General features: G+C 60.4%; 52 protein-coding genes and 3 tRNA genes. 39 read left to right on the top strand and 16 right to left on the bottom strand.

Annotated features, from left to right (window positions below; genetic code table 11):
- The first annotated feature begins 18 nt into the window (after positions 1-18).
- The 21 genes from I3J13_RS07725 (at position 19) to I3J13_RS07625 (ending at position 21,957) form a co-directional block, all read left to right on the top strand.
- On the top strand, positions 19-237 hold the full coding sequence (locus tag I3J13_RS07725) for a hypervirulence associated TUDOR domain-containing protein (RefSeq protein ID WP_196378459.1): 219 nt from the start codon (positions 19-21) through the stop codon (positions 235-237).
- 36 nt (positions 238-273) lie between these two features.
- Entirely contained in the window at positions 274-855 is a 582-nt protein-coding gene (locus I3J13_RS07720) for a DinB family protein (protein WP_196378458.1), read from the top strand.
- Positions 852-1,376, top strand: a complete 525-nt coding sequence (locus tag I3J13_RS07715; RefSeq protein WP_080819505.1) for an NUDIX hydrolase — start codon at positions 852-854, stop codon at positions 1,374-1,376. Before I3J13_RS07720 ends, I3J13_RS07715 begins: the two co-directional genes overlap by 4 nt.
- Positions 1,373-1,909, top strand: coding sequence for an NUDIX hydrolase (locus tag I3J13_RS07710; protein ID WP_196378457.1), 537 nt, complete (start codon positions 1,373-1,375; stop codon positions 1,907-1,909). The genes I3J13_RS07715 and I3J13_RS07710 overlap by 4 nt, the downstream gene beginning before the upstream one ends.
- Entirely contained in the window at positions 1,906-2,346 is a 441-nt protein-coding gene (ybgC, locus tag I3J13_RS07705; RefSeq protein WP_142780730.1) for a tol-pal system-associated acyl-CoA thioesterase, read from the top strand. The genes I3J13_RS07710 and ybgC overlap by 4 nt, the downstream gene beginning before the upstream one ends.
- Positions 2,347-2,607: 261 nt before the next feature.
- A complete protein-coding gene (tolQ, locus tag I3J13_RS07700; RefSeq protein ID WP_003523238.1) occupies positions 2,608-3,327 on the top strand; it encodes a protein TolQ in 720 nt (239 codons plus the stop codon).
- 52 nt (positions 3,328-3,379) lie between these two features.
- Positions 3,380-3,838 carry a protein TolR gene (tolR, locus tag I3J13_RS07695; protein ID WP_003523240.1) on the top strand — a complete coding sequence of 153 codons (459 nt, stop codon included), beginning with the start codon at positions 3,380-3,382 and terminating at the stop codon, positions 3,836-3,838.
- A gap of 9 nt (positions 3,839-3,847) precedes the next feature.
- Positions 3,848-5,017, top strand: coding sequence for a cell envelope integrity protein TolA (locus tag I3J13_RS07690; RefSeq protein WP_003523241.1), 1,170 nt, complete (start codon positions 3,848-3,850; stop codon positions 5,015-5,017).
- 20 nt (positions 5,018-5,037) lie between these two features.
- Positions 5,038-6,345 carry a Tol-Pal system beta propeller repeat protein TolB gene (gene tolB / locus I3J13_RS07685; protein WP_003523242.1) on the top strand — a complete coding sequence of 436 codons (1,308 nt, stop codon included), beginning with the start codon at positions 5,038-5,040 and terminating at the stop codon, positions 6,343-6,345.
- A 210-nt stretch (positions 6,346-6,555) separates the two neighbouring features.
- A complete protein-coding gene (gene pal / locus I3J13_RS07680; protein WP_003506243.1) occupies positions 6,556-7,089 on the top strand; it encodes a peptidoglycan-associated lipoprotein Pal in 534 nt (177 codons plus the stop codon).
- Positions 7,090-7,247: 158 nt separating this feature from the next.
- Positions 7,248-8,267: a tol-pal system protein YbgF gene (gene ybgF, locus I3J13_RS07675; RefSeq protein ID WP_196378456.1), complete on the top strand. Its 1,020-nt coding sequence runs from the start codon at positions 7,248-7,250 to the stop codon at positions 8,265-8,267.
- Between the two features lie 27 nt (positions 8,268-8,294).
- The gene (tilS, locus tag I3J13_RS07670; protein ID WP_196378455.1) at positions 8,295-9,632 is read left to right on the top strand and encodes a tRNA lysidine(34) synthetase TilS; all 1,338 of its coding nucleotides are present in this window, start codon (positions 8,295-8,297) and stop codon (positions 9,630-9,632) included.
- Positions 9,633-9,786: 154 nt separating this feature from the next.
- Positions 9,787-11,733, top strand: a complete 1,947-nt coding sequence (gene ftsH, locus I3J13_RS07665) for an ATP-dependent zinc metalloprotease FtsH (RefSeq protein WP_003523247.1) — start codon at positions 9,787-9,789, stop codon at positions 11,731-11,733.
- A gap of 190 nt (positions 11,734-11,923) precedes the next feature.
- A complete protein-coding gene (gene glmM, locus I3J13_RS07660) occupies positions 11,924-13,276 on the top strand; it encodes a phosphoglucosamine mutase (protein ID WP_003523248.1) in 1,353 nt (450 codons plus the stop codon).
- 187 nt (positions 13,277-13,463) lie between these two features.
- Positions 13,464-14,309: an outer membrane protein gene (locus I3J13_RS07655; RefSeq protein ID WP_080854266.1), complete on the top strand. Its 846-nt coding sequence runs from the start codon at positions 13,464-13,466 to the stop codon at positions 14,307-14,309.
- A 211-nt stretch (positions 14,310-14,520) separates the two neighbouring features.
- Positions 14,521-15,699, top strand: a complete 1,179-nt coding sequence (locus I3J13_RS07650) for a phosphoserine transaminase (RefSeq protein WP_196378454.1) — start codon at positions 14,521-14,523, stop codon at positions 15,697-15,699.
- An 83-nt stretch (positions 15,700-15,782) separates the two neighbouring features.
- Positions 15,783-17,378, top strand: coding sequence for a phosphoglycerate dehydrogenase (gene serA, locus I3J13_RS07645; RefSeq protein ID WP_003523252.1), 1,596 nt, complete (start codon positions 15,783-15,785; stop codon positions 17,376-17,378).
- Positions 17,379-17,602: 224 nt separating this feature from the next.
- Positions 17,603-18,676: a Tim44 domain-containing protein gene (locus tag I3J13_RS07640; RefSeq protein ID WP_196378453.1), complete on the top strand. Its 1,074-nt coding sequence runs from the start codon at positions 17,603-17,605 to the stop codon at positions 18,674-18,676.
- Between the two features lie 473 nt (positions 18,677-19,149).
- Positions 19,150-20,340, top strand: a complete 1,191-nt coding sequence (locus tag I3J13_RS07635) for an OpgC family protein (protein ID WP_035264188.1) — start codon at positions 19,150-19,152, stop codon at positions 20,338-20,340.
- 208 nt (positions 20,341-20,548) lie between these two features.
- Entirely contained in the window at positions 20,549-21,745 is a 1,197-nt protein-coding gene (gene mnmA / locus I3J13_RS07630; protein ID WP_196378452.1) for a tRNA 2-thiouridine(34) synthase MnmA, read from the top strand.
- Between the two features lie 135 nt (positions 21,746-21,880).
- Positions 21,881-21,957, top strand: a tRNA-Met gene (locus I3J13_RS07625).
- Positions 21,958-22,176: 219 nt separating this feature from the next.
- On the opposite strand, the gene I3J13_RS07620 is transcribed toward I3J13_RS07625, so the two are convergent.
- Positions 22,177-22,476 (bottom strand): hypothetical protein, encoded by a 300-nt coding sequence (locus I3J13_RS07620; RefSeq protein WP_196378451.1) that lies wholly within the window; start codon positions 22,474-22,476, stop codon positions 22,177-22,179.
- Positions 22,477-22,770: 294 nt separating this feature from the next.
- A tRNA-Gly gene (locus tag I3J13_RS07615) sits at positions 22,771-22,845 on the bottom strand.
- Between the two features lie 253 nt (positions 22,846-23,098).
- Here I3J13_RS07615 and I3J13_RS07610 point away from each other — a divergent pair.
- From I3J13_RS07610 to pbpC, 6 genes are all read left to right on the top strand, one after another.
- Positions 23,099-23,608 carry a prolyl-tRNA synthetase associated domain-containing protein gene (locus I3J13_RS07610; protein ID WP_196378450.1) on the top strand — a complete coding sequence of 170 codons (510 nt, stop codon included), beginning with the start codon at positions 23,099-23,101 and terminating at the stop codon, positions 23,606-23,608.
- A 54-nt stretch (positions 23,609-23,662) separates the two neighbouring features.
- A complete protein-coding gene (gene trxA / locus I3J13_RS07605) occupies positions 23,663-24,631 on the top strand; it encodes a thioredoxin (protein ID WP_196378449.1) in 969 nt (322 codons plus the stop codon).
- Positions 24,632-24,700: 69 nt separating this feature from the next.
- Positions 24,701-25,372, top strand: a complete 672-nt coding sequence (locus I3J13_RS07600; protein ID WP_003523264.1) for an LON peptidase substrate-binding domain-containing protein — start codon at positions 24,701-24,703, stop codon at positions 25,370-25,372.
- 10 nt (positions 25,373-25,382) lie between these two features.
- Complete coding sequence (locus I3J13_RS07595; protein ID WP_003523265.1) at positions 25,383-25,571, top strand: Trm112 family protein; 189 nt, start codon at positions 25,383-25,385, stop codon at positions 25,569-25,571.
- A 118-nt stretch (positions 25,572-25,689) separates the two neighbouring features.
- On the top strand, positions 25,690-31,146 hold the full coding sequence (locus I3J13_RS07590; protein WP_196378448.1) for an alpha-2-macroglobulin family protein: 5,457 nt from the start codon (positions 25,690-25,692) through the stop codon (positions 31,144-31,146).
- Positions 31,143-33,221: a penicillin-binding protein 1C gene (gene pbpC / locus I3J13_RS07585; RefSeq protein ID WP_196378447.1), complete on the top strand. Its 2,079-nt coding sequence runs from the start codon at positions 31,143-31,145 to the stop codon at positions 33,219-33,221. The genes I3J13_RS07590 and pbpC overlap by 4 nt, the downstream gene beginning before the upstream one ends.
- Before the next feature lie 73 nt (positions 33,222-33,294).
- Here the strand turns inward: pbpC and I3J13_RS07580 are convergent, their stop codons facing one another.
- The 3 genes from I3J13_RS07580 to I3J13_RS07570 all read right to left on the bottom strand — a co-directional run bounded on the left by I3J13_RS07580 (position 33,295) and on the right by I3J13_RS07570 (position 35,476).
- Positions 33,295-33,591 carry a hypothetical protein gene (locus tag I3J13_RS07580; protein WP_196378446.1) on the bottom strand — a complete coding sequence of 99 codons (297 nt, stop codon included), beginning with the start codon at positions 33,589-33,591 and terminating at the stop codon, positions 33,295-33,297.
- Between the two features lie 312 nt (positions 33,592-33,903).
- Positions 33,904-34,000 (bottom strand) — tRNA-OTHER (locus I3J13_RS07575).
- Between the two features lie 312 nt (positions 34,001-34,312).
- Positions 34,313-35,476 (bottom strand): M20 aminoacylase family protein, encoded by a 1,164-nt coding sequence (locus I3J13_RS07570; RefSeq protein ID WP_196378445.1) that lies wholly within the window; start codon positions 35,474-35,476, stop codon positions 34,313-34,315.
- 224 nt (positions 35,477-35,700) lie between these two features.
- Here I3J13_RS07570 and I3J13_RS07565 point away from each other — a divergent pair, with 224 nt between their 5' ends.
- Entirely contained in the window at positions 35,701-36,756 is a 1,056-nt protein-coding gene (locus tag I3J13_RS07565) for a D-alanyl-D-alanine carboxypeptidase family protein (RefSeq protein WP_052025775.1), read from the top strand.
- 192 nt (positions 36,757-36,948) lie between these two features.
- A complete protein-coding gene (locus I3J13_RS07560; protein WP_196378444.1) occupies positions 36,949-38,100 on the top strand; it encodes a CobW family GTP-binding protein in 1,152 nt (383 codons plus the stop codon).
- A gap of 243 nt (positions 38,101-38,343) precedes the next feature.
- Here the strand turns inward: I3J13_RS07560 and I3J13_RS07555 are convergent, their stop codons facing one another.
- The 5 genes from I3J13_RS07555 to I3J13_RS07535 all read right to left on the bottom strand — a co-directional run bounded on the left by I3J13_RS07555 (position 38,344) and on the right by I3J13_RS07535 (position 42,248).
- Positions 38,344-38,580: a sulfurtransferase TusA family protein gene (locus I3J13_RS07555; protein WP_196378443.1), complete on the bottom strand. Its 237-nt coding sequence runs from the start codon at positions 38,578-38,580 to the stop codon at positions 38,344-38,346.
- Positions 38,577-39,875, bottom strand: a complete 1,299-nt coding sequence (locus tag I3J13_RS07550) for a L,D-transpeptidase family protein (RefSeq protein ID WP_196378442.1) — start codon at positions 39,873-39,875, stop codon at positions 38,577-38,579. Before I3J13_RS07550 ends, I3J13_RS07555 begins: the two co-directional genes overlap by 4 nt.
- A gap of 191 nt (positions 39,876-40,066) precedes the next feature.
- Positions 40,067-41,020 (bottom strand): acetyl-CoA carboxylase carboxyltransferase subunit alpha, encoded by a 954-nt coding sequence (locus I3J13_RS07545; RefSeq protein WP_142780650.1) that lies wholly within the window; start codon positions 41,018-41,020, stop codon positions 40,067-40,069.
- A 62-nt stretch (positions 41,021-41,082) separates the two neighbouring features.
- A complete protein-coding gene (xerD, locus tag I3J13_RS07540) occupies positions 41,083-42,078 on the bottom strand; it encodes a site-specific tyrosine recombinase XerD (protein ID WP_196378441.1) in 996 nt (331 codons plus the stop codon).
- The gene (locus tag I3J13_RS07535; RefSeq protein WP_196378440.1) at positions 42,075-42,248 is read right to left on the bottom strand and encodes a histidine kinase; all 174 of its coding nucleotides are present in this window, start codon (positions 42,246-42,248) and stop codon (positions 42,075-42,077) included. Before I3J13_RS07535 ends, xerD begins: the two co-directional genes overlap by 4 nt.
- Positions 42,249-42,436: 188 nt before the next feature.
- On the opposite strand from I3J13_RS07535, the gene I3J13_RS07530 reads away from it, so the two are divergent.
- Together I3J13_RS07530 and aroB are read left to right on the top strand one after the other, a co-directional pair.
- The gene (locus I3J13_RS07530) at positions 42,437-43,018 is read left to right on the top strand and encodes a shikimate kinase (protein ID WP_035262338.1); all 582 of its coding nucleotides are present in this window, start codon (positions 42,437-42,439) and stop codon (positions 43,016-43,018) included.
- A 5-nt stretch (positions 43,019-43,023) separates the two neighbouring features.
- On the top strand, positions 43,024-44,157 hold the full coding sequence (aroB, locus tag I3J13_RS07525) for a 3-dehydroquinate synthase (RefSeq protein ID WP_196378439.1): 1,134 nt from the start codon (positions 43,024-43,026) through the stop codon (positions 44,155-44,157).
- A 25-nt stretch (positions 44,158-44,182) separates the two neighbouring features.
- Here the strand turns inward: aroB and I3J13_RS07520 are convergent, their stop codons facing one another.
- Entirely contained in the window at positions 44,183-44,464 is a 282-nt protein-coding gene (locus tag I3J13_RS07520; RefSeq protein ID WP_196378438.1) for a BolA family protein, read from the bottom strand.
- A 114-nt stretch (positions 44,465-44,578) separates the two neighbouring features.
- Here I3J13_RS07520 and I3J13_RS07515 point away from each other — a divergent pair, with 114 nt between their 5' ends.
- The 4 genes from I3J13_RS07515 (at position 44,579) to I3J13_RS07500 (ending at position 49,299) form a co-directional block, all read left to right on the top strand.
- Positions 44,579-45,214 (top strand): J domain-containing protein, encoded by a 636-nt coding sequence (locus I3J13_RS07515; RefSeq protein WP_196378437.1) that lies wholly within the window; start codon positions 44,579-44,581, stop codon positions 45,212-45,214.
- A 68-nt stretch (positions 45,215-45,282) separates the two neighbouring features.
- Positions 45,283-46,272, top strand: a complete 990-nt coding sequence (gene cobS, locus I3J13_RS07510) for a cobaltochelatase subunit CobS (protein ID WP_004445672.1) — start codon at positions 45,283-45,285, stop codon at positions 46,270-46,272.
- Positions 46,273-46,379: 107 nt separating this feature from the next.
- Positions 46,380-48,284 carry a cobaltochelatase subunit CobT gene (cobT, locus tag I3J13_RS07505; protein WP_196378626.1) on the top strand — a complete coding sequence of 635 codons (1,905 nt, stop codon included), beginning with the start codon at positions 46,380-46,382 and terminating at the stop codon, positions 48,282-48,284.
- Positions 48,285-48,321: 37 nt separating this feature from the next.
- Positions 48,322-49,299, top strand: a complete 978-nt coding sequence (locus tag I3J13_RS07500) for an esterase-like activity of phytase family protein (RefSeq protein WP_196378627.1) — start codon at positions 48,322-48,324, stop codon at positions 49,297-49,299.
- Between the two features lie 2 nt (positions 49,300-49,301).
- On the opposite strand, the gene I3J13_RS07495 is transcribed toward I3J13_RS07500, so the two are convergent.
- The 3 genes from I3J13_RS07495 to rpmB form a co-directional block, all read right to left on the bottom strand.
- Positions 49,302-49,637, bottom strand: a complete 336-nt coding sequence (locus I3J13_RS07495) for a pentapeptide repeat-containing protein (RefSeq protein WP_196378436.1) — start codon at positions 49,635-49,637, stop codon at positions 49,302-49,304.
- Between the two features lie 90 nt (positions 49,638-49,727).
- Positions 49,728-50,372, bottom strand: a complete 645-nt coding sequence (locus tag I3J13_RS07490) for a queuosine precursor transporter (RefSeq protein WP_003523300.1) — start codon at positions 50,370-50,372, stop codon at positions 49,728-49,730.
- A 162-nt stretch (positions 50,373-50,534) separates the two neighbouring features.
- Positions 50,535-50,825, bottom strand: a complete 291-nt coding sequence (gene rpmB, locus I3J13_RS07485; protein ID WP_003509888.1) for a 50S ribosomal protein L28 — start codon at positions 50,823-50,825, stop codon at positions 50,535-50,537.
- A gap of 252 nt (positions 50,826-51,077) precedes the next feature.
- Between rpmB and I3J13_RS07480 the strand changes: the two genes are divergently transcribed.
- A complete protein-coding gene (locus I3J13_RS07480) occupies positions 51,078-51,851 on the top strand; it encodes a DUF3108 domain-containing protein (RefSeq protein ID WP_196378435.1) in 774 nt (257 codons plus the stop codon).
- A gap of 210 nt (positions 51,852-52,061) precedes the next feature.
- Here I3J13_RS07480 and I3J13_RS07475 read toward each other — a convergent pair whose 3' ends face one another.
- Together I3J13_RS07475 and gloB are read right to left on the bottom strand one after the other, a co-directional pair.
- Complete coding sequence (locus I3J13_RS07475; RefSeq protein ID WP_196378434.1) at positions 52,062-52,502, bottom strand: cupin domain-containing protein; 441 nt, start codon at positions 52,500-52,502, stop codon at positions 52,062-52,064.
- A complete protein-coding gene (gene gloB / locus I3J13_RS07470) occupies positions 52,502-53,272 on the bottom strand; it encodes a hydroxyacylglutathione hydrolase (protein WP_196378433.1) in 771 nt (256 codons plus the stop codon). The genes I3J13_RS07475 and gloB overlap by 1 nt, the downstream gene beginning before the upstream one ends.
- Before the next feature lie 106 nt (positions 53,273-53,378).
- Here gloB and I3J13_RS07465 point away from each other — a divergent pair, with 106 nt between their 5' ends.
- From I3J13_RS07465 to I3J13_RS07455, 3 genes are all read left to right on the top strand, one after another.
- A complete protein-coding gene (locus I3J13_RS07465) occupies positions 53,379-54,140 on the top strand; it encodes a class I SAM-dependent methyltransferase (RefSeq protein WP_003523306.1) in 762 nt (253 codons plus the stop codon).
- Between the two features lie 84 nt (positions 54,141-54,224).
- Positions 54,225-55,331 carry a histidinol-phosphate transaminase gene (gene hisC, locus I3J13_RS07460; RefSeq protein WP_196378432.1) on the top strand — a complete coding sequence of 369 codons (1,107 nt, stop codon included), beginning with the start codon at positions 54,225-54,227 and terminating at the stop codon, positions 55,329-55,331.
- Positions 55,331-56,260: a prephenate/arogenate dehydrogenase family protein gene (locus I3J13_RS07455; RefSeq protein WP_003523309.1), complete on the top strand. Its 930-nt coding sequence runs from the start codon at positions 55,331-55,333 to the stop codon at positions 56,258-56,260. The genes hisC and I3J13_RS07455 overlap by 1 nt, the downstream gene beginning before the upstream one ends.
- Positions 56,261-56,482: the final 222 nt, after the last annotated feature.

Below are 56,482 nucleotides of genomic sequence, written 5' to 3'. Positions count from 1 at the left end.
TTTGGCACGGAGATGATCATGTCGGTGTATCGCAAGGGCACGAAGGTCCGGTGGAACTGGGGCAGTGGTACCGGTGAAGGTAAAATCGTCGAGGCTTTCACGGATGATGTCGAACGCACCGTCGCCGGCTCCAGAATAAAGCGGAAAGCGAGCAGGCAGGAGCCTGCCTATCTGATCGAGCAGGACGACGGCGCCAGTGTTCTGAAAAGCAGATCGGAGCTGAAACGCGTCGATTGAACGACGCCGTCCTTCGGCGTCAATGGAGGAGCCTTCATGTCTTACGATCCGCTGCGGGTCTTCCGCAAACTCGCGCGCAATAACCGGCTGGCCAATTTTCGGCTGCATCGGGCCTGTCTTCAGCTTTCGCAGGAGGCGTTTGTGGCTTCCCGTGTGAGTTTCTTTCCGACGCTCAGGGCGACGCTGAACCACATCTATACCGTTGACCTTTTTTATATCGATGCCCTGCAGGGCGGCACGCTCGGCCTTGCGGCCTTTGCTGAAGAGGAGCCTTTCGCCACCATGGCGGATTTGCATGTTGCTCAGACGGAGTTGGACGAGGTGCTGATCGCATTTGTCGACAGTCTCGATGAAGACGGCCTTGCGGCTAACGTCAATATCCATCGCGGCGCGCGTATCCAGCAGGATCGCTGTGACGATATCCTGTCCCATCTCTTCCAGCACCAGACGCATCATCGCGGGCAGGCGCATGCGATGTTGTCCGGCACTGCGCTCAAGCCGCCGCAACTGGATGAATTCATTGTGGGAGATGACGCAAAGGCGAGAAAAGATGAGATGGATGCGCTAGGGTGGACGGAAACCGATTTGATGTTTCCAGCCCGCAGGTCAGCGCCATGACACACGATACCAAGCAGGACACCCGCATCCGCATGAAGTTCAAGCCGAAGCGCATTTTTCAGATGCGGGTCGCGGGACTGGCGTTTCGCGATGGCCACGTGCTGGTGCACCGGGCGTCGCATGAAAAATTCTGGACCTTTCCGGGTGGCCGCGCCGAAATGGGCGAACGCTCTGAAGAAACGCTGGCACGCGAAATGGTGGAAGAGCTTGGCGTCGAGGCCAAGATCGGGCGGCTTCTCTGGGCGGTCGAAAATTTCTTTCACTACGAAGGCAAGGACTGGCACGAACTCGGATTTTATTACCTGATGGACCTGCCGGAGACACTGGCGTTTCATCCGACCGATATCATTCACCGCGTTCAGGATGGCGACAACGAGCTGGAGTTCCGCTGGGTCGCCGCAACCCGTCAGGCATTGACGGAGCTTGATATTCCGCCCTATTTCATTGCCGACGAAATAGAGCATCTGCCGAAGGCCACGAGACATCTCGTCTGGCATGACGGCGATCTGGACGATAAATGACCTCTGCCCCCGAACGCCACATGATCCGGCTGGACCGGAAACCGCAGCTTTTCAGCATGCGCGTGGCGGCGCTGATCTTTCAGAACCGCCATGTTCTCGTCCAGCGCGGCACGAAGGACAGTTACTGGGCCTTGCCCGGCGGGCGTGCCGAAATCGGCGAAAGCTCGCAGGAAACCATCATCCGCGAGATCGGCGAGGAGCTTGACCGGGATTGCTCGGTCGAGCGTCTTCTCTGGTCGGCCGAAAATTTTTTCGCCTATGACGATTTTGCGGCGCATGAACTCGGATTTTATTATCTCGTTTCGCTTCGCCAGCCCCTGCCGTTCCATGAAAGCGATATCGTGCATCGGGTGCTGGATGGCGTCGAAGTGGAGTTCCGCTGGCTGCCCGCGCAGTCTTCCGCGCTTCTGAAGAGCGATCTGAGGCCCCGTTTCATCGCGGAGCGTATCGAGGCGCTGCCGCAACGGCATGAGCATCTTATCGTCCGCGAAGGACGTCCCGATGCAGTTGAAATTCCCAAGGAGATAATATGAGCGAGCTTGTGGTTTCGCTTTCGGGTGAGCTTATCGAACATGGCCACCGCCTGACGCAACGTGTCTATTACGAGGATACGGATTTCTCTGGCCTCGTTTATCACGCCCGTTATCTGCATTTTCTCGAGCGCGGCCGCACCGACTACCTGCGCTGCCTCGGCTGCGAACAAAGCGCGCTTCTGACTGCCGATGAGGAAGGTCTTGTCTTCGTCGTTCACCGCATGGAGATCGATTTCAAGACGCCGGCGCGGATGGATGACGTGTTGACGATCACGACCATCACCGAGAAGGCCGGCGGCGCCAAAATGGTGCTCAATCAGGAAATCCGGCGTGGTGAAACCCTGCTGGTCGCCGCCAAGGTCATCATCGCCGTCATCAACGCCAATGGTCGCCCGAGGCGTCTTCCGGAGACGGTGGCGGAAAAATTCCTGAAGTAATTGACGGCCCGGTCCAGTAAATCCATCCGGCGTGGCACTGCTGTAACACTCCTTTAACCATAATGGTGTCTTACTTTAGCAACTGGCATTTGTGCGGCGCACGCCTTCCTTTCACCAAATTTATTGGCAAGTAAGGCTTACTGGCAAGTATCGGGGTATGGCTAAGGGGTTGGCGGCTGTTGCCGCAGGACTTCGAGCGTTAACACGCGTTTGAATCGCCCGGTCCCGTACCGGGCGTTTGGATTCGGGGATTGGATATTTATGGAACAGGCAGGTTTGGCAGCGGCGACGCACGATGTAAGTCTCTGGGCACTGTTTATGCAGGCGGGCCTCATCGTGAAGCTCGTGATGATCGGACTTATCGCCGCCTCGGTCTGGACGTGGGCGATCGTCTTTGACAAATATGTGAGCTTCGGCAAGGCAAGACGCCAGTTCGACCAGTTCGAACAGGTCTTCTGGTCGGGCCAGTCGCTCGAAGAGCTTTATCGCACGCTGGCGGAACGCCAGAATGGCGGTCTTGCGGCGATTTTCGTTTCCGCCATGCGCGAATGGAAGAAATCCTTCGAGCGCGGCGCACGCTCGCCCATCGGTCTGCAGATGCGCATCGACCGGGCGATGGACGTGACCATGGCGCGTGAAAGTGAACAATACGAGGCGCGCCTCGGTTCGCTCGCCACCATCGGTTCGGCCGGTCCCTTCATCGGTCTCTTCGGTACGGTTGTGGGTATCATGACCTCGTTCCAGGCGATTGCCGGTTCGAAGTCCACCAACCTTGCTGTCGTGGCGCCGGGCATCGCCGAAGCGCTTCTGGCGACGGCCATCGGCCTTGTCGCGGCTATTCCCGCGGTTATCGCCTACAACAAGTTCACGGCCGACGCGCACAAGCTTTCCGCCCGCATGGAAGGTTTCGCCGACGAGTTCTCCGCGATCCTGTCGCGCCAGATCGATGAAAAACTTCAGACGCGGCAGGCCGCCCAGTAAGCGGCCGCATGCTGTGCAGTAATTTGCCGCAAGGCAAAATGGAGTAAATGATATGGGTATGTCAGCAGGTGGCAGCGGCGGTGGTTCCGGTGGACGCCGGGGGCGCGGCGGACGACGCAGGGGCGGCGCGATCAGCGAGATCAACGTGACGCCGCTGGTCGACGTCATGCTCGTGCTGCTCATCATCTTCATGGTGGCGGCGCCGATGATGACGGTCGGCGTGCCGATCGATCTGCCGCAGACATCCGCCAATGCGCTGAACTCGGACACGCAGCCGATCACCATTTCCGTCAATGCCAATGGCCAGATCCATCTGCAGGAAACGGAAATCCAGGCGGCCGAAGTGGCCGACAAGCTGCAGGCAATCGCCACGACAGGTTATAACGAACGCATCTTCGTGCGCGCGGATTCCGTTGCCGCTTACGGCGTTGTTGCCGATGTGATGGCGCGTATCCAGGCGGCGGGCTTCAAGAATATCGGCCTTGTGACCCAGCAGAAACAGGACAATTGACGTAAAACGATGAAGGGCAGCCTTACCACATCCGCGATCGTGCATGCGTCGCTTCTGGCTTTCGCCCTCGTTTCCCTGGGCTCGCCGGAGCCGCTTGACGTGTCGCAGGCCGAGGCTCTGCCGGTGGAACTGGTGCCCATCGAGGAGCTGAGCCAGATCCAGCAGGGCGACAAGAACGCGCCGAAAGCGGAAAAGTCGGCCCCCGTTCCGACCACGCGGCCGGATATTGTCGAGAACGCCCAGAATGTCGGCAACAACACGGTCGATCTTGACGCGCCGCCGACGCCGACCACCAAGCCCAACGACAATATCAGCGCCGCCGCTCCGCCAAAGCAGGAAAAGCCGCAACCCGTCGTCGACACCAAGGCGAACGAGGTGAAGGAAATCGTCAAGGAAGAAACCTCGGCTCCGAAGCCGCAGGAAATGGCCGCCTTGCCGCAGACCAAGCCCGAGATCGCGCCGCAGCCGAAGACGGAGCCGCCGCCGCAGGAAACCAAGGCCGAAGAGCCGCCGCCCGCGCAGCAGGAACCGGCCGAAATCCCCGTGCCGCAGAACGTGCCGCGTCCGAATTCCCGGCCCGAGCCGCCGAAGCCGGAAGAGCCGAAGCAGGCCGAAACCAAGCCTGCCGAGCAGAAGCCCGCGGAAAAACCGGCCGAGACCAAGCCCGATCAGGCGAAGTCCACCGACAAGCCTTCCGACAAGAAGCCCGGCGAGAAGAAGCAGGAGACTGCGAAATCGGCTTCCTCGAAGGAAAGCGATTTTAACGCTGACGATATCGCCGCGCTTTTGAACAAACAGGCCCCATCGGGCGGCGGCGCCAAGCGCTCCACCCAGCAGGCCTCGCTTGGCGGCAAGAAGACGACGGGCGGTTCGACGCTCAGCCAGACGGAAATGGATGCGCTGCGTGGCGCGATCCAGAAGAACTGGCAGATCATTCCCGGCATGGCGGATGCATCGGACGTTCGCGTCCGGGTCACCATGAAGCTCGACCGTGATGGAACCATCATCGGTCGGCCCGAGATCGAGGCGACCGGCGGTTCCGAAGGGACGCGCCGTGCTCTTTCCGGCGGAGCCTATCGCGCCATCATGCGTTCTGCTCCGTTCACCAACCTTCCTGCCGACAAATATGACGCATGGAACGAAGTTGTCGTGAACTTCGATCCCAGTGAATTGCTATGAATGCTGAAAGGCCTGGCAACATGAAGATATTTTCGCCGATCCGGCTGGTGCTCGCTGTCGCGGCCCTCATGTCGGTTTTCTCCGCACCGGCTTTTGCGCGGGTGGAAATCAACATCAACAAGGGCAATGTCGAGCCGCTGCCCATCGCCATCACCGATTTCATGTCGAGCGACGGCATCGGCGCGCAGGTTTCCGCGGTCATTGCCGCCGACCTTCAGCGTTCCGGCCTTTTCGCGCCGGTCAACAAGAACGCCTTCATCGAAAAGATCAGCAATCCGGATCAGCAGCCGCGTTTCGAGGACTGGAAGGTCATCAACGCACAGGCGCTCGTGACCGGCCGTGTCACGCGTGAAAGCGATGGCCGCCTGCGCGCCGAATTCCGCCTGTGGGATACGTTCGCCAACCAGCAGATGACTGGCCAACAGTTCTTTACCCAGCCGGAAAACTGGCGTCGCGTCGCCCACATCATCGCCGACGCCATCTATGAGCGCATCACCGGTGAAAAGGGCTACTTCGACACCCGCGTCGTTTTCGTCTCTGAAAGCGGCCCGAAGACGGCCCGCAAGCGCCAGCTCTCGATCATGGACCAGGATGGCTTCAACGTCCGTAACCTCACCAACTCGAACGACATCGTCCTGACGCCGCGTTTCTCGCCGAACCGTCAGGAAGTGACCTACATGTCCTTCGAAGGCCAGCAGCCGCGCGTTTATCTGCTGCAGCTGGAAACCGGGCAGCGCGAAGTTGTCGGCAATTTCCCCGGCATGACTTTCTCGCCGCGCTTCTCTCCGGATGGCCAAAAGGTCATCATGAGCCTGCAGCAGGATGGCAACGCCAATATCTACACCATGGACCTGCGCTCTCGCACCACGACGCGGCTGACGAACACGTCGGCGATCGATACGGCGCCGTCCTATTCGCCCGACGGTCAGCGCGTCGCCTTCGAAAGCGACCGCGGCGGCCGCCAGCAGATCTACGTCATGAATGCCGATGGTTCCGGCCAGCAGCGCGTTTCCTTCGGCGATGGTTCCTATTCCACGCCGGTCTGGTCACCGCGCGGCGATCTGATCGCCTTCACCAAGCAGTCGGGCGGCAAGTTCTCGATCGGCGTGATGAAGACCGACGGTTCGGGCGAGCGCATCCTGACCAGCGGTTTCCACAATGAAGGCCCGACCTGGGCGCCGAACGGCCGCGTGCTGATGTTCTTCCGCCAGAACGCTGGTGCGGGCGGTCCGCAGCTCTATTCGATCGACCTGACGGGCTACAACGAGCAGCTCATCAAGACGCCGACTTTCGCTTCGGACCCGGCATGGTCGCCGCTTCTGGACTGATATGACTGCCATGATGGCGCCGGCATGAACCGGCGCCGTCATGTTTTACTTGATACCATGGGGAAGTGCGCCTCTTTCTTGCCGCAAAGTGTTGTGAGGGAGCAAAAAAATGGGACATTTCCTTTCTGTTAACCATAAGCGTTTGCCGGCTATTAACCGCGATCAGTTAGTGTCCGGCAACGTTATTGAAATCCTAAGGAGAGACCGGCGATGAGCCGTACACACATTTCGGCACTCAGCCCCATGCAGAAACTGGCCCGTAACCCGGCTGTCATCGCCATGACGCTCGCGCTCGCTCTCGCAGGCTGCGCGAACAAGAAGAACATGCCGAACAGCGCCGGTGAACTTGGCCTTGGTGGCGCGGGCTCCGCAACGCCGGGCTCCCAGCAGGACTTCACGGTCAATGTCGGCGACCGCATCTTCTTCGACACCGACTCGACCTCTATCCGCGCTGACGCCCAGCAGACCCTGCAGCGCCAGGCTCAGTGGCTCGCCCGTTATCCGAACTACGCCATCACCGTTGAAGGCCATGCCGACGAACGCGGCACGCGTGAATACAACCTGGCGCTCGGCGCCCGTCGTGCGGCCGCAACCCGCGACTTCCTGGCTTCCCAGGGCGTTCCGGCTAACCGCATGAAGACGATCTCCTACGGCAAGGAAAAGCCGGTCGCCGTTTGCGACGACATCTCCTGCTGGTCGCAGAACCGCCGCGCCGTGACGGTTCTCGGTGGCGCGGGCATGTGATTGCCTGACGTTATTGTGATCTTGAATGAAAGGCGGTCTTTGGGCCGCCTTTTGTTTTTTTCATAGTTTGGCCGAAGTTAAGTTGCTTTTTCGGTTGATATGGAAAAAATCCGGCTTGCGCCATTCCGGTGCAAATCAGTTAAGGCAGGACGAATGAGATGAAGAAACTTGTCGTGGCGGGAATGCTGGGGCTTGCAGCCTGCACCGGCTTGAGCGGCATCGCCGTTTCGGGTCCGCTGTTCGGTGCGGGGGGTAGCTTCGGCACGATCAACTCTCAGCAGCAGCCCCCGGTCGTCCGGGTTCAGGCCAATGAAGCCTATCGGGTTCAGCAGCTTGAAGAACAGATCCGGCAGCTCAACGGCCGTATCGAGGAAATGAGCTTCCAGCTTCTGCAGATGCAGGAAACGATCCGCAAGGCGCAGGAAGACAATGAGTTCCGCTTCCAGGAACTGGAGAGCGGCAATGCCGGCGGCAAGGGTGCAAGCCCGACCGCTGCGCCGAAAAAGAAGGCGGAAGCCAGTCCGGTCAATCCGGCCTCACCGCCGACCGACGACGTTGCAACGATCATCGAAACGCCACCCGAGGGTGGCGCTTCCGTTTCTCCGTCTGCTCCCTCCACCGCCCCGACAGGCGCACCGGGAGAGACGACGCTCGGCTCCATCGAGCTTGATTCCAAGGGGATGCCGGTTGGCGGCACGTTGAATCAGGGCGCTAACAATTCCTCCGCCAGCCTTCCGGGCGTCAGCACGGGCAATAGCCAGCGCAAGACGGATCCGGTGAATACGGCGGCGCTTACCAGCGAAGGCGATATCTATCAGGCCGCTTACGGCCATGTTCTTTCCGGTGACTACAAGCTGGCGGAACAGGGGTTCCAGCAATATCTGCAGGGTTATCCCAAGGGCACGAAGGCCGCGGATGCGAGCTTCTGGCTGGGCGAGGCGCAATATTCCCAGGGCAAGTTCAACGAGGCCGCAAAGACCTTCCTGAACGGCCATCAGGCCTATGGCAAATCTCCGAAGGCGCCGGAAATGCTGATGAAGCTCGGCATGTCGCTTGCCGCTCTCGACAATACCGAAACCGCCTGCGCCACGCTGCGCGAGGTGCCGAAGCGTTATCCCAATGCTTCCAAGACCGTGCTGAGCAAGGTTGCCAGCGAACAGAAACGGCTTAGCTGCTGATTTTTCCCTGCGATCGCGGGTATTTCCATGCCGGTTGATGCCCGCATTCTGAACGAAAAGACTGTTGCGCCGCTCGCGGCGGCAAGGTCTTTTGTCAAAAATCTCCACACACCCGCCCATATCCTCGTCGCAATCTCCGGAGGCAGTGATTCCACCGGTCTGTTGCTGGCCCTGTATGAGGCAATGGCGGAGATGGATCGGGATGGCTTGCGCCTTTCCGCCGTCACCATAGACCATGCGCTGAGAGCGGAATCCGCCGATGAGGCGGGCAAGGTGGCGATGCTCTGCGCCGAACTCGGCATCCCCCACGTCACCCGCCGATGGGACGGTGCCAAACCGGCCTCCGGCCTTTCCGAAGCCTCCCGGCTTGCCCGCTACCGCCTGATTGCCGAGGTCGCCCGCGAGACCGGCGCTGATCTTGTCGTGACGGGGCATACAATCGGCGACCAGCGTGAAACCGTGGCGATGCGCGCCGCCCGCAGCGGCGGCTCTGACAATCTCGGTCTCTCCGGCATGGCGGATGCGGTCTTATACGATGGCCGCCACTGGATCATGCGGCCGTTCTTGATGTGTGAGAGACAGGCGATCCGTGATTATGTGTCCTCCCACTCGCGCGGCTGGTTCGACGATCCGAGCAATGAAAATACCCGATATGAGAGGGTGCGAGTACGGCAGGCGCTTCCCGTCTCTCCTGTCCGGATCGATGCGGAAACCTCTCTCAAAAGACAGGCGCTTTCCGAAACAACGGCCGCTTTCCTGCGCGGTCACACACAGGTTTTAAACGCTGCGCTCGTCAGATTGGCCGGCGATGGCGTCAATCCCGATCTTCCCGAGTTCCGGCATGGGCTGGCGGCGCTGATCGCCACCCTTGGCGGAAGGGCATATTTTCCGGCTGCAAGCAGCATGGAACGTGTTCTGCGGTTTCTCAAAACGGCTGAACACGGGCGACTGACGGTCGGTCGCGTCCTGCTCGATCGCCGGCGGGACGGGCTCTATATGTTCCGCGAGCAGCGAAACCTGCCGGAGCTTAACATTGGCGCAAATGACCAGGGGCTATGGGACGATCGTTTCCTCGTGAAGAACGGATCGGCTTTTCCAGTCCACGTCGAAGCGCGCAGGGCCAGCGATGCCGCGGAAGCGGCCGCGCTTTTTCCGTCAGTACCGGCCGGGGTGGCGAAACAGGCAATGGCGGGGCTGCCGCAAATTGCCGCAGCGGCCGATGAGCCGGGTTCGCGGACGGCGGCCGTCATCGTCACGCCGAGGCTCGCACCTTTCGATCTTTTCCTGTCGCGTTTCGACCTTGAGTTGGCGAATGCAATCGCCAATTTATTCGGGCGGACGGCATATCCACAGCCCCCGGTTTAAATCCGGCCTCTTTTTCGTGAATTGCCTTGGAATAGTTTTTACACCAAAACGCATCAGATAATGCGCTTTGCCTTGGCAACGGCAGATGTCGTCCTTATGTTAGGGGCACGTAAGAGCGGGCAGCAGATATGCCTGTGTGAGTTCGGGGAGTTCGATGAACCCAAATTTCAGAAATTTCGCCTTGTGGGCCGTGATTGCCCTCTTGCTGATCGCATTGTTCAGCATGTTCCAGACGTCGCCGACGCAAACGGGTTCGCGGGAAATTCCGTATTCCCAGTTTCTTCGCGATGTGGATTCCGGGCGAGTTCGCGACGTGACCGTCACCGGTAATCGGGTTCTCGGAACCTATACCGAAAACGGCACGGCCTTTCAGACCTATTCCCCCGTCATCGACGACAGCCTGATGGAGCGCTTGCAGAGCAAGAACGTGACCATCGTGGCGCGTCCCGAAAGCGACGGTTCCTCCGGTTTCCTGAGCTATCTCGGGACTCTTCTGCCGATGTTCCTCATTCTCGGCGTCTGGCTGTTCTTCATGCGGCAGATGCAGGGCGGCTCGCGTGGTGCGATGGGCTTTGGCAAGTCCAAGGCCAAGCTTTTGACGGAAGCCCATGGCCGCGTGACGTTCGATGACGTTGCAGGCGTGGACGAAGCCAAACAGGACCTCGAGGAAATTGTGGAATTCTTGCGCGATCCGCAGAAGTTCCAGCGCCTTGGCGGTAAAATTCCGCGCGGCGTGCTGCTCGTCGGCCCGCCCGGTACGGGTAAGACGCTTCTGGCGCGTTCCGTCGCCGGCGAAGCCAATGTGCCGTTCTTCACCATTTCCGGTTCGGATTTCGTGGAAATGTTCGTCGGCGTCGGCGCAAGCCGTGTGCGTGATATGTTCGAGCAGGCCAAGAAGAACGCGCCCTGCATCATCTTCATCGATGAAATCGACGCCGTCGGTCGCCATCGTGGCGCCGGTCTTGGCGGCGGTAACGACGAGCGCGAGCAGACGCTGAACCAGCTGCTGGTCGAGATGGACGGTTTCGAGGCGAATGAAGGCATTATCCTCATCGCCGCCACCAACCGCCCCGACGTTCTTGACCCCGCACTTCTGCGTCCCGGCCGTTTCGACCGGCAGGTCGTTGTGCCGAACCCGGATATTGTCGGCCGCGAGCGCATCCTCAAGGTGCATATCCGCAACGTGCCGCTGGCGCCGAATGTCGACCTCAAGGTTCTGGCCCGAGGCACACCCGGTTTTTCGGGTGCGGACCTGATGAACCTCGTCAACGAAGCCGCCCTCATGGCCGCCCGCCGCAACAAGCGCGTCGTCACCATGCAGGAATTCGAAGACGCCAAGGACAAGATCATGATGGGTGCGGAACGCCGCTCCTCCGCCATGACCGAGGCCGAAAAGAAGCTGACCGCCTATCACGAAGCCGGACACGCCATCACCGCGCTGAAGGTCGCCGTGGCCGATCCGTTGCATAAGGCGACGATCATTCCGCGCGGCCGCGCGCTCGGCATGGTCATGCAGCTGCCGGAAGGCGACCGCTACTCCATGAGCTACAAGTGGATGGTATCGCGCCTCGTGATCATGATGGGTGGCCGCGTTGCCGAGGAGCTGACCTTCGGCAAGGAAAACATCACCTCCGGCGCGTCTTCGGATATCGAGCAGGCCACCAAGCTTGCCCGCGCCATGGTCACGCAATGGGGCTTCTCCGATGCTCTCGGCCAGGTCTCCTATGGTGAAAACCAGCAGGAAGTCTTCCTCGGCCATTCCGTCTCGCAGTCGAAGAACGTCTCCGAGGCGACGGCCCAGACCATCGACACGGAAGTTCGCCGCCTGATCGACGAGGCTTATGGTGAGGCCCGCCGCATCCTGACGGAAAACCACGATGGTTTCGTTGCGATTGCCGAGGGTCTGCTTGAATACGAAACCCTGACGGGCGACGAGATCAAGGCGCTTCTGAAGGGCGAGAAGCCCGCCCGCGATCTGGGTGACGATTCTCCGGGCAGCCGTGGTTCGGCAGTGCCGAAGGCAGGCACCAAGAAGGACGGCCCAAGCGAAGCAAAGGGCGACGGTGAGGCCGAAGGCGGCATGGAGCCGCAGCCGCACTGACCGCCTGCACAAGCCAAAAATTGTAAAAGGCCATCCGGGTTTCCGGGTGGCCTTTTCATTTTGGTAACAAGATATAAGCCATTTTTGCGCTAATTTACGTGCTGTTTATCGTGGTTTGTGGCATCTAGCCAAAAACGCTTCCGGCTGTTTTCAGCTTTTGCCGGAATGCTGGAAAAGATTTGGAGTTCAAATGGCACGCCGTTATTTCGGAACCGATGGTATCCGCGGACAATCGAACGTATTTCCCATGACGCCTGATCTGGCGATGCGTGTGGGCATTGCGGTCGGGACGATCTTCCGCCGTGGCCATCATCGCCATCGCGTGGTCATCGGCAAGGATACGCGCCTTTCCGGTTATATGCTGGAAAACGCGCTGGTCGCTGGTTTCACCGCCGCCGGTCTCGATGTCTTCCTGCTCGGCCCCATTCCGACGCCCGCCGTCGCCATGCTGACCCGGTCGCTGCGTGCCGATATCGGCGTGATGATCTCGGCCTCGCACAATCCCTTCTCCGATAACGGCATCAAGCTTTTCGGACCGGATGGTTACAAGCTTTCCGATGAGCTGGAACTGGAGATTGAAGACCTTCTCGACAAGGATATCTATGCGCAGCTTGCCAAGCCGAGCGAGATCGGTCGCGCCAAGCGCGTGGATGGCGACATCTATCGTTATATCGAATTCGTCAAGCGCACCCTGCCGCGCGATGTGACGCTGAGCGGACTGCGGATCGCCATCGACTGCGCCAATGGCGCGGCCTACAAGGTGGCGCCCGCTGCGCTCTGGGAACTCGGCGCGGAAGTCGTCACCATCGGCAATGAGCCGAACGGCATCAATATCAATCTGGAATGCGGCTCCACCCACCCGGAAGCGCTGCAGAAGAAGGTGCATGAAGTACGGGCCGATATCGGCATCGCGCTCGATGGCGATGCGGATCGCGTCATCATCGTTGACGAGCGCGGCGAGATCGTCGATGGCGACCAGCTGATGGCTGTCATCGCCGATAGCTGGGCTGCCGACAACACGCTGCGCGGCGGCGGTATCGTGGCGACCGTCATGTCGAATCTCGGGCTGGAACGCTTCCTGGGCGACAAGGGCCTCACCCTTGCCCGTACCAAGGTGGGCGACCGTTATGTCGTCGAACACATGCGTAACCACAATTTCAACGTCGGCGGCGAGCAGTCCGGCCATATCGTGCTGTCGGACTACGGTACGACGGGCGATGGCCTTGTCGCGGCCTTGCAGGTTCTCGCCAAGGTCAAGCGCTCCGGGCTCACGGTCAGCGAAGTCTGCCGCAAGTTCGAGCCGGTGCCGCAGCTTTTGAAGAATGTCCGTATTTCCGGCGGCAAGCCGCTGGAAAACCCTGTTGTGCAGCAGGCGATCGCGGATGCGGAAAGCGCATTGGCCAATAATGGCCGCCTCGTCATCCGTCCCTCCGGTACGGAGCCGCTGATCCGCGTCATGGCGGAAGGCGACGACAGCGCGAAGGTGGAGCAGATCGTCAACGATCTCGTCGGCGTCATCGCCAATGCCCGTTCGGCGGCGTGAACTTCCGCGACAGTAACGCCTGAAAAAGCCGGCTCTGCAGCCGGCTTTTTCTTTGAGTATTTCCTAATAAATATAGTGAATGATCGTGGTTAATCGGGACTTAACCATTTTACGTCAATCTCCATGACTGAACAGTTCACTGGCATCTGCTGCCGAAACCGCACGTGCCTCTTCTGGAGTGGAAGTCATGAAAAACGCCCTGGCCGGATTTCTGGCCGTCCTGCTGACCGGTACAAGCGCTATCGCTGCCGATCTTTATCAAGCCGAGCCCGCACCGGCCTATGTCGAGGCCCCCGAAGTCGAGATCACCCAGGCAAGCGGCTGGTATCTGCGCGGCGATGTCGGTTATTCCTTCAACAAGCTGCGCGGCGCCCATTATTATCAGGGCGGCCCCGGCGGCTATCTCGCGGATTTTGATACTGCGACGATCAAGGACAGCTATGTCATCGGTGCAGGTGTCGGTTATCAGTTCAACAACTATTTCCGCAGTGACGTGACCTTCGACTATATGGGTAAGTCGGATTTTCGCGGCTCCACGAGCGGTTTCTGCGGTTCCGTTCCAGGTCGCTGCGTCTCGGAGGACCTTAGCTCGGTTCGCGCCTATACTCTGATGGCGAATGCCTACGTCGATCTCGGCACTTACGGTCGGGTGACGCCTTATGTCGGCGGCGGTATCGGCGGCTCCTACGTCAAGTGGGACAAGCTGCGCAACACATCCTGCAGCGTCAATGGCCTGGGCTGCGACCCGACCACGGAGCATGGCGGCAAGGGCAAGTGGCGCTTCGCCTATGCTCTGATGGCCGGCGCATCCATCGACGTCACCTGTAACCTGAAGGCCGATATCGGCTATCGTTTCCGCCATATCAACAAGGGCGATATGTTCGCTTATGAGAATGGCGGCGGTCCGGGCCGTGACAAGGGCCTTTATTCGCATGAAGTGCGCGTCGGCGGCCGTTATGTCTTCAATGGCTGCGATACCGCACAATACATGCCGCCCGCCGATATTCCGCTGCAGCCTGCCGTTTATAAATAAGCGTCACGCCCAGCTGGTAGTTTCAGACCGTCCGCATCCTCCGGGTGCGGGCGGTTTTGTTTTACCGGCATCTGACACGGGCATGACGCATATGGACCAAAATTCTTCTGCGTAGCGACATATTCCGCTTGACTGGGATCGGCGAGAGGAATAGCAACGGCGTCAGGACACCTCTCCCTAACGAGAGGCGCCTATCTGAAAGGGTAGTTAAATGACAGATATAGTGAAGCCGGACGTCCGTCCGGGCAATACGCATTTTTCCTCTGGTCCCTGCTCGAAGCGTCCCGGTTGGTCGCTAGATGCTCTCTCTGATGCGCCGCTCGGTCGCTCGCATCGCGCCAAGGTTGGCAAAGCCAAGCTGAAGCAGGCCATCGATCTCACCCGTGAAGTTCTGAACGTTCCTGCCGATTATCGCATCGGTATCGTTCCCGCATCCGACACCGGCGCCGTTGAAATGGCGCTCTGGTCGCTGCTCGGTGAACGCGGCGTCGATATGCTCGCCTGGGAAAGCTTCGGCGCGGGCTGGGTCACCGACGTCGTCAAGCAGCTGAAGCTGAAGGATGTCCGCAAATTCGAGGCCGATTACGGCCTGCTGCCGAACCTTGCCGAAGTCGATTTCGACCGCGACGTGGTTTTCACCTGGAACGGCACCACCTCTGGCGTTCGCGTTCCCAATGCCGATTTCATCCCGGCTGACCGCAAGGGTCTGACGATCTGCGACGCCACTTCGGCGGCCTTCGCGCAGGACATGGATTTTACGAAACTCGACGTCGTCACCTTCTCCTGGCAGAAGGTTCTGGGCGGTGAGGGCGGCCATGGCGTCATCATCCTTTCGCCCCGCGCTGTCGAGCGTCTGCTGAGCTACGCGCCGGCATGGCCGCTGCCGAAAATCTTCCGCATGGTCTCCGGCGGCAAGCTGATCGAAGGCATCTTCACTGGCGAAACCATCAACACGCCGTCCATGCTCTGCGTTGAAGATTATATCGACGCGCTGCTGTGGGCGAAGAACCTCGGTGGTCTCAAGGCGCTGATCGGCCGTGCCGATGCCAATGCCAAGGTCATTTACGACTTCATCGAGAAGAATAATTGGATCGCCAACCTGGCCGTCAAGCCGGAAACCCGCTCCAACACCTCCGTCTGCCTGAAGATCGTCGATCCCGAGGTGCAGGCGCTGGATGCAGCCGCACAGGCCGATTTCGCCAAGGGCGTCGTCGCCCTGCTCGAAAAGGAAAATGTCGCCCTCGATATCGGCGCTTACCGCGACGCCCCGTCCGGCCTGCGCATCTGGGCCGGCGCGACCATCGAGACGGCGGATATGGAAGCCGTCATGCCCTGGCTCGCCTGGGCCTACCAGACGCGGAAGGCAGCACTTTCCAAGGCTGCCGCCTGATTTCGATACCGGCCCTGCGCTGATGCAGGGCCGCACATTCCCCGCTTTCAAAACTGCACCGTTTTTCAAGGAGCCCGTGAACCATGGCACCTCGCGTACTCGTATCCGACGAACTGTCGGAAACCGCCGTCCAGATCTTCCGCGATCGTGGCGTCGAAGTCGATTTCCAGCCGAAGCTCGGCAAGGACAAGGACAAGCTTGCCGAAATCATCGGTAACTACGATGGTCTCGCCATCCGCTCCGCCACCAAGGCAACGGAAAAGCTGATCGAGGCGGCGACCAACCTCAAGGTCATCGGCCGCGCCGGCATCGGCGTCGACAATGTCGATATTCCGGCCGCCTCGCGCCGCGGTATCATCGTCATGAACACGCCTTTCGGCAACTCCATCACGACAGCGGAACACGCTATCGCGCTGATGTTTGCCGTTGCGCGCCAGCTTCCGGCCGCTGACAGCTCCACGCAGGCCGGCAAGTGGGAAAAGTCGAAATTCATGGGTGTCGAAATCACCGGCAAGACGCTTGGCGTCATCGGCGCCGGCAATATTGGCTCCATCGTCTGCTCGCGTGCACTCGGCCTCAAGATGCATGTTCTGGCCTATGACCCCTTCCTGTCGCCGGAACGCGCGCAGGAAATGGGCGTGACCAAGGTTGAGCTGGACGAGCTTCTGGCCCAGGCCGATTTCATTACCCTGCACGTGCCGATGACCGACAAGACGCGCGGCATCCTCAATGCAGAGAACCTTGCCAAGACCAAGAAGGGCGTGCGTATCGTCAACTGCGCCCGTGGCGGTCTGGTGGATGAGGCGGCCCTTGCCGATGCCATCAAGTCCGGCCATGTCGCCGGCGCCGGTTTCGACGTGTTCGAAGTCGAGCCCGCCACCGAGAGCCCGCTTTTCGGCCTGCCGAACGTCGTCTGCACGCCGCATCTCGGTGCTTCGACCACGGAAGCGCAGGAAAATGTCGCCCTTCAGGTTGCCGAGCAGATGTCGGATTACCTCGTCAAGGGTGCGGTTTCCAACGCCATCAACATGCCGTCGATCACGGCTGAAGAAGCACCGCGTCTGAAGCCCTTCATCCGTCTCGCGGATGTTCTCGGCTCCTTCGTCGGTCAGGTGCAGGAAAGCGCCACCAAGGAAATCGAAATCCTTTATGACGGTGCAACCGCCAGCATGAACACGAAGGCACTGACCAGTGCATTGCTGGCCGGCCTGATCCGCAGCCAGGTTGCGGATGTGAACATGGTTTCGGCCCCGGTCATGATCAAGGAAAAGGGTATCATCCTCTCCGAGGTCAAGCGCGACAAGACCGGCGTTTACGACGGCTACATCAAGCTGACGGTCAAGACGGAAAACCAGATCCGCTCGGTTGCCGGCACGGTGTTCTCGGATGGCAAGCCGCGCTTCATCCAGATCAAGAACATCAACATGGATGCCGATGTCGGATCGCACATGATCTACATCACCAACACCGACGTTCCCGGCATGATCGGCTTCATGGGCACCACGCTCGGCGAGGCTGGCGTCAACATCGCCAACTTCCAGCTCGGCCGTGAAAAGGAAGGCGGCGACGCCATCGCGCTGCTTTATGTCGACGGTCCGGTTTCTGAAGCCGTGCTCGACAAGCTGCGCGCCAACCCGGCGATCCGCCAGGTCAAGCCGCTGACCTTCAACGTCGACTGATCTTATCGTTCCTCCCAAGGGGACAATAAGGCCCGGCGCAGGGGAGACCCTGTGCCGGGTTTTTCGTTTTTCCAGTGTCTGTTTCGTCGCAAAATACGGGCGACTATCGCATTGGTTGCATATCACAAAAAATTTAAGCCAAGCGCTCTAAAAATGATGATCATGAGTTGCTATATCGCCTGCTGACATGCCGCTCATGGGAGGGCGGCCAACAGGAGATAACGATGTTTGCTGCCTTTCGGCGCTTCAAGGGTTTGTTCGCAGTCGCCGCGCTTGGTATCGCGGTGTCTTTCGTGGCGGTTGATATGGCGGAAGCGCGTCGCGCCAGCGGCGGTTTCGGCAGCCGCGGCACGCGGACCTATTCCGCTCCGCCTTCGACCAGCACCGCACCCGGCCAGACCGCGCCGATCAACCGCAGCATGACGCCCAACACCAATCAGGCAGCGCCGAGCGCTGCTCAGCCCGCTCGTCCCGGCGCGCAGGCGCCGCAGCAGAATCGCGGCCTGTTCGGCGGCATGATGGGTGGTTTGATGGGCGGCCTGTTGATGGGCGGTCTGTTCGGCATGCTACTGGGTGGCGGTTTTGGCGGCATGGCCGGTTTCTTCGGCATGCTGTTGCAGGTGGCGCTGATCGGCCTTCTGGTCATGCTCGCCATGCGTTTCTTCGCCTCGCGCCGTCAGGGCCAGCCCGCTTATGGCTCGGCTGGCGGGTCGCAGCGCACGGATCATTCCGGTTCCTCCTATAATGGCGGTTCGCAGGCGGGTTCTGCCGCATCCTCGTTCAAGATTCCGAAGATCGGTGCGCTGGCCGGCACTGCGGGCGGTGTGGCCGCCACTGCCGCAACGGCAAAGCCTGCGCCTCATGCCAATGCCATGTCGGAAGGCGATGAAATCGGCATTACCCAGGGCGATCTCGAAACTTTCCAGAAAATGCTGGAAGACGTGCAGGCCGCCTATGCCGCCGAGGATTATGGCACATTGCGCAAGCTGACGACGCCGGAAGCCATGTCTTACCTCGCAGAAGAACTGAGCGACAACGCCACGAGCGGCGTGAAAAACGACGTGCGCGATGTGACGTTGCTACAGGGCGATGTTGCCGAAGCATGGCACGAAGAGGGTCAGGATTATGCAACGGTGGCGATGCGCTACTCCGCCATCGACGTGATGCGCGACCGCACCTCCGGCAAGGTGATCGAAGGTGACGAGCACCAGCCTTCTGAAGCGGTGGAAATGTGGACCTTCGTTCGCCGCCCCGGAAACGACAACTGGCAGGTGGCCGCTATTCAGGCCGCTGCCTGACGAATCGGAACGTGTTTAACAGATAAAGGCCCGGCGGTTTGGTGACCGCCGGGCCTTTGCTCGTCTCGCTTCCGGAAAGCATGGTCACGCCGGCGCTCGCTCAGCCAAAGGGACAGCAAGATGCGGTCAAAAAACGACTGATAAATCTAACGGGTGATATCTCCCCCGCTCATCGGCGGTGAATTCCGCTTCGCCCTGCTATGCAAGGCTTTGAGCCCTGTTTGTCGCGGCATGTTGCCCGCGCATGGCTCATCCGCTTCACGGAATTGCCTTTTTTTATTCATCCGGCATTCAGTCCCTGCACCCTAACCAGAACGCATACACGTCAATGTGACTTTTCGTGCCGGTTCTAAACCGCTTTGGAAAGGGAACCTCAGGCGCAAAACAGCGTTGACAATCCAATCCCCGGCCCCTCCCAAGCCGGGCTGGGTGGCTGGGCAATGCAGGCCCTGCGAGAATGGAGAGCTATCGAGATGAAACGCTTTGACCTGATCGACGGGATGCGTGGTTACTTCCTCGTCTTCATGCTGATCAACCATCTGGTGTTTGCCGGCGGCTTCTGGCTGGTGGAAATCAATCACCGGCAGTTTGCCTTTGTCGAGGACGCCCAGGGCTTCGTGTTCCTGTCCGGCCTGCTGATCGGCATGGTCTATGCGCGCAAGATGATGAAATACGGCTATGATGCCGGCAAGCAGATGATCTGGAACCGGGCGCTGGAACTCTATCGTTACGCGATGGGTCTCGTCATCGCCGTGCTGTTCTTCCGCATGGTCATCCCGCATGCACCCTATATCTGGTACAACTGGCTCGGCATGACGTCGTTCGACGATCCGCTGCGACTGGCGGCGATTGCGACATTCCTGTTCCAGCCGACCTTCATGGATATTCTGCCGCAATATATCGTCTACATGATCTTTGCGCCGGTGCTGGTGAAGCTCTGCCTGGATGGCAAGTGGGCCTATGTCATGGCCGGCTCCCTGCTGGTCTGGATGGCCGGCCAGCTTGGCCTGCAGCAGATCGTGACGACCCCGCTCAACGAACTCGTGAAGGGTGCGGACGAGCAGGGCATTCGCGTCAGCTTCAACCTGCTCGGCTGGCAGCTCGTATTCTATTCAGCGCTGGTGATGGGCGCGATGACGGCGCAGAACCGCATCCCGTGGAAGGCGATCTTCTCGCCTGAGCATACGTGGCTGCCGAAGGCGGCGCTCGTCATCTGCCTGTTCTTCATGCCGCTGCGCATCGCCACAGCCTGGGGCCTGATGCCGGAATTCATGATGGGCAAATTTTCCACCATGGAAATCCGCGCCGATTTCGGCCTGGTCTATCTCATGAACTTCCTCGCTGTCGGCGTCGGCCTGACCTGGCTGGTGATCGCAGGTCCGAAGCACCACCGTCCGCTTGTGCGTTCCATCGCCGAAGGCGTCATCTGGGTGCTGTCGCTGAAGTTCCTGCAATTGCTCGGCCGCCATTCGCTGCAGGTCTATGTCTGGCACGTGGCCATTGTCTATGGCGTCTATTATCTGGACGGCCGCACGGCGGAACTGTCGCAGCTCAACAAGACGCTGATCGCCTTCACGGCTATCGGATTGCTGGCCCTGCCAGCCCTGTGGCGGGAGCGCGACAAGTGGTTCGGCAGCAGCGGCCAGAAGACGGCCGGCGCCTGACGGCCGGGTCCCTGCCCGAATCTGACGGCTTTGCGGGGCGGTTTTCCGCCCCGTACTTGCGTGCGCGGCCATTCCTTTCTATATGCAGCCCTTAAATCCGCAGGATAGCGAGACAGGACGGCCCGATTGATGGCCAGGGTTTCTCGCGGCGGATGACCGACAGGCGGCGGGGCCTTTACCCCCGTTATGACTGACGATGGGAAAAAACGTGAATACGCTCGATTTTGACAAGAGGCCGGAAGATACCCGGATCGTTGTCGCCATGTCCGGTGGCGTCGATTCTTCGGTGGTGGCCGGTATCCTCAAGCGCGAGGGCTATGATGTCCTCGGCATTACCCTCCAGCTTTACGACCACGGTGCTGCCGTGCACCGCGCGGGCTCCTGTTGCGCGGGGCAGGATATAGACGATGCGCGCCGGGTCTGCGAAACGCTCGGCATTCCCCACTACGTGCTGGATTACGAAGCGCGGTTCCGCGAAACCGTCATCAACCCCTTTGCCGAAGCCTATGCGATGGGTGAAACGCCGATCCCCTGCGTGGCCTGCAACCAGACGGTAAAATTCGCCGATCTGCTCGCCACGGCGCAGGAACTCGGCGCCGATGCGCTGGCGACCGGCCATTACATTCGTTCGCGTCCCAATCCCGTTTCCGGTCAGCCGGGGCGGCGTGCGCTTTATCGGCCGATCGACAGCGACCGTGACCAGAGCTGGTTCCTGTTCGCCACGACGCAGGAGCAGATCGACTATCTGCGCTTTCCGCTCGGCGGCCTCTCCAAGGCTGAAACACGGGCACTGGCGGAAGATATGGGGCTTGTCGTGGCCAAGAAGGCTGACAGTCAGGACATCTGTTTCGTGCCGCAGGGCAAATATACCGATATCATCAACAAGCTGAAGCCGAATGCGGCATTGGCAGGCGATATCGTCCATCTCGACGGCCGTGTGCTCGGCCGCCACGATGGCATCGTGCACTATACGATCGGCCAGCGCCGCGGCATTGGTGTCGCGACCGGGGAGCCGCTTTATGTGGTGCATCTCGATGCGCGCGGCCGCCGGGTCATCGTTGGCCCGCGCGAAGCGCTGGAAACCCGCCGGGTCTATCTGCGTGACATGAACTGGCTGGGCGACGGCGCGTTGGCGAGCGATGCCGGGCAGGGCTTTGCCTGTTTCGCCAAGGTGCGCTCCACCCGCCCGCCGACGGAAGCGATGCTGCATGCGGATGAAAACGGTATTTATGTGGACCTGATGACCGGGGAGGCCGGTGTCGCTCCCGGTCAGGCCTGCGTGCTTTATTCCGCACCGGGTGCCGATGCCCGCGTTTACGGCGGCGGTTTCATCGAACGGTCGGAACGCTCGGCGGAAGCCGAGGCGTCGCTGAAGGCGCTTCTGGAAAAGCCGGTTGCCGCCTGAAACCATTCGCTTTTTGCAGCGATGCGGAAAGCGAATTTTTTGCGCATCTTGCGCTTGACACTTTGGGGAGCGGCACCTTATAAGCCGCTCATCCTGATGGAACGGCCGGTCACATGACTGTCACGTTTCCCCTGTGGCGGGGTAGCTCAGGTGGTTAGAGCAGCGGAATCATAATCCGCGTGTCGGGGGTTCAAGTCCCTCTCCCGCTACCACTTTCCTTCATATGAAAAATCCAGATCGCACCATTCTGCGCCCGTGTTTCATTGCTTTTCCGAGCCGGAGAAACGATGGATCCGATGGTGCCTGCCGGCAAGTTATGCCCAAAAAAAGGGAAACCCGCTTACTGCCAAAATGCAGCCAGCGGGTCTCAACCTCTACCCCCTCCCACAAGGGCGGCTGCACAAAAGCACATTGAATGAATTATGGCAAGATCAAGGCGACCATATTGTTGCTGTTGATGGCCCTGTTCGCCAGTTTAGTGGCGGATGGCAGAGCGTGACCTGTTCCGTGTGCCGTTCGTAAGGGGAGCGATAGGACACCATATTTTCGGTGCAGCGCATTTCCTTGAGATTGGAATAGGTATTTTCGATTCGCTGCGGTTGATGATGTGTTTTGTGCGGTAAAACCCGTTCCTCACGATAAACCGTCATATCGGCGGCAGGCGATGTGCCGGGTATCGACAAGGTGGCGAATGCGGCAATCAAGAGAATTCTTCCAGGATGTGCGGACATGGCTCTTCCCCGCGTTGAACAACGCAGGAGAACGTGCTGTGCACATAAGCTGTTCCAGAGGCGCCGGCAAAAAAATGCCCGCTCATGGCGGGCAATCAGAGGGGAACTGAGGTTAGGAGCCTCGGATCTGAAACGAACATCTTCCGTATAAGTTCCGCTTGCGGAATAATTTCCGTCGCGATTTGCCTATAGGGGGGGGGGCTGCGCAGGCCGAATTTCAAGCCGCACGACACGGAACGATGCGACGCGCGCGAACAGGGACGCTTTGATGATGATTCTATCTTTAGGGAAATTTGGAGCGGGCGAAGGGATTTGAACCCTCGACCCCAACCTTGGCAAGGTTGTGCTCTACCCCTGAGCTACACCCGCTCAAATCCACCGGTCCGGGGTAGTTCGCTGAACCGTGGGCCACCAAGCGGCGACGGGCGCTATATCGCTCAATCGATTTTGGAATGCAACAGGGAAATGACAAAAACGCGAAAATTTCTTTGAGAAATGCGACAAGCGGCGGAAATGATTGAGAATTTTTCATCTCGCTGTTTTTTCCTGCGTTGCCAAGCGTCGGTTGCCCGCTTAATCAGGAAACAAGGATAGTGGAATCGGCAGAGGCAGGCGGCAGGATATGGCGGAAAATTCCCAGAAGACGGCAACGGAGCTGTTCGAGTTTCTCGACGGACTCGGCATTTCCCACACCACGAAGCAGCATGAACCGGTGTTTACCGTCGCCGAATCTCAGTCGCTGCGCGACCTCATTCCCGGCGGCCATACAAAGAACCTCTTTGTAAAGGACAAGAAGGATCAGTATTTCGTTCTGACCGTTGAGGAAAATGCGGTCGTCGATCTGAAAAGCGTTCACAAGACCATCGGTGCGGTAAGCCGCGTATCCTTTGGCAGACCGGAAAAGATGCTTGAATATCTGGGCGTCGCGCCGGGCTCGGTGACGGTGTTCGGAGCCATCAACGACACCGACAGGCGGGTCACCTTCGTGCTCGACAGCGGGCTTCTGGAAAACGAGCTGGTCAATGGCCACCCGCTTTCCAACGACCAGACGACAACGATCGCGTCCACGGATCTCATTCGCTTTCTCGAGGCAACCGGACATGCGCCGCTTGTCTTGAAAGTCAGCGAGTGAGATACGATCTTTGCTTCAAATAAGACAGATGACAGAAGTTTACGGGAGACCGGCATGAGCGGCGAAAATAATCCTTACGGCGGTTCCTATAGCGGGCAGATGACCGCAAGCGCCCATCATAACGGCGAGCTGAACGGTGCGGCCTCCGGCCACATCAAGGACACCACGACGGCGGGTTTCTCCAGGGACGTTCTTGAGGAATCGCGTCGCCAGCCGGTTCTGGTGGATTTCTGGGCGCCCTGGTGCGGTCCGTGCAAGCAGCTGACGCCGGTGCTCGAGAAGGTCATCAACGAGGCGAATGGCCGCGTGAAGCTCGTGAAGCTGAATATTGACGACCACCCGTCGATTCCCGGCCAGCTCGGTATCCAGTCCATTCCGGCAATCGTCGCCTTTGCCGACGGCCGGCCGGTGGATGGCTTCATGGGTGCCGTGCCGGAAAGCCAGATCAAGCAGTTCATCGAGAAGATCGCCGGGCCTGACGCGGGCGACCCCAAGGCCGAGATCGAGGCTGTTCTGACAGAGGCGAAGCAGCTTCTGGCGGATGGCGATTTTAATGGTGCTGCGCAGCTTTTCGGCGCCGTCATGCAGGCCGATCCCGAAAATCCGGCAGCAATTGCCGGTATCGCGGAATGCATGATCGCCGCCGGTCAATATGAGCGGGCAAGCGAACTGCTCTCTTCGCTGTCTGCGGAACTCAACGAGGATGCGGGCATTCAGCTCGTTTCGAAAAAGATCGCGCAATATGAGGAAGCCCGTAAGATCGGCGACCCGGTCGCGCTGGAGCGTGAGCTCGCGCTCGATCCCGATCGTCACGAGGCGCGGGTGAAGCTTGCCAAGGTGCTGAATGCTCAAGGCCGGCGCGATGAGGCCGCGGACCATCTGCTTTACGTCATGCGCAAGGACCGGACCTTCGACGATGACGGCGCGCGCCGCCAGCTTCTGGAGTTTTTCGAGGCCTGGGGCTTCAAGGACCCGGCAACCGTTGCCGGCCGCAGGAAGCTTTCGGCGATACTGTTTTCGTAATGCGGGCATATCCCGGCCGTGGCGGTTGATCCGCCAGCCGGGCAGCAGTGAACAGGGGGCTTGATTCCCATGCATGTCGGAAATGCGAGATATGTGAAGAACGACGATCTGCCGGAAACCGTGCCGGTCTTTCCATTGCCGGGCGCGCTGCTTCTACCGGAAGGCCATCTTCCACTCAATATTTTCGAGCCTCGATATCTCGCCATGATCGACTGGGCATTGGCCGGCCATCGCATCATCGGCATGGTGCAGCCCGCCCTGCATGTCATCGAGGCGGGGCTTGAGGGCGGTCCGCTAAGCGCGGTCGGCTGCCTCGGCCGCATCACGTCCTTTTCCGAAACCGGCGATGGCCGTTATATCATTTCGCTCACCGGCGTGTGCCGCTTCCGCCTGCTGGAAGAGGTGGAGGCGGGCAAACCCTACCGCAGCTTCCGGCATGCGCCCTTCATCGCCGATCTTTCCGGCGAATATGACGAGGATGCGGTGGACCGCGAAAACCTGCTCCGGGTATTCCGCTCGTTTCTGGATGCCAACCAGCTGGAAGCGGATTGGGAAAGCGTGGAAAGGGCGGGCAATCGCGTTCTCGTCAATTCGCTTTCCATGATGTCTCCCTTCGGACCGGCTGAAAAACAGGCGCTGCTGGAAGCGCCGGACCTGAAGACGCGGGCCGAAACATTGATCGCCATCACCGAGATCGTTCTTGCCCAGGGATCGGGCGAGGGCGGCAACGTGCTGCAATAGGATCGCCGCCATGGACGACAGGATGAGCAATGTCGATCCCAAGCTGCTGGAGCTTCTGGTCTGCCCTTTGACGAAAGGGCGCCTTGCCTATGACCGCGCCCGCAATGAACTCATCTCCGAGAGCGCGAGGCTCGCTTATCCGATCCGCGATGGCGTGCCGATCATGCTGATTTCCGAAGCGCGCAAAATAGAAGACTGACCTTCCCGCTTGCCCGCCTTCACACATTGCGTGTCGCGAATTGACGAAGATGCGTTGACAACCATGCGTGGATTTGACCAGAGTCCCGCCCGACATGTCTGTTGCGGGGAGAAAACTGATGTCGTTGCGCGCGCTCGTCCGGATTTCGCTGGTTGCGGTCTCAACCGCCCTGTTTTTTCCGCCAGCCATGGCGGCGGAACCCTCCCGCAAGGTCGTTACGACCCAAAATGGCGATTATTTCGGCTTCGATCTCAGGACGGAGCAAAATGTCTCGCTGGAGCAATGCGGCGAGATTTGCGTCGGCGATACCGCCTGCAAGGCCTTTACCTACAATCCCAAGGTGAAATGGTGCTTCCTCAAATCGGATTTCAATCAGCTGAACGCCTTCCCCGGCGCGGTTGCCGGCAAGATCGTGGAAGTGGCCGCGGAAGCCGATATCGGCGCGCCGCAGCGCCTGTCCTTCGTGACCGACAGCCTGCAGCAGGAAGCGCGCCGGCTGAAATCCGGCCTTGCGGCAAATGAGGGTGAGGGCGAACAGGGCCTGGAAGCCCTCGTGCAGACGGCGCGGCAGCAGGCAGCCGCCGGCAATATTCCCGATGCGGTCACGACCTATAAACAGGCCCTTGCGATCACACCTGACGATGGCGCGCTCTGGGCGGAATTGTCGGAAAAGGCCGCGCAGGTCACCGATAATTATTCGATAGCGGGACAGGCCGCTTCCGCTGCCATCAATGCCTACCAGCTCAGCCGCACGGTCAGCGCCCGCACCGAGGCCCTGAACCGGCTGGCGAAGGCCTTCGAAAGAACCCAGAATTATCGCGCGGCACTCAATGCCTATAAGGAAAGCCTCGCGCTTGCCGACAATGCACAGACCAAAGCGGCCTATGCCGATCTGCGCACCCGGCAGGGTTTCCGCGTCATCAACAATACCGTGGATACGGATAGCGTCAGCCCGCGCGCCTGCGTGCAGTTTTCCGAGCCGCTGGTGAAGAACGGCGTCGATTACTCCTCCTTCATCACGCTGGATGGGGCAGCCCCCAAGGCTATCGAAGCGAAGGGCAGCGAGATTTGCGTGGAAGGCCTGACCCATGGCCAGCGTTACAAGATCGCGTTTCGCGCCGGCCTGCCGTCTTCGGTGGAAGAGCCTCTGGAAAAGCAGGTCGATCTCGATATCTATGTGCGTGACCGCGCCGCCAGCGTGCGCTTCACCGGCGAGAATTTCGTGCTGCCGGGCACGGCGCGCCGCGGCATTCCAATCGTCTCTGTCAATGCCGACAAGGCCGACCTGAAGCTTTATCGCGTCGGCGACCGCAACATCACCTCGCTTCTTTCAAACTCGCAGTTTCTGACGCAGATGGACGGCTACAATGCCGACCGTATCGAAAACGAAATTGGCGAGCTTGTCTGGCAGGGCTCGATCGATATCCAGCCCGATCTCAACAAGGACGTGGTGACGAGTTTTCCGGTGGATGAGGCCCTGCCCGAGCGCAAGCCCGGCATCTATGTGCTGACCGCCGTACCGCCGGGCACCGCGCCGGAAACCTGGGATTCGCGCGCCACGCAATGGTTCCTGGTCTCCGATACCGGCATCACCACTTATGCCGGAACCGATGGTCTGAATGTCTTTGTCCGTGCACTTGGCAGCGCCAAGCCGCTGGCAGATGTGGATTTGCAGCTGCTCGCCAAGAATAATGAGGTGCTGGGCACCGCGAAGACGGATGCGGACGGCCGCGCGGTGTTCTCGGCCGGCCTGATGCGCGGTACGGCGGCGCAGGCGCCTGCGATCCTGACGGCGCGCAACGGCGACAAGGATTACGTCTTCCTCGACATGACCCGCGCCGGCTTCGATCTTTCGGATCGCGGTGTGACGGGCCGTGCAGCCCCCGGCGCCATCGACGTGTTTAGCTGGACGGAACGCGGCATCTATCGTGCCGGCGAGACCGTGCATGCCGCAGCCCTTGCCCGCGATGTCGACGGCAAGGCAATCGAGGATCTTCCGCTCACTTTCATCTTCTCGCGCCCGGATGGTGTAGAGGACCGGCGTTTCGTCAGCGACGGCAAGGCGCTGGGCGGCCATGCGGTCGATCTGCCGTTGCAGGCAAATGCGATGCGCGGCACCTGGACATTGCGCATCCATACCGATCCGAAAACGCCTGCGATCAGCGAAAAGAGCTTCCTCGTCGATGATTTCGTGCCTGACCGCACCGAGTTCGATCTTTCCAGCAAGGCAAAGCAGATCGACCCTGGCGCGGAAACGGCAATCGACGTCGATGGCCGTTATCTCTATGGCGCGCCCGCAGCCGGCCTGACGCTGGAAGGTGAGGTTGCCATCAAACCGACGCGCACCAGCGCCGATTTCGAAGGTTATTTCTTCGGTCTGGCCGATGAGGAGAGCGAAGAGGAAAACCGCACCGCGCTTGCCGATCTGCCGGCGCTGGACGAAGAAGGCAAGGCGAGCTTCAATGTCGATCTGACCGACCTGCCGTCCACCACGCAGCTTCTTTCCGCCAACATCACTGTGCGCATGCGCGAGGCCGGCGGCCGCGCCGTGGAGCGCTCCCTGACGCTGCCCATCAAGGCTGAAGCGCCGGTCATCGGTATCAAACCGCAATTTTCGGGCGATCTCGCCCAGAATTCCGTTGGTCGTTTCCACATCATCGGTGTCAGCGCCGAAGGTGCCAAACAGGCGATGAGCGGCCTCAACTGGAAACTCATCAAGGTCGAGCGGAACTATCAGTGGTATCGTCAGGGCAATTCCTGGCGTTACGAGCCGGTGGAATATACCAAGCAGCAGGAAGCCGGTACGCTTTCGGTCGATGCCAATGGCGGCGAGATTTCCGTGCCCGTCACCTGGGGCCGCTATCGGCTGGAAGTGGAGGGCGCCGGTAATGGCGCGCCTGTTTCCAGCGTTGAGTTCGATGCCGGTTTTTATGTCGAGGCAAGCTCGACGGAAACGCCGGATGCGCTGGAAATCGCTCTCGACAAACAGAGCTACAAGATCGGCGATACGGCCAAACTCAAGGTTTCGTCGCGTTTTGCCGGCGAGTTGATGGTGACTTCCGGTTCGGAAAAGCTGATTGCCGTGCAGAATGCCGAGATCGGCGAGGATGGCGGCGAGATCGACATTCCCGTTACCGAGGAATGGGGTGCGGGCGCTTATGTGACGGCCACGCTGTTCCGTCCCGGCGATGCGCAGGAAAGCCGTATGCCGATGCGCGCCATCGGCATCAAATGGCTCGCCGTCGATCCGGCCGAGCGCAAACTTGCCGTCACGCTCGGCGCGCCGCAGAAAACGCTGCCGCGCCAGCCGCTTGAAATTCCGATCACGGTTGCGGGCGCTGGCGTGGGCGAAAAGGCCTATGCCATCGTTGCGGCCGTCGATGTCGGCATATTGAACCTTACCCGCTATGAGCCGCCGAAACCGGATGAATGGTATTTCGGCCAGCGCCGACTGGGGCTGGAAATCCGCGACCTCTATGGCCGCCTGATCGACGGTTCGCTCGGCGCCACCGGCCGGCTGCGCACCGGCGGCGACGGCGGGCAGGCAGCCCTTCAGGGCAGCCCGCCCACGGAAAAGCTCGTGGCCTTCTTTGCCGGTCCGGTCGAACTCGACGGTGACGGCAAGGCGACGGTCAGCTTCGATATTCCGCAGTTCAACGGCACGGCCCGCATCATGGCGGTGGCCTGGACGAAGACGGGTGTGGGACACGCCGTCTCCGATGCCATCATTCGTGATCCTGTCGTCGTCACGGCCAGCGCGCCGAAATTCCTCGCTCCCGGCGATGTCTCGCAATTGCGGCTCGATATCGCCAATACCGATGGCGAGGCCGGCGATTACCGGCTGGATGTGACCAGCAATACCGCATTGACGGTCGATCAGGGTGAGATGTCGCAAACTCTCGCGCTTCAGAAAGGCGGCAAGTCTTCGCTGACGGTCCCGCTGACGGGCGAACAGCCCGGCAATGGCGCGATCACCATCAAGGTTTCCAATGCCGCCGGTCTTTCACTGGAGCAGGTTCTGAACGTTCCGGTGCGTCCGGCCGTTCTGCCAGTGACGACGCGGCGCGAAATCAAGATCGCGCCCAATAGCAGCCTGACGATCAATGGCGATCTTCTGGCCGACAGCATGCTTCTCGGCTCTTCCGTCGCGGTCAATGTCACGCGCTCGCCCGCCTTCGATATTCCGGCGCTGGTGATGATGCTGGACAAATATCCCTACGGCTGCGCCGAACAGACGACGAGCCGCGCTTTGCCGCTGCTTTACGTTTCGGAACTGACGAAGGATAGCGGCCTTGCAGAAGACCCCGACACCCGCCGGCGGGTGCAGGAGGCGATCTACCGCGTGCTGTCCTTCCAGTCGAGTTCCGGCAGCTTCGGCCTCTGGTCGCCGGGTTATGGCGATCTGTGGCTCGATGCCTATATCAGCGACTTCCTGACCCGCGCCCGTGAGCAGAATTACGATGTGCCCGAAGCCGCCATGGTGCAGGCGCTGAACAACCTGCAAAACGGTCTTTCCTATGACAGCAATGTCAAGGATCGCGGCAACGAGATCGCCTATTCGCTTTATGTGCTGGCGCGCAACCGCAAGGCGGCAATCAACGATCTGCGTTATTACGCGGATACGGCGCTTGCCGATTTCCCGACACCGCTCGCCAAGGCGCAGGTTGCCGCCGCCCTTTCGCTTTATGGCGATCAGGCCCGTTCGAAGGCCGTGTTCGGCGCTTCGCTCGACATGGCAAGCCGCACCACCAATGTCAGCTTCTCGCGCGCGGATTATGGCTCCGCCCTGCGTGACGGCGCGGCGACGCTGGCGCTTGCGGCGGAAAGCCGGCCGGTTCCGGCCGTCGTGCCGCAGCTTGCCGGTGCGGTGGCGAAGGAATGGGAAAAGAAGCCCTATACCAGCACCCAGGAACAGGCATGGATGCTGCTGGCCGCCCGCGCCGTGAAAGGCGAGGACAAGGATATCCGTCTCGATGTGAACGGCGATCTGCAGACCGGCGGCTTCGGCAAGCGGATGAGCGGCGATGAATTGCTGGCCGCACCCTTGAAGATCGCCAATGCCTCGGCCGATCCGGTCACGGCCGTCGTCACCACGGTGGCGCCGCCGGCGCAGCCGCTTGCGGCCGGCGGGGAAGGCTTCACCATCACCCGCACCTATTATTCCATGGATGGCGAGGAGGTGAACCCGAGCGAGGTGGTCCAGAACGAGCGTTATGTCGTGGTGCTGAATGTGGTGCCGCAGAATAACTGGCAGTCGCGCATTCTGGTGACCGACCTGCTGCCCTCCGGTTTCGAAATCGACAATCCGAGCCTTGTCAATTCGGCCGAACTGTCGAATTTCGACTGGCTGCCGGAAACGGAAGCGGCGCATACGGAATTCCGCTACGACCGTTTCGTGGCGGCCTTCGACCGCTCGGCCGGCGACAGTTCGGAAATTGCGCTTGCCTATGTGGTCCGCGCCGTCACCCCCGGCACCTACGATCATCCGGCAGCTTCGGTTGAGGATATGTACCGGCCGCAATTTGCCGCCCGCACGGCAACCGGCCGCATGGAGGTGCGCTCGGCAAACCCATGAGGCGGAAGAAGGCGATCATTGTCGGCATCATGACGGCCGCGTTGCTTATGGGCGGCGCGGCCTTCGGTCTCGATGCGCTGGACAAGGCCTATCCGCCGCCGCTGGACGCTGCGCAGCAACGATCCTTCGAGGTTCTGGATCGTGACGGCAAGCTGTTGCGCGCTTTTGCGACACCCGATGGCCGCTGGCGGCTGAAAACCACGGCAGCCGAAGTCGACCCACAGTTCCTGCGCATGCTGGTGGCCTATGAAGACCAGCGTTTCTATGAGCATCACGGGGTCGATCCCTGGGCGCTTTTGCGCTCCGCCTGGCAATTGGCCAGCAACGGCCGGATCGTTTCCGGCGCATCGACGCTTTCCATGCAGGTGGCGCGGCTGATCGAGCCGCGGGCCGACCGGTCGTTCTCGGCGAAATTCCTGCAGGCCGCGCGCGCGCTCCAGATCGAGAGACGGCTCAGCAAGGCGGAAATCCTCGATCTCTATCTGAATATCGCGCCCTATGGCGGCAATCTCGAAGGCATTCGCGCCGCAAGCCTCGCCTGGTTCGGCAAGGAACCGGGCCGGCTCGATACGGCGGAGGCGGCCCTGCTTGTCGCGTTGCCGCAATTGCCGGAAAAGCGCCGTCCGGATCGTTTTCCGGAGGCGGCGAAGCAGGCGCGGGAGCGTGTGCTGCAACGGCTTGCCGTGGAACGCGTGGTGGGTGAGGGGGAGGCGGAACGGTCGGCTCTTGCGAATGTGCCCGCCAACCGGCGGGACCTGCCGGCCTATGCGCCGCATATGGCCGTCGCCGCACGGGTGAAATTCCCGAATACTGCCGAGGTGCGCTCCACGCTGAAGCTGTCGATCCAGCGGGAGCTGGAGGGTGTCGCCCGCCATGCGGCGGAAAAGCTCGGCGACAGGGTCTCCGTCGCCATCGTCATGGCCGATGCGCAGAGCGGCGATATTCTGGCGGAAGTGGGGTCGGCGGATTATCTCGATACGGCGCGCCGTGGTTTCGTGGAGATGAGCCGTGCCGTTCGCTCGCCGGGATCCACCCTCAAGCCATTCATCTACGGCCTTGCTTTCGAAGACGGTCTTGTCGGGCAGGAAACCATCATCGAGGATCGCCCGGCCGACTTTTCCGGTTACAGGCCGCGCAATTTCGACATGCACTATCAGGGCGATGTCAGCATCCGGCAGGCGCTGCAACTGTCGCTCAACGTGCCTGCTGTCAAGCTGCTCGATGCCGTCAGCCCCTCGGCGCTGATGGTGCGGTTCCGGCGGGTGGGCGTCAAACTCGTGCTTCCCGCCAATGAAGCGCCGGGGCTTGCCATCGCCCTTGGCGGCGCGGGTGTTTCGCTGGTCGATCTGGTGCAGCTTTATGCGGGGCTTGCCGGCGGCGGCGATCCCGTGCGGCTTGGAGACGGCGTCCGCTCCGCCCCGGAACGGCTGGAGGGCGACCGGTTATTCTCCGATGCCGCGATCTGGAACATCTCCGACATCCTCTCTGGCGTGCTGCCGCCGCTCGGCATGAAACAGCGCGGCATCGCCTACAAGACCGGCACCAGCTATGGCTATCGCGATGCCTGGTCGGTGGGTTATGACGGGCGGCATGTGGTCGGTGTCTGGGTCGGTCGGGCCGACAATGGTGCGGTGCCGGGCATTGCCGGTTATGCGACGGCCGCTCCGATCCTGTTCGAGGCTTTCGAAAAATCCGGCGTGGCGATCACGCCGATGCCGGCCGCGCCTTCCGGTGTCGCGCGGGTCGCGGTCAGTGACCTCCCCGCCAACCAGCGACGTTTCACCACGACGGCCAGCGGCCTGCTTTCTGCTTCAAGACGTGAAAGCGCCCCGCGCATCGTTTACCCGCCGGAAGGCGCGCGCGTGGAGCTTTCCGGCCAGTCGGGCATCTCGCCGTTGGTACTGAAGCTGCAGGGCGGGCGCGCACCCTTCCGCTGGCTCGCCAATGGTTTGCCTCTGCCGAACGCGTCCCACCGCCGCAACAGCGAATGGCGGCCGGAAGGCCAGGGATTTTCCACACTGACGGTGATCGACGCCGATGGCCGCGCCTCGAGCGTGCGGGTTTTCGTCGAGTAACCGGCAGAAAAAGCCCACTCGACGAGGCAGCGCCACGTGGTTCAAGCAGGACAATGTCGTGCCGCGCCTGCCGTCAAGCAATATCCAGTGAATGGCGGCGGATACGCTCCTGGAGCGATGAGACGATGGCCTGCAGAAACTCCCGGCGTCTGGAGTCAGCCGTTGCCTCCAGCTTTACCTGCAACTGGCCACTGATCTTGTTCATGAAACCAACGTGGTCAAACGTATCGGCGGCAATGTTGACCTCGACTTCGTCCATATAGTGAGTCAGGTGCGACTCCAGCGCGAGATTTGCATCCATCTGATACAGGGCGGCCATGCGCTCTCCAAGCGTCGTCATCTGCACGTATGGACCATATTCGTTGATCATCAAATCTCCTTCGCCTTGCGGATGCCGCTTCGACACCTTCCTTCGCCGCATATCATTCATAATAGGAAGCGATTTTCGGCTTTCAATGTTCCCCTTCAATATTCCCACACAGCGCTAAGTTTTCTGCCATCCGGCAAATGGGCTTCGCAGGAAATGCGGGATACTTCGTCGCTCAATCCAGAAGAGTTATGGTGTCTGCCAAATGGTTCCATGCATGGCGGGATGTCTTCGCCATGTCCGGAGGCGCTCCGGAGGCGGGCAGATCATCCGATCAGCATCTATCCTATTGTTTTTAAAAATATTTCAGGAAAATGGCGTCCACGAGAGGATTCGAACCTCCGACCCCAGGATTCATACCGCTTCGGCTTTCGCCGCCGTCCCGCCGTTTGCCGGCAAGACGTTCGTGGTCTGGACTGTCCCTTCACCATGGGCCTTGCGGCCTTTAGGTGCTGCCCATCCAGTCTCTACACCTTCACCGGATTTCTCCGGAGCTTGGCTCGGGATTGGCATGCTGGAAGACCAGCGAAGCTTTCCCCGACTTTGAGCAGATCGATTGCGTCGTTTCCGGGCGCAACCCCCAATTTCTCTTAGGAATCCTGTGCTCTATCCTGCTGAGCTACGTGGACACTGAATTGCTCTTTAACCTGACGATGCCTGCGGATCAACCGCGTTCTTCATCGCGGTCGATCTCTTCCTCGGCTTTCTTCGCGTTGGCCGGCAATCAGCTCGTCAGGCGCTGTTCGGCCAGTTTCACCCAGTAGGAAATGCCGTAAGCGATGGCGTCGTCGTTGAAATCATAGCCCGGATTGTGAAGCCCTGCCGAATCGCCGTTGCCGATGAAGATGAAGCAGCCTGGTCTTTCCTTCAGCATGAAGGAGAAATCCTCTCCTGCCATGGAAGGATCGACATCGGGATCGACATTCGGTTCGCCCGCCACATCGCGCGCCACATGGATGGCGTGGTCGGTCTCGGCGGCGTGATTGAAGGTCACCGGGCAGTAGCGCTCATAGACGACTTCCGCTTCCGCGCCATTGGCAAGGGCAATACCTTCCGCCATCTGCTTGATGCGATCCTGCGCCAGATCGCGCACCGTTTCATCGAGGCTGCGCACCGTGCCGGCGATCAATGCCTCGTTGGGGATGATGTTGTGGCTGGAACCGGCCTGAAAGCGGGTGACGGAAACGACCACCGAGCGGATGGGGTCGGCATTGCGCGAGGCGATCATCTGCAGATTGCCGACGATCTGCGCGCCGATGGTGATCGGGTCGACGGTGCGGTGCGGCTGCGCCGCATGGCCGCCACGGCCCTTGACGGTAATCGAGAACTTGTCGGGTGCGGCCATGATGCCGCCCTTGCGGATGGCGAAGGCGCCGAGCGGAATGCCCGGCATGTTGTGCATGCCATAGACCTCGTTAATGCCGAAACGCTCCATCAGGCCGTCCTCGACCATGGCAAGCGCGCCGGCACCCCCTTCTTCCGCCGGCTGGAAGATGACCGCGATGGAGCCGGCGAAATTGCGGGTTTCGGTAAGATATTTGGCGGCGCCAAGCAGCATGGCGGTGTGGCCGTCATGGCCGCAGGCATGCATGGCGCCCGCGGTTTTGGAGGCCCAGGGCTTGCCGGTTTCCTCTAAAATTGGGAGAGCGTCCATATCCGCGCGAAAGCCGATGGTGCGATTGCCCGGAAGATTGCCCCTGATGATGCCGACCACACCCGTGCGGCCGAGACCGGTCACGATTTCGTCAACGCCGAAAGATTTCAGCTTCTCCGCAACGAAGGCCGCGGTGTTGTCGACGTCATACAAAATCTCGGGATTTTCATGCAGGTGACGCCGCCATTCGCTGACTTCCTGCTGGAGTTCGGCGGCTCTGTTCAAAATCGGCATTCGTTCATTCCTGGGTTCATCGGTGCGGCGTGTCGTAAAATCCTATCCTCCGTGGTGGATAGTGCGCCGCATAATTGACGTAATCAATGTACTTTGCCATTGCTAGGACATATATGGTGAATATTGCCATTCCCCGACCGAAGACGGGAATTCGAGGACAAGCCTTGCCACAGACTTTTAAATCGCCAAACGCCGCCAGACGGCTCTCCGCAGCCGTTGCCATCATGACTGCAGGCCTCGTTGCCGCAGCACCCGTGGCAAATGCCAATCCCAAAATGGTGGTCGATGTCAAAACCGGCAAGGTGATTTCCCATCAGGAAGCCTTCCGCAAGTGGTATCCCGCTTCGCTCACCAAGCTGATGACCGCCTATATCGCCTTTTCCCAGATGAAGGCCGGCAAGATCAGCCCGCAGACGGAAGTGGTGATGAGCAAGAAGGCCGCCGATCAGCCGGCCTCGAAAATGTATTTCAAGCCGGGCCAGAAGCTGACGATGGATAGCGCTTTGAAGCTGCTGCTCATCAAATCCGCCAATGACATCGCGGTGGCGATTGCCGAGACCATCGGCGGCACCAGCGACAATTTCGTGGCGCAGATGAATGCGCAGGCGCAGCGGCTGGGCATGAGCTCCACCCGTTACATCAACGCCAATGGCCTGCCCGGCAAGGGACAATATACGACCGCCCGGGATCTGGCGCTGCTGGCGCTGATCATCAAGCGCGAGTTTCCGGAATATGCCCATTATTTCTCGCTGGAAGGCGTCAGCACCGGCAAGAAGAACTACGCCAATTTCAACATGCTGGTCGGCCGTTTCGATGGCGCGGATGGCATGAAGACCGGCTTCATCTGTGCCTCCGGCTTTAACCAGGTGTCGTCGGCCGTTCGCAATGGCCGCTCGGTCATCACGGTCGTGCTGGGCGCGGACAGCCTCGCGGGGCGCACCGACCAGTCGGCCGATCTGTTGCAGATGGGGCTGACGGCGCCCTCGGGCCAAGGCGTCTCGCTCGCCGCGCTGGCGCCCTATGGCGATACCGGCGATGTGAACGATGTCAGCGCTGAAATCTGCAACCCGAAGGCCGCCAAGGTGCGCAGCGAAAGCCGCGACGAGGCTGGCCGCATGGTCATCCATTCGCCCTATGTGCAGGAAATGACCCGCCCGCCGGAATATTCCTTCGCCGGTCTCATTCCGGGTAGCGAGACGGTGGCGGTGAATGCCACCAAGGGAGCCGGCAAGGGCGAACTCGCCAACGTGCCGATCCCGATCCCGCGCCCGACATTCTGATGATCGGTGACTGCCTCGAGGCCGAGCCTCGCGGTTGCAATGCGGTTTGTGTATTCGCAGGTCGATGATGTTATGATATTACAGTGTCGCTCGCGGCTTCCAGGCGCGGGCGATTTCTTTTAGCTCCATGCGGCTCCGGGTTTCGTGTCGTCCAGTGACCTGCCGGAGCGGCCATCAACATACAGGCAAGTCATGTCTCGCGATCGCATCCCGGTTTCCATCATCACCGGATTCCTCGGCGCCGGAAAATCGACGCTGCTCAACCGGCTCCTCAAGGATCCGGCGATGAGCGATGCGGCGATCATCATCAATGAGTTCGGCGATGTCAGCATCGATCACATGCTGGTCGAAAGCGCGGGTGAGGGCATCATCGAGCTGGCGGAGGGCTGCCTCTGCTGCACGGTGCGCGGCGAGCTGGTGGATACGCTGGCGGAACTGATGGACGGCATTCAGACAGGCAAGCTGAAGCCGGTAAAACGGGTAGTGATCGAGACCACGGGCCTTGCCGATCCCGCCCCCGTCATGCAGTCGGTCATGGGCAACCCGGTCATCGCGCAGAATTTCGTGCTGAACGGCATGATTACGGTGGTGGATGCCGTGAACGGCCTTTCCACGCTCGACAATCATCAGGAGGCGGTGAAACAGGCCGCCGTGGCTGATCGTCTGGTGGTGACCAAGCGCGCGCTTGCCGATGCCGCCGCGATTTCCGCCCTGACAGCCCGTCTTCAGGCGCTCAATCCGCGTGCGACCATCGAGGATGGCGACAAAACCGAGTGGAGCGCTGCGGGGCTTCTCGACAACGGCCTTTACGATGCCGGCAGCAAGAATGCCGATGTCGGCCGCTGGCTGGGCGAAGAAGCGGCACACGATCACCACGATCATGATCATGATCACGGTCATGACCATGGCCATCACCACCATCATGGCGATCACGACGACCACCACCATCACGATGTGAACCGGCACGATGCGTCTATCCGTTCCTTTTCGATCATTCACGATCAGCCGGTCAGCCCGATGGCGATCGACATGTTCGTGGATCTGCTGCGCTCGGCACATGGTGAAAAGCTCCTGCGCATGAAGGCCATCGTCAAGCTGTCGGATAATCCGGGCCGACCGCTGGTGTTGCATGGGGTGCAGAATATTTTCCACACGCCGGAGCGCCTTGCGGCCTGGCCGGACCCGGCTGATCAGCGCACCCGCATGGTGCTGATTACGAAGGATTTGCCGGAGGCTTTCGTGCGGGACCTCTTCGCGGCCTTCACAAGCGCACCCGGCATCGACCGGCCGGACAGGCAGGCGATGACGGATAATCCGCTGGCGGTTTCGGGGTTGCGGTTTTAGGGTGTGTCGTGATGGTCTAGGTCGGTGGGTGTGGTTCACCCCCCTCTGTCCTGCCGGACATCTCCCCCTCAAGGGGGGAGATCGACAAGCGGCTTGCTCCGAACATCTTTATCGATGCAGCAACCCGAAGTGCAGAGCTTGTGAGAAAGCGAGCGGTCGCCGCAACTGATCTCCCCCCTTGAGGGGGAGATGCCCGGCAGGGCAGAGGGGGGTAAGCCCGGAGCGTCAGCGTTGGATGTCGGTTTACCCGCCCTTCACAATCCGAAACCGATGCCCCTTATCCAGCGCAGTGGTCTCCACCAGCCTATGCCCATCCTCATTGCACATATGGGTAATATCGATCACCGCCAGCGGATCGGTCGTCTCGACGGTCAGAATATCGCCTGCCTGCAGGGTTGCGAGTTTCTTGCGGCTTCTCAAAACCGGAAGGGGGCATTTAAGCCCCCTCAAATCATAGACGATCTCGGCCGTGTCGCTCATTCCTTGGCCCAGAACTTCCAGAACGGCTTCTTCTCCGGCGCTTCCGGAGCAGGCGCTGCGGAATAGGCAAGCGGGTTCATGGTCGGAACCGGAACGCTCTGGGCGGCAGCTCCAGTCTGGCCGGCTGCTGCGGGGGCAGCCGAGGCAACCATCGTCGGTGCTGCCGGGGCCGGGTTCGATTGCGGTGCCGTGGCGGGCTGGACAGCCGAAGGGCGTGGGCCGCGCAGGGCCGAGGCGGTTGCGGTCGTGGCCGGTGAGGAAGACGTCACCTGCTGCGCCTTCTTCTCCATCAGCGCGGCATATTCCGTTTCTTTCATCAGCTTGCCGGCCTTCAGCGCCGAGCCGGTCGGGGCATACGCCGGCTCGCGGCCCTTGCGCTTTTCGGCGACCAGCGCCTTGCGCTCGGCTTCGCTCGGGTCGTACCAGGCCATGCCGTCATATTTCTTCATCGCCTTTTCATAGGCGAGATCGTAGGTCTTCTCGTAGCTCGAAAGCGCGCTGACGAGCGCCGGCGGTGTGCTCATGGCCGGGCATTGGGCGGAGGCGTTGAAGCTGCCGCCTTCGGTCTGCTGGTTGAAGACATATTTCTTCTCGCAGACATTCACTTCCGGCGGGCGCTTGGTCACTTCGAAATTGTCGTAACCGACCTTCAGCATCTTCCAGAATTCGAGATGTTCGCTCTGGCGATGGCGGGCCATGTTTTCCGCCGTCATGCGGAACGGGAAGGCCTGCAGCTGCACGGTCTTCTGGCCGCCCTTGAAGGCGTCACGGGCAAAACCGTAGATTTCAAGAATCTGCGCATCCGTCATCGAATAACAGCCGGAGGACGAGCAGGCGCCATGGATCATCAGATTGGTGCCGTTGCGGCCATTGGCGGCATCGTAGCGGTTCGGAAAGCCGGTATTGATGGCGAGATAATATTTCGAGTTCGGATTGAGATGCGCGGGCGTCAGGTTGTAGAAACCTTCCGGCGCCTGCCGGTCGCCTTCCTTCACCTTGGGCCCGAGTTTGCCGGACCATGCGCAAATCTCGTAGCCGGCGATCTTCTCGAAACGGTTGTCGCGCCTGGCTTTCCAGATTTCCAGCGCACCTTCTTCCTTGAAGATGCGGATCATGATCGGCGAGGTGCGGTCCATGCCCCTTTTGTCGATCTCGGCCAGAATGGACGGAGACAGCGGGTAATCGACCTTGTTCTTGACGTGGGAGACGTCGCGCTCAACGGTTTCGAGCGTATCGTTACAGCCGGCAAGAACGAGCGCGGTGCAGGCAAGAAGTGCAAAATGTGTCAAACGCATGATCTGATCCGAAAGACGATGGCACGAAGCGGCGGCAGTTCTACACCGTCCCGTGTGTATTTTAAATACGGTATTAACCGTTTACATCTTCTTAACTCAAATCGGATCCGCCCCGCGGCCGCCGATACATCTTTTGATGTGACCGGACTATGGCCGAGTTGGGGCGATATTCAAGGAAAATAAGGCCGGACTTAAAGGTTCCGGCCGATATCCAGGAATTTCTGGCGGCGTTCGGCGCGCAATTGTGTGCCCGAACGCTGGGAAAGATCGGCCAGAGCCTTGGCGATGACGTCACCGGTTGCACTGATAACGGTTTCCGGGGCGCGATGCGCGCCACCGATCGGTTCGGGAATGATTCCGTCGATGACGCCGAGCGCCTTCAAATCTTCCGAGGTGATCTTCATGTTGGTTGCAGCTTCCTTGGCGCGGGTCGAATCGCGCCAGAGAATGGAGGCGGCACCTTCCGGCGAGATCACCGAATAGATCGCATGTTCGAGCATATAGACGCGGTTGCCGGTGGCGATCGCGATTGCGCCGCCCGAGCCGCCTTCGCCGATGACGACGGAGACGATCGGCACCTTCACGTTGAGGCACATCTCCGTCGAGCGGGCGATGGCTTCGGCCTGGCCGCGTTCTTCCGCGCCGACGCCGGGATAGGCGCCTGCCGTATCGATGAGGGTGATCACCGGCAGCGAGAAACGGTCGGCCAGTTCCAGCACGCGGATCGCCTTGCGGTAACCTTCCGGGCGCGGGCTGCCGAAATTATGCTTCAGGCGGCTTTTGGTGTCGTTGCCCTTTTCCTGGCCGATGATGGCGACGGGCTGACCGTTGAAGCGGCCGAGGCCTGCCTGAATGGCGGCGTCTTCGGCAAACTTGCGGTCGCCGGCCAGCGGCGTGAAATCGGTGAACAACGCCTTGGCGTAATCGACGAAATGCGGACGCTGCGGATGGCGCGCGACCTGCGTTTTCTGCCAGGCGTTCAGCTTGGAATAGATGTCCTGCATCGCGTCGTTGACCCGCGATTCCAGACGGTTGATCTCCTCCGAGGTGTCTATGCTCTCGTCTTCATCGGCAAGCTTCTTCAGCTCGATGATCTTGCCCTCAAGGTCCGAGATAGGTTTTTCGAAGTCGAGATAATTGTGCATGAGATCCGTTTCCGATCGTTTTGCGCAAGGTTTGACCGGATTATCCGGCGGTTCCGGTCGCTCTAATCAAGGTTTTTGCCCTGTTTGGCAAGGGGGTGATGTGTTTGTACCAGCTCTTGCAAGCGTTCTTCCAGCACATGTGTATAGATTTGTGTCGTGGAAATGTCGGAATGGCCGAGCAGTTCCTGTACCGCGCGCAAATCCGCGCCGTTCTGCAGAAGGTGGCTGGCAAAGGCGTGGCGCAGCACATGCGGCGATATCGCAGACGGGGTCAGGCCCGCACGGATGGCGATGTCCTTGAGGTCGCGGGCAAAGACCTGGCGGGGCAGGTGGCCTTCCTTGCTGTTGGAAGGAAACAGCCACTGGCTCTCCGGCGTCTCCGGTTTTTTCTGCGAAGCGGCCACCTTGCTTTTCTCTGATGCGAGCGCCTTTCTGGCAGCCTCGTATTTTTCCATCGCCTCGATGGCGGCGCGGGAAAGAAGAACCATGCGGTCCTTGTTGCCCTTGCCGCGTATCATCAGGAAGCGGCCTTCCTGACGCAGCACCTTGACCGGCAGCGAGACGAGTTCGCTCACACGCATGCCGGTGGCATAAAGCAGCTCAAGCAGCAGGTGCATGCGGATGCGCGCCATCTGGCCGGGACCGGATGTGGCGGCTTCCTGCGCCGCGAGGCTAAGAAGCCTGTTCACATCGGCGACGCTCATCGTTTTCGGTAAGGCGAGACCTTTCCTGGGAGCGTCGATGATGCCGGTCGGGTCGTCGCCGCGCAGCCCTTCCGAATAGAGAAAACGATAGAATTGCCGCATGGTGGAAAGACGTCGCGCCTGTGAGGTTGCGGCAAAACCCTGAGCGGAAAGATGGGTCAGATAGGCGGAAAGGTCAGGCGTCTGCGCTTCCGTCAGGGACTGGCCGCGCTGACCGAGAAATTCGCGCAGATCGGAAAGATCGCGCTCATAGGAAGAGAGCGTGTTGGCGGCAGCCCCGCGTTCGGCGCTCATCATTTCCAGAAAACTTTCCAGCCGCGCGCCGTCGCGTCCTGCCGTCGGCTGTCCGCTCATGGGGGGCGCCTTGCCGGTTCGGTCGACGGCGGGTTCAGTCGCTCGGAAGGAATGCGCACCGTCACTTCGCGGTCGCGCGGTTTGACGACCATGACGAGCAGCACCATGCCGCCATAGATCAGCCCCGCGATGGTCGCCAGTATCATCGTGAAGCGGAAGAGGGTAGGCATGGCGGCTCCGTGAAGGTGGCGGTCGAAACGTATATGCGGTGCGGCGAAAGCGGCGACAAGATCAAAATGCCCGCTCCGCTCCATGCCGCATGCGGCGATGATTGTGATTCACCGCAATTCAGTCAGCAATTTGGCTTGACGCTTCGTAAACATTTGCAGATATCCATGCCAAACGGGCTTTCAAATCTATGAATGAAACGAATTTATCCGTCCCGGCCACACTCGGGGAGCAAGCGCGGGCAAAGCTCGGACGGCGCAACATCGTCTTCGTCGGGCTGATGGGGGCTGGAAAGTCGGCGGTGGGCCGCATGGTCGCCCAGCAGCTCAGGGTGCCGTTCATCGATACGGATGTCGAAATCGAGCGCGTTTCGCGCATGACGATATCGGAACTTTTCGCCACCTATGGCGAAGAAGAATTCCGGGCGCTGGAAACGCGGGTCATCAAGCGGCTGCTGCGCGGCGGCCCCAAGGTCATCTCCACCGGCGGCGGCGCCTTCATCAACGACAATACCCGCCGGCACATCACGCGCGGCGGCATTTCATTGTGGCTGAAGGCCGATCTCGAGGTGTTGTGGGAGAGGGTCAACAAGCGCGACCACCGCCCGCTTCTCAAGACCGAAAACCCCAAGGCCACGCTGGCGGCCCTGATGGAGAAGCGCTATCCGATCTATGCGGAAGCGGATCTGACCATCGAATCCCGCGATGTCCGCAAGGAAATCATCGTGACAGAAGTGCTGGCCGCCATAGCCGGCATCGAACAGAAAGACTGATCCCCATGACGCCTTCCGAAATCCACGCCGATGAACGTCTCGTCCATGTGCCGCTCGGCGAGCGCGCCTATGACATTCTGATCGGGCCGGGCCTCATCGGCCGGGCGGGCGGCGAGATTTCGGCGCGGCTGAAGGGCCGGCGCGCGGCCATCATCACCGATGAACATGTCGCACCGCTTTACCTCGAAGGCCTGATGGACGGGCTGCAGACGGATGGCATCGAGGCCGTCTCGCTGACCCTGCCGGCTGGCGAAAAGACCAAGAGCTTCGAGCATCTCGTCACCGTCTGCGATGCGGTTCTGGCAGCAAGGGTGGAGCGTAACGATGCGGTGATCGCGCTTGGTGGGGGTGTGATCGGCGATCTCGCCGGTTTCGCAGCGGGCATCGTGCGCCGTGGCGTGCGCTTCGTGCAGATACCGACCTCGCTTCTGGCGCAGGTCGATTCCTCTGTCGGCGGCAAGACGGGCATCAACAGCCGCCATGGCAAGAACCTCGTCGGCGTGTTCCACCAGCCTGATCTGGTTCTGGCCGATACGGCCGTGCTGGATACGCTGAGCCCGCGGGAATTCCGCGCCGGTTATGCCGAAGTGGTGAAGTACGGGCTGATCGACAAGCCGGATTTCTTCTTCTGGCTGGAAAAGAACTGGGATGAAATCCGCACCGGCGGCCCCGCGCGCATCCAGGCGATTGCGACGAGCTGCCAGGCGAAAGCCGATGTGGTGGTGGCTGACGAGAAGGAAAACGGCGTGCGCGCCCTTCTGAACCTCGGTCATACATTCGGCCATGCGCTGGAGGCGGCGACCAATTACGACAGCAAGCGGCTGGTGCATGGCGAAGGCGTCGCCATCGGCATGGTGCTGGCGCACCAGTTTTCCGCCCGCCTCAACCTCGCAAGCCCGGACGATGCCGCCCGCGTCGAGGCGCATCTGAAAGCCGTCGGCCTGCCGACGACGATGAAGGATATTCCCGGCGAGTTGCCGCCGGTCGAAACGCTGATGAAGGCAATCGCGCAGGACAAGAAGGTCAAGGGCGGCAAGCTCACCTTCATCCTCACCCATGGCATCGGCCAGTCCTTCGTGGCCGATGATGTTGCGGCGTCCGAGGTGCAGTCCTTCCTGTCGGAAAAACATCCGGGTTAAGGCCGCGAGACAAAGGAAGCCGTGCCTAGAACCGCACCGGTTCCCCCGGCGCTGCCGCCTCTATCGCCAGCGCATGCAGGCCGGCATCGAGTTCCGGCTTCAAAAGCGCGTTGATCGCCCGGTGGCGCTCTACGCGAGACTTGCCGGAAAAGCTTTCCGACACTATCTGAACACGCATATGCGTCTCGCCCGTGCCGGTCATATCCGGCTGGTGGCCGGCATGCATCAGGCTTTCATCGACGACCCTCAGGCGCTCCGGTGAAAAGCTTTCCCGAAGCTTCGTTTCTATGCGTTCTCGCAGGGACATGCGACGGGCTCCATTCTCGTTGGCTGGTCTTGAAGGGGGCTACCTAAAAGCCAGCAACATTCCGCTTTGTCAATTCTTGTTGTGCGGCTTTTCGCACCCCATAATCAGGGCATCATGAAACTGGATTCGAAATATTTCGATCGCATCCGCACGCGCCGGAAAAGGGAGAGGGAACCTGAGGTTCAGGCCCCCACCTGCCAGTGGGACGGATGCGACAAGCCGGGTATTCACCGGGCACCCGTCGGCCGCAATGCCGAGGGGCAATTCTTCCTGTTCTGTTTTGAGCACGTGAAGGAATACAACAAGGGCTATAATTATTTTTCCGGCCTGTCCGACAGCGAGATCGCCCGTTACCAGAAGGAAGCGATCACCGGCCATCGCCCCACCTGGACGGTGGGCGTCAACAAGACGGCGCGCGACAGCCCGCTGCACTCCACGCTGCGTTCCGGCACGGCGAGCGGGAACGCCCGTATCCGCGATCCTTTCGGCTTCGCCGGCGGTTTTGCGGGCGGCGCAAGGGCAGGCGGCTCCCGCATGCAGCAGGACCGAAAATTGAAGACGCTGGAGGCAAAAGCCTTCGATACGCTCGGTCTTTCTTCCACCGCAAAGCAGGAAGACATAAAAAGGCGCTACAAGGAGCTTGTCAAAAAGCACCATCCTGATGCTAATGGTGGCGATCGTGGTTCGGAAGAGCGTTTTCGGGCTGTTGTTCAAGCATATCAATTGTTAAAGCAGTCAGGTTTCTGCTAAGCCAACTTATGTGTTTACCGCCTGATTGATGATGTGGCCGGGTGGCTGCCGCCCGCCTTGGAGACGTGATGAGCAAAATCGACCTTGATATTTCCAACCTGCCCGACACGACGGTGTCCGTGCGGGAGGTTTTCGGCATTGATACGGATCTGCGGGTTCCCGCCTATTCCCAGGGCGACGCCTATGTGCCTGACCTCGATCCCGACTATCTTTTCGATCGCGACACGACGCTTGCGATCCTTGCCGGTTTTGCTCACAACCGACGTGTCATGGTCTCCGGTTTCCACGGCACGGGTAAATCCACCCATATCGAGCAGGTGGCCGCCCGCCTGAACTGGCCCTGCGTGCGCGTCAACCTCGACAGCCATGTCAGCCGTATCGACCTCGTCGGCAAGGACGCCATCGTCCTGAAAGACGGCAAGCAGGTCACCGAATTCAAGGACGGCATCCTGCCCTGGGCCTACCAGCACAATGTCGCGCTCGTCTTCGACGAATATGATGCCGGCCGCCCGGATGTTATGTTCGTCATCCAGCGCGTGCTGGAATCCTCCGGCCGCCTGACCCTGCTCGACCAGAGCCGCGTCATCCGTCCTCACCCGGCCTTCCGCATTTTCGCAACCGCCAACACCATCGGCCTTGGCGATACGACCGGCCTTTACCACGGCACGCAGCAGATCAACCAGGCGCAGATGGACCGCTGGTCTATCGTCACCACGCTGAACTACCTGCCGCATGAGCAGGAAGTGAACATCATCGCCGCCAAGGTGAAGAGCTTCGACAATCCGAAGGGCCGTGAAACCGTTTCCAAGATGGTGCGCGTGGCCGATCTCACCCGTTCGGCTTTCATCAACGGCGATCTTTCCACGGTCATGAGCCCGCGTACCGTCATCACCTGGGCGGAAAATGCGGAAATCTTCGGCGATCTCGCCTTTGCCTTCCGCGTAACCTTCCTCAACAAGTGTGACGAGCTGGAACGCACGCTGGTGGCCGAGCAATATCAGCGGGCTTTCGGCGTCGAGCTGAAGGAAAGCGCTGCGAACATCGTTCTCAGCGCCTGATCGTCCCCGGCTTGTCCGGAGAAGATCACCGATGACTTGAAGACGCCGGTGGGGCGCGCGATCTTCCGATCGCGTGCCGCAGGCGCCGACAAATGACAGGAAAGACAATGGCAGCGCGCGGCGACAATTCCAGAGCGAAACCGGGTACGGCGGTCGATACGGAACCGTTGCGTCAGGCGATTGCCGGATGCGTGCGATCCGTCGCTGGCGATGCCGAAGTCGAAGTCGTCTTTGCCAATGAGCGGCCGGGTCTTGCCGGTGAGCGTATGCGCCTGCCGGAAATTTCCAAGAAGCCGACGGCGCAGGAAATCGCCATCACCCGCGGCCTCGGCGATTCCATGGCGCTGCGCCTTGCCTGCCATGATGCCGACACCCATGCGGTGATGTCGCCGCAGGGTGCCGAGGCGCGGTTGATCTTCGACGCGGTGGAACAGGCGCGGGTGGAATCCATCGGCGCGCTGCGCATGCCGGGCATGGCCTCCAACATTCAGGCCATGAACACGGAAAAATATGCCAAGGCCAACTTCGCCGGCATCAACAACAAGGATGATGCGCCGCTTGCAGAAGCAGTGGCGCTTTTGGTGCGCGAGAAGCTGACGGGTGAGAAGCCGCCGGAAAGCGCCGGCAAGGTTGTCGATCTGTGGCGCGATTTCATCGAAGACAAGGCGGCCGGCGACCTCAAGGATCTTTCCAGCGTCATCACCGACCAGAAGGCGTTTTCGCGGCTTGTGCGCAAGATGCTGACCTCCATGCAGATGGCGGAAGATTTCGGCGACGAGGATAACGAGCCTGAGAGCCAGGAAGCGGAATCCAACGAGGACCAGCCGCGCACCAACGAGACCGAAGAAGAGCAGGTCGAGGAAGAGGCCGGCTCGGACGCAACGCCTGCCGATGAAAACGAGGCCTCGCAGGAGGAAATGGAAGAAGGCGAGATGGACGGCGCCGAGATGTCGGACGAGGAAATGTCCGACGATCTCGACGAGGATTCCGAGACGCCCGGCGAGACCCGCCGTCCCAACAGCCCCTTCGACGATTTCAACGAGAAGGTCGATTACCGCATCTTCACCCAGGAATTCGACGAGGAAATTCACGCCGAGGAACTGTGCGACGAGGCCGAGCTTGACCGTCTGCGCGCCTTCCTCGACAAGCAGCTCGCTCACCTTCAGGGCGCGGTCGGGCGCTTAGCGAACCGCCTGCAGCGCCGCCTGATGGCGCAGCAGAACCGTTCCTGGGACTTCGATCTGGAAGAGGGCTATCTCGATCCGGCCCGGCTCGTCAGGCTCATTATCGACCCGATGCAGCCGCTTTCCTTCAAGAAGGAACGCGACACCAAGTTCCGCGATACCGTGGTTTCGCTGGTCATCGACAATTCCGGTTCGATGCGCGGCCGTCCAATCACGGTTGCGGCTACCTGCGCCGATATTCTGGCGCGAACGCTGGAGCGCTCGGGCGTGAAGGTCGAAATTCTGGGCTTCACCACCAAGGCCTGGAAGGGCGGACAATCGCGCGAACAGTGGCTTGCCAATGGCAAGCCGGCGTCGCCGGGTCGTCTCAACGATCTGCGCCATATCATCTACAAATCGGCGGACGCTCCGTGGCGGCGCGCGCGGCGCAATCTTGGCCTGATGATGCGCGAGGGCCTGCTGAAAGAAAATATCGACGGCGAAGCGCTGATGTGGGCGCATAACCGCCTGATCGGCCGCCCCGAGCAGCGCAAGATCATGATGATGATCTCGGACGGCGCGCCGGTGGACGATTCGACCCTGTCGGTCAATCCGGGCAATTATCTGGAGCGGCACCTGCGCGCCGTCATCGAGCAGATCGAAACGCGCTCGCCGGTGGAACTGCTGGCAATCGGTATCGGCCACGATGTGACGCGCTATTATCGCCGCGCCGTGACCATCGTCGATGCGGACGAGCTAGCCGGCGCGATGACCGAGCAGCTTGCGGCGCTTTTCGAGGATACGAGCGGCGCTTCCGGTTCGTCCCGCAGGGTTCGCCGTGCGGGATAAGCGGGGCCGGGCTTCTTCCGCCTGCAAAACGCTTGCGATGGCCGCCATTCTGGCGGCCGCATCGCTATGTCCGGTTTCCATCGGCGCTTCCACCATCGATGTGCCGGTAAGCGTGCGTCTGCTTTCCTCTTTCGAAGTTGGCACCAGCGAAAAACGTTTCGGTAAGCTGGAATTTATCGGCGGCATGGTGATGAGCGCGCCGGAAAAGCTGTTCGGGGCGATATCCTCCATCCGTTTCCGCCCCAATGGGGAGGATTTCGTTGCGGTGCTGGATACCGGCCATTGGCTGACGGGCAGGGTCTTGCGTGACGCTCGCGGTGCTTTGTCCGGGCTTGCCGATGCCCGCATCACCCCCATGCTGGACATGAGCGGGCGCGAACCGCCGCGCAAGATGGAGATGGATGCGGAAGGGCTGGCGCTGCGCGACGGCAGGGTTTTCGTCAGTTACGAGCAGCGCCACAGGATCGATATCTATCCCGATCCGGGCTTCGCCACCTCAAAGCCGCTCGACCGCCTGCCATATCTCATCCCCAGCAACGAGTTGCGCCACAATGGCGGCCTGGAGGCTCTCGCGGTATCGCCGGCCGATTCGCCGCTCGCCGGCGCTCTGGTCGTTGTGGCTGAAAAAAGCATCGATACGGACGGCAATCTTCTCGCCGCCATACTGGAAGGTCCGCGCAAGGGCACATTCGCCGTTACGCATCATCCGTCATTCGACGTGACGGACGGTGCGTTCCTGCCCAATGGCGACCTACTGCTTCTTGAGCGCCGCTTCAATTTCGCTGAAGGCGTGGGCATGCGTATCCGCCGCATCCGTGGGGCCGATATCCAGCCGGGCGCGGTGGTGGATGGCGAAATCCTCATGGAAGCCGGCATGGCCTACCAGATCGACAATATGGAAGGCATGGATGTGGTGAAGGGGCCGGACGGCTCGACGCGCCTCATCATCGTTTCCGATGACAATCACTCGTTCCTCCAGCGCAACCTGATGCTGGAATTCAAGCTGGTGGAGTAAAATCAGACCTGCTGCTGTGCCGCCTTGTAGGCTGCCATCAGGTCCTCGACGAGAATGCCGTCGATCTTCATGCCGGTCATCCGGCATGACGTTATCTGCGCACCGGACAGATTTGAGTTGCTCAGTTTCAGACCGGAAAAATTGACGTCGTCGATCGACCAGCCGGACATGTTGTTATCGGTGAACGACGCACCCGACAAATTGATATTGTTGAAGCTCGCCCCGGAAAGATTGACATTGTCGAAGACCGTGCCGGATAGATTGACGTCGTTGAAGGTTGAGCCTGAAAGTGTGGCGCTGGCGGCCTCCACGATGTCTATAACGTCCTTGATCTGCATGTCGACCTGCCTCCGCGCTGTGCCACGGACGACAGACTGCAATGCTGACGGCTGGCTTGCAAGGGCGATTTGATCCGCGCTTGCCCGGCCTCAAACGCGGCCCGTTTTGACGGCGCCCGGCATCGGCTTCAGCGTGTTCATCAGCGCGCCGTAAGGCAACAACATGATGAGGCCGACGAGAACCTTCACCGAGAGATCACCCAGCGCCCAGGAAATCCAACGGGGCGCTTCCACGGCGAAGACACCGAGAATGGGAGCGTTTTCGATGGCGAAGGCGTCGTTGGGGCCGACGAAGGAGAAGCTTGCCGCAAAGGCGATGGAGAAGAACAGGGCCGTATCCAGCACCGAACCCAGCATCGAGCCGGCGAGCGGCGCATGCCACCAGCGCTGGCGGCGCAGGCGGTTGAACACGGAAATATCCAGCAGCTGGCCGATCAGATAAGCGGTGCCGGAAGCGACCGCGATGCGCGGAATGGATGTCCAGAAGGACAGCGTGACCCCGACGACGAAGCCGGCAAGCACGACGCGGCGTGCGATGGAGGGGCCGAACTGGCGGTTGGTCAGGTCCGTGACGAGGAAGGCGATTGGATAGGTGAAGGCGCCCCAGGTCAGAAGGTCGCCGAGATTGACGCCGAACAACGAGCCGGAAAGCGGGTATTGCACCAGAATATTGGAGGCGACGACCACCAGTGTCATCAGCAGGACATAGATAAGCGTAAAGCGCAGATAGGGCATTTTTTTATCCTGGGTGATGCCACCAGTTGGAGCCAAGCATCGGAGGAAAACGTCTCAAACGGTTTTCGCAAAACCCGATGCAACTAAAATCTGGAACAAACAAAAGGCTTGAGCGGCAAAGCCATTCAAGCCTTCTGAATTCAGATGATGTCGAAACCGCTATTAAGCAGCTTCGGCCGTCTTCTTGGCGATCTGGCGGCGCAGGAGACGAGCGCGCATGCTCAGTTCGTTTTCGCCGGACTTCAGAAGGAAGGCATCGAGGCCGCCACGGTGTTCAACGGAGCGCAGAGCGGCTGCGGAAACACGCAGGCGGAAACGCTGGCCGAGAGCATCGGAGATCAACGTGACCTGGCAGAGGTTCGGAAGGAACCGGCGCTTGGTCTTGTTGTTGGCGTGGCTGACGTTGTTGCCCGTCTGGACGCCCTTGCCGGTCAATTCGCATACACGGGACATGGGTACACCTATTTCGTTTCGTCTGTTTCACCACTGGCTCGCCACCGGCAAAACCGGGGTGGCAATCCAACTGGCCATGATTGGAAAGTTGCGGTTCTATAGTCAGACGAGACTTAACAGTCAAGCCGCTCGCGATCAAATGAAAGGAAATTCCGGCGTTTTCAACCGGCATCCGCTTTTTTATTGCCACAAGTCAGCGTATATGATCGCCCGATAAGGCCGCTTCCGCGCCTCTTTTAAGGTGATATCGAAATGATTGCCAGAGGAAAAAGCATTTTCGTGGCCGCGACAATGGCGTTAACGGGCGTCTCCCCCTCGTTCGCCGCCGAAGCGCGCCACACAAGCGAATACAGCATCAATCTCGGCATTTTGCCGATTGCCAGGGCAAGTTTCTCGACTCGCATGGACGGACCGAATTATTCGATCTCCGGTTCCTTCAGCGCCGCCGGTCTTGCCAGCATCCTCAAGGATATTTCCGGCAAGACGACCGTTTCCGGCGCCAAGCGCGGCCACCGGCTGCAGGCCAACGAATATTCGCTGGTCTATAAGGACGGCAAGCGGGTGCGCACCTATGACGTTGTCTATCGCAACGGCAACGTCACATCGACAACGGTGAAGCCTGAGCCGAAAGCCCGGCCGGACAACTGGGTGGATGTGAAGGACCGCGACCTGCGCTCGGTTCTCGATCCGATTTCCGGCCTCATCATTCCCGCGGGCGGCCGCATCTGCCCGACTCGCCTGCCGATCTATGACGGCGAATCGCGACTCGATCTGGTTTTGAGCTCCAGCGGCACCAAGCCGTTCAAGACCAATGGTTTTAATGGCGACGCCATCGTCTGCAAGGCGCGGTATGTGCCGAAGTCGGGTTACAGGCAGGGGCGCAAGGATATCGAATATCTGAAATCCATCTCCATGGAAATCTGGTTCGCCAAGTCGAACAACATGGATGTCTATGCGCCCGTCTATGCAATCATTCCGACTCGGGTGGGGCAGGTTTACATCACCGCCACGAAATACGGCGGCTGACCGGGATCGATAGCAGGGCAAGTGACGCTCGGCGTTGCTGCTGGGTTTCTTCTCCCCGCCGGGGAGAAGGTGGCCCGAAGGGTCGGATGAGGGGGCAACGCCAGCGATAGACCGCACCCTTGCCCCCTCATCCCGCTGCCGCGGACTTCTCCCCCTCGGGGAGAAGAAGCAGGCGGCACCCGCTCGGTCCATACGGGATCGCTCTGGCGACTACAGCGCATCGCCCGGCGACCAGCCGGGCTCTGCCATAACGAAGCTCGAAAAGGCAAAGCCCGGTGAGACGGTGCAGCCGACGAGCGTGAAGTCGCCGAGGCTTTCGGCCGATTGCCAGCAATTGGCGGGAACGATGACCTGCGGGCGCTCGCCTTCAAGAATGGCGGGGCCGAGCGTGAAGGTCTGCACTTCCTGGCCGTCCTGCGAAAGATGCAACGCAATCGGCGCACCGGCATAATAGTGCCAGACCTCCACCGCATCGGTGACCCGGTGCCAGTGCGAGCGGTCGCCCTTTTCCAGAAGATAATAGATCGCCGTCGAATGGCCGCGCTCACCGCCTGCGCTGTCGCGGAACGTCTGGTGGTAAAAACCGCCCTCGGGATGCGGCTCCAGCCCCAGTTCGCGAATGATCGCCTGCGCCGATATTTCCGTTCCCATCAGAAATTGTCCTTGCGTGTGCGGATTTCCGCGAAAACATCGGCATCGGTGGCGCTTTCAAGGCCAAGATATTTGCGAATACCGGAATCGGCCACCCGCATATAGGGATTGGTCTGTTTTTCGAGCCCGATGGTGGTGGGAATGGTGAATTCATTCGCCTGCCGCGCCTTCTCTATGTGGGCCGCGCGCTCGCTCAGCACAGCGTTCTCCGGATCAACGGTGAGGGCGAAACGGGCGTTTGTCAGCGTATATTCATGGCCGAAATAAACCTTGGTCTCATCCGGCAGCGCCATGAGTTTCTGGAAGGAATGCCACATATCCGCCGCCGGACGTTCGAACAGGCGGCCGCAACCCATGGCAAACAGCGTATCGGCGGCAAACAGCAGCCCGTCATCGGGCAGATAATAACAGATATGTCCCGCCGTATGGCCGGGCGTGGCGATGACCTGAACGCGGCGGCCGGCGAATTCGAACTCGTCGCCATCGGCCTGCGAACGGTCGAGACCGGGGATCGCAACCGCTTCGTCATAGGGGCCGTGAATTTCGCAGCGGAACTTGTCTTTCAGGGCCAGATTGGCTTCCACATGGTCCTGATGGTGGTGGGTGGTGAAGATATGGGTGAGCTTCCAGCCGTGGCCGTCGAGCGCCTGCAGGATAGGTCCTTCTTCCGGTGCGTCTATGGTGGCTGTCGCGCCGCTTTCGGGATCGTGCAGAAGAACCCCGAAATTGTCGCTGCGGCAAAGAAAGACGTCTATTTCCAAAGGTTTCATCTTATCCTCTCCATTTGCCGGCCAAAACCGGCGCATTCGCCCGCCTGACCTTCTATGTAAGGGCAGACGCCTTGAAGTCCAACCGCCTGATGCTACATTCTCGCCCATGAATACCGATATCGTCGATCTGCGCGAATTCTATCATTCTCCGCTTGGCCGCTCGGCCGAGCAGGCGATCACCATGGCGCTTTCGACGCTGTGGCCACCCTTGCCGGAAGAGCGGCTGGTCGGCCTTGGTTACGCTGTGCCGTTTCTGGAGCGGTTCCGCCGCGATACGGAGCGCACCTTCGCCTTCATGCCGGCGGGGCAGGGGGCGGTGAACTGGCCGGCGGGCGAGCTTTCCTCCACGGCGCTGGTCTTCGACGAGGAACTGCCGCTGCCCGATGCGTCGATAGACCGGGTCTTGATGGTGCATGCGCTGGAATTTGCCGAAAATCCACGTGAAAGCCTGAAGGAACTGTGGCGGGTGCTGGCGCCCGGCGGTCGTCTGGTGATCGTGGTGCCGAACCGGCGCGGCGTATGGGCGCGCATGGAGCATACGCCCTTCGGTTCCGGAAGGCCCTATTCACGCGGACAGCTGACGGCGCTTTTGCGCGAAACCAATTTCACGCCGGGCGCCACCGCCGAGGCGCTGTTCTTTCCGCCCACCACCAGCCGACCGATACTGAAATTCCGTCGCTATCTCGAACATACCGGCCGCCGGCTGTGGCCGCTTTTTTCCGGCGTCATCGTGGTGGAGGCCCAGAAGCGTCTCTATCAGGGATTGCCCGTCACCCAGCGCGCCTCCCGTCGCGTTTTTGTGCCCGTGCTGGCCCCGCAGGGGGTGCCCACCACCCGCACTGCCGCAAGCCAAGGAAAGCCGCGCTGACCCTCGACAAAGCGACCATTCCGGTCTAATGCCTCCGGCATTGCTTTTGCCGGGTTCTCCGGCGCTTTTCCAAAGGTCGATCAAATGAGTGCAGAGCTTAGCCAACCTGTTCCGCGTCCGGGTATTCTGGATATCGCCGCTTATGTTCCGGGCAAGGAACATGTGGACGGCGTTGCGAAGGTTTATAAGCTCTCCTCCAATGAAACGCCGCTTGGGCCGAGCCCGAAGGCGATAGAGGCTTTCGGCACGGCTGCCAGCCATCTGGAAATCTATCCGGACGGTCAGGCGATCGCGCTGCGTCAGGCGATTGCCGACGTGCACGGTCTCAACATCGCGAACATCATGTGCGGCAACGGTTCGGACGAGCTTCTCGGCCTGCTTTGCCACGTCTATCTCGGCGCGGGCGATGAGGCGATCATCACCGAACACGGTTTCCTCGTTTACAAGATCCAGATCATGGGCGCGGGTGCCACCCCGGTGACGGTGAAGGAAAAGGATTGTGCGGTGGATGTGGATGCGATCCTCGCCGCCGTGACGCCGAAGACCAAGATGGTTTTCGTCGCCAATCCGGGCAATCCCACCGGCACCTATGTTCCCGTTGCGGAAATCCGCCGCCTGCAGGCCGGCTTGCCGAAACATATCGTGCTGGTGCTGGATGCGGCCTATGCCGAATATGTCCGCAAGAATGATTATGAGGCCGGTCTCGAGCTGGTCTCTGGCAACCGCAACGTGGTGATGACCCGCACCTTCTCCAAGGTATACGGCCTCGCCGCCCTGCGCGTCGGCTGGATGTATGGCCCTGCCGCTGTCATCGATGCGCTGAACCGCGTGCGCGGCCCGTTCAACATGAGCGCGCCGGCTATCGCGGCGGGTGCTGCGGCAATCCGCGATCAGGCCTTCGTAGAGAAGGCCGTGGCGCATAATGCGCTGTGGATGGAAAAGCTGGTCACGACCTTTACCCGCCTTGGCCTCACCGTCACGCCTTCGGTTACCAACTTCATCCTCATCCATTTCCCGGATCAGGACGGCAAGCGCGCGGCGGATGCGGACGAGTTCCTGAGCCGCCGCGGTTATATTCTGCGTGCGGTACGTGGCTACGGTTTCCCGAATGCGCTGAGAATGACCGTCGGCTCGGAAGAGGCCAATCTCGGCGTCATCGCGGCCCTCACCGAGTTCATGGGGCAGGCGTGATGGCTGAGATCATGTTCGAACGCATCGCGCTGATCGGCATCGGCCTGATCGGCTCGTCGATTGCCCGCGATGTCAGGGAACTGGGGCTTGCCCGCCATGTGACCATTTCCACCCGCAGCGAAGACACGCTGAAACGGGCGGAAGAACTGGCGCTTGGCACGGATTACACGGTTTCGGCGGCGGAAGCGGTAAAGGATGCCGATCTCGTCATCGTCTCGGTGCCGGTCGGTGCTTCCGAGAGCGTGGCGCAGCAGATCGCGCCGCATCTGAAGCCGGGCGCCATCGTTACCGATGTCGGCTCCACCAAGGCCTCGGTCATCGCGCAGATGGCGCCGCATATGCCTGACAATGTGCATTTCATTCCCGGCCACCCGCTGGCGGGTACGGAAAAATCCGGCCCGGATGCCGGTTTTGCCGGCCTCTTCCGCGACCGCTGGTGCATCTTCACGCCGCTGCCGGGCACGGATGCCGAGGCTCTGGAAAGGCTGAAGGATTTCTGGCGGGCGCTCGGTTCGCGCGTGGATGAGATGGATGCCGAACACCACGACAAGGTCTTGGCGATCGTGTCGCATCTGCCGCATATCATCGCTTACAATATCGTCGGCACGGCGGACGATCTGGAGACGGTGACCGAATCGGAAGTCATCAAATATTCCGCCTCCGGTTTCCGCGATTTCACCCGTCTGGCCGCCTCCGATCCCACCATGTGGCGCGATGTCTGCCTGCATAACAAGGATGCGATTCTTGAGATGCTGGCGCGGTTTTCCGAAGATTTGGCATCCTTGCAAAGGGCGATCCGCTGGGGGGAGGGCGACAAGCTGTTCGAACTGTTTTCCCGCACCCGCGCCATCCGCCGCTCTATCGTGCAGGCGGGCCAGGATGTCGACGCACCGGACTTCGGCCGTCACGCGCTGGACCAGAAGAAGTAAATCGCATTTAGCTTAGGTCGTGATGGGATTTGATCCGGCCCATCGCGCCCGCCGGCAAAGTGCCAAAGCCTCCCCGGCGTCATCCTCGGCCTTGTTGTAAAGACCGGAGACATCCCTGACATGTGTTCGGAGACATCCCTGACAGTCAGAGTTTATCTTCGAGATTGATCTTTGCGATTTGAGTTGCCCCGAAGAAAACGCCGAAGAGACCTGAGCTATTGA

This window comes from Agrobacterium leguminum (genome assembly GCF_015704895.1).
Classification (GTDB): Bacteria; Pseudomonadota; Alphaproteobacteria; order Rhizobiales; family Rhizobiaceae; genus Agrobacterium; species Agrobacterium leguminum.
Note: the sequence above shows the minus strand (reverse complement) of the source record. Positions and strands in the feature narration are given on the sequence as shown.

Excerpts from the sequence above, each read along its gene's own strand:
- I3J13_RS07710 (WP_196378457.1), top strand. The coding sequence starts at position 1,373 with ATGACCTCTGCCCCCGAACGCCACATGATCCGGCTGGACCGGAAACCG.
- I3J13_RS07455 (WP_003523309.1), top strand. The coding sequence starts at position 55,331 with ATGGCTGAGATCATGTTCGAACGCATCGCGCTGATCGGCATCGGCCTG.
- I3J13_RS07635 (WP_035264188.1), top strand. The coding sequence starts at position 19,150 with ATGAAACGCTTTGACCTGATCGACGGGATGCGTGGTTACTTCCTCGTC.
- I3J13_RS07650 (WP_196378454.1), top strand. The coding sequence starts at position 14,521 with ATGACAGATATAGTGAAGCCGGACGTCCGTCCGGGCAATACGCATTTT.
- I3J13_RS07725 (WP_196378459.1), top strand. The coding sequence starts at position 19 with ATGTCGGTGTATCGCAAGGGCACGAAGGTCCGGTGGAACTGGGGCAGT.
- I3J13_RS07535 (WP_196378440.1), bottom strand. The coding sequence starts at position 42,248 with ATGCCTACCCTCTTCCGCTTCACGATGATACTGGCGACCATCGCGGGG.
- rpmB (WP_003509888.1), bottom strand. The coding sequence starts at position 50,825 with ATGTCCCGTGTATGCGAATTGACCGGCAAGGGCGTCCAGACGGGCAAC.
- cobT (WP_196378626.1), top strand. The coding sequence starts at position 46,380 with ATGGCAGCGCGCGGCGACAATTCCAGAGCGAAACCGGGTACGGCGGTC.
- I3J13_RS07690 (WP_003523241.1), top strand. The coding sequence starts at position 3,848 with ATGAAGGGCAGCCTTACCACATCCGCGATCGTGCATGCGTCGCTTCTG.
- I3J13_RS07500 (WP_196378627.1), top strand. The coding sequence starts at position 48,322 with ATGGCCGCCATTCTGGCGGCCGCATCGCTATGTCCGGTTTCCATCGGC.
- I3J13_RS07490 (WP_003523300.1), bottom strand. The coding sequence starts at position 50,372 with ATGCCCTATCTGCGCTTTACGCTTATCTATGTCCTGCTGATGACACTG.
- I3J13_RS07720 (WP_196378458.1), top strand. The coding sequence starts at position 274 with ATGTCTTACGATCCGCTGCGGGTCTTCCGCAAACTCGCGCGCAATAAC.
- I3J13_RS07590 (WP_196378448.1), top strand. The coding sequence starts at position 25,690 with ATGTCGTTGCGCGCGCTCGTCCGGATTTCGCTGGTTGCGGTCTCAACC.
- I3J13_RS07620 (WP_196378451.1), bottom strand. The coding sequence starts at position 22,476 with ATGTCCGCACATCCTGGAAGAATTCTCTTGATTGCCGCATTCGCCACC.
- I3J13_RS07515 (WP_196378437.1), top strand. The coding sequence starts at position 44,579 with ATGAAACTGGATTCGAAATATTTCGATCGCATCCGCACGCGCCGGAAA.
- I3J13_RS07475 (WP_196378434.1), bottom strand. The coding sequence starts at position 52,502 with ATGGGAACGGAAATATCGGCGCAGGCGATCATTCGCGAACTGGGGCTG.
- serA (WP_003523252.1), top strand. The coding sequence starts at position 15,783 with ATGGCACCTCGCGTACTCGTATCCGACGAACTGTCGGAAACCGCCGTC.
- tolQ (WP_003523238.1), top strand. The coding sequence starts at position 2,608 with ATGGAACAGGCAGGTTTGGCAGCGGCGACGCACGATGTAAGTCTCTGG.
- I3J13_RS07465 (WP_003523306.1), top strand. The coding sequence starts at position 53,379 with ATGAATACCGATATCGTCGATCTGCGCGAATTCTATCATTCTCCGCTT.
- I3J13_RS07610 (WP_196378450.1), top strand. The coding sequence starts at position 23,099 with ATGGCGGAAAATTCCCAGAAGACGGCAACGGAGCTGTTCGAGTTTCTC.
- aroB (WP_196378439.1), top strand. The coding sequence starts at position 43,024 with ATGACGCCTTCCGAAATCCACGCCGATGAACGTCTCGTCCATGTGCCG.
- ybgF (WP_196378456.1), top strand. The coding sequence starts at position 7,248 with ATGAAGAAACTTGTCGTGGCGGGAATGCTGGGGCTTGCAGCCTGCACC.
- I3J13_RS07595 (WP_003523265.1), top strand. The coding sequence starts at position 25,383 with ATGGACGACAGGATGAGCAATGTCGATCCCAAGCTGCTGGAGCTTCTG.
- ftsH (WP_003523247.1), top strand. The coding sequence starts at position 9,787 with ATGAACCCAAATTTCAGAAATTTCGCCTTGTGGGCCGTGATTGCCCTC.
- I3J13_RS07560 (WP_196378444.1), top strand. The coding sequence starts at position 36,949 with ATGTCTCGCGATCGCATCCCGGTTTCCATCATCACCGGATTCCTCGGC.
- glmM (WP_003523248.1), top strand. The coding sequence starts at position 11,924 with ATGGCACGCCGTTATTTCGGAACCGATGGTATCCGCGGACAATCGAAC.
- xerD (WP_196378441.1), bottom strand. The coding sequence starts at position 42,078 with ATGAGCGGACAGCCGACGGCAGGACGCGACGGCGCGCGGCTGGAAAGT.
- trxA (WP_196378449.1), top strand. The coding sequence starts at position 23,663 with ATGAGCGGCGAAAATAATCCTTACGGCGGTTCCTATAGCGGGCAGATG.
- cobS (WP_004445672.1), top strand. The coding sequence starts at position 45,283 with ATGAGCAAAATCGACCTTGATATTTCCAACCTGCCCGACACGACGGTG.
- I3J13_RS07565 (WP_052025775.1), top strand. The coding sequence starts at position 35,701 with ATGACTGCAGGCCTCGTTGCCGCAGCACCCGTGGCAAATGCCAATCCC.
- I3J13_RS07580 (WP_196378446.1), bottom strand. The coding sequence starts at position 33,591 with ATGATCAACGAATATGGTCCATACGTGCAGATGACGACGCTTGGAGAG.
- I3J13_RS07530 (WP_035262338.1), top strand. The coding sequence starts at position 42,437 with ATGAATGAAACGAATTTATCCGTCCCGGCCACACTCGGGGAGCAAGCG.
- I3J13_RS07545 (WP_142780650.1), bottom strand. The coding sequence starts at position 41,020 with ATGCACAATTATCTCGACTTCGAAAAACCTATCTCGGACCTTGAGGGC.
- I3J13_RS07715 (WP_080819505.1), top strand. The coding sequence starts at position 852 with ATGACACACGATACCAAGCAGGACACCCGCATCCGCATGAAGTTCAAG.
- I3J13_RS07480 (WP_196378435.1), top strand. The coding sequence starts at position 51,078 with ATGATTGCCAGAGGAAAAAGCATTTTCGTGGCCGCGACAATGGCGTTA.
- tolR (WP_003523240.1), top strand. The coding sequence starts at position 3,380 with ATGGGTATGTCAGCAGGTGGCAGCGGCGGTGGTTCCGGTGGACGCCGG.
- ybgC (WP_142780730.1), top strand. The coding sequence starts at position 1,906 with ATGAGCGAGCTTGTGGTTTCGCTTTCGGGTGAGCTTATCGAACATGGC.
- pal (WP_003506243.1), top strand. The coding sequence starts at position 6,556 with ATGAGCCGTACACACATTTCGGCACTCAGCCCCATGCAGAAACTGGCC.
- I3J13_RS07640 (WP_196378453.1), top strand. The coding sequence starts at position 17,603 with ATGTTTGCTGCCTTTCGGCGCTTCAAGGGTTTGTTCGCAGTCGCCGCG.
- I3J13_RS07655 (WP_080854266.1), top strand. The coding sequence starts at position 13,464 with ATGAAAAACGCCCTGGCCGGATTTCTGGCCGTCCTGCTGACCGGTACA.
- pbpC (WP_196378447.1), top strand. The coding sequence starts at position 31,143 with ATGAGGCGGAAGAAGGCGATCATTGTCGGCATCATGACGGCCGCGTTG.
- tolB (WP_003523242.1), top strand. The coding sequence starts at position 5,038 with ATGAAGATATTTTCGCCGATCCGGCTGGTGCTCGCTGTCGCGGCCCTC.
- gloB (WP_196378433.1), bottom strand. The coding sequence starts at position 53,272 with ATGAAACCTTTGGAAATAGACGTCTTTCTTTGCCGCAGCGACAATTTC.
- hisC (WP_196378432.1), top strand. The coding sequence starts at position 54,225 with ATGAGTGCAGAGCTTAGCCAACCTGTTCCGCGTCCGGGTATTCTGGAT.
- I3J13_RS07520 (WP_196378438.1), bottom strand. The coding sequence starts at position 44,464 with ATGTCCCTGCGAGAACGCATAGAAACGAAGCTTCGGGAAAGCTTTTCA.
- I3J13_RS07550 (WP_196378442.1), bottom strand. The coding sequence starts at position 39,875 with ATGCGTTTGACACATTTTGCACTTCTTGCCTGCACCGCGCTCGTTCTT.
- I3J13_RS07555 (WP_196378443.1), bottom strand. The coding sequence starts at position 38,580 with ATGAGCGACACGGCCGAGATCGTCTATGATTTGAGGGGGCTTAAATGC.
- tilS (WP_196378455.1), top strand. The coding sequence starts at position 8,295 with ATGCCGGTTGATGCCCGCATTCTGAACGAAAAGACTGTTGCGCCGCTC.
- I3J13_RS07570 (WP_196378445.1), bottom strand. The coding sequence starts at position 35,476 with ATGCCGATTTTGAACAGAGCCGCCGAACTCCAGCAGGAAGTCAGCGAA.
- I3J13_RS07495 (WP_196378436.1), bottom strand. The coding sequence starts at position 49,637 with ATGCAGATCAAGGACGTTATAGACATCGTGGAGGCCGCCAGCGCCACA.
- I3J13_RS07600 (WP_003523264.1), top strand. The coding sequence starts at position 24,701 with ATGCATGTCGGAAATGCGAGATATGTGAAGAACGACGATCTGCCGGAA.